Source organism: Sphingobium phenoxybenzoativorans, from assembly GCF_001757355.1.
Lineage (GTDB): Bacteria > Pseudomonadota > Alphaproteobacteria > Sphingomonadales > Sphingomonadaceae > Sphingobium > Sphingobium phenoxybenzoativorans.
Map to the genome: position 1 here is coordinate 1 of NZ_MINO01000012.1, position 55,367 is coordinate 55,367.

The following is a 55,367-nucleotide window of genomic DNA, read 5'->3' on the forward strand; positions in this document are numbered from 1 at the left end:
TGATTTCGAGTGAAATGAAACATTTCGCGGCTCGGAAATCACGGCATAACAAAGGACTAGGCCGTAGACTCATAAGTCCGGAGCCACAGCCGCATTGAGGCGAGTTGGACCATGGCGAGGAAGTTCTCTGCCAACTTATCGTAGCGGGTGGCGACACGGCGGAAGTGCTTGAGTTTGGAGAAGAAGCGCTCGACATGCCGATGCGGAATCATTTTTTGCTCTGCGACGAAATAGGAATCGCGTAGCTTTGTGTTCGAAAGTTATGCTCGGAGACGGAAATGGCCTACGCCATCGGATACTTGGTCGTTGTGACTGCAATAGCAGCCGCGCTCCGTTGGCAGAGACCGGCTTGGAGCAAACGGAAAGTCGTATTGACGACGACTTTGCCCGGTCCAGCCATCCTTCTCATTGCGGGCATTTACACGGCGATCTACGTCTTGCGCCAGCCCGCTGCTCCAAAAGAAATTGATGCTGGTGGAATGGCTATGGTTGCGATCCTTATGGTGTCCGCGGGAGCCGCTCTTGGAGCGTTATTAGGCGGCCTGATCGCTGCGTCCCTCAGTGTCTCACTCTTCCGAACGAGTGGCGATCAACCGACCTCACGATCATAATTTTATGAGTTCACAACCCAGACCGAGATTTTGATTCAATCAAAATCGGACAAGGTCTAGTCGCGCCTGCGCAGGGCGTCGAGCCGGTCCAGAAGCGGGCCATGGACGGTATCGCCAATCGCAGCCTCGATAGCGCGAAAGGCGTTGAGCACATGCTGACCATCTTCGGTCAGGCGAGCACCCCGCCCGGCGCCGCCGCCGGCCTGCGTCTCCACCAGCTTGCTCCGCCAGCTACGGTTCATCACATCGACCAGCATCCATGTCCGCCGGTAACTCATGCCGAGCATTCTGCCGGCCGCGGAGATCGATCCCGTCTGGGCGATCGCATCAAGCAATGCGGCCTTTCCCGGCCCCATCGCGATCTCGTCGCCGTGCATCATTTGCACCTTGACCTTCACCCAATTCTCGTCCGCGTCCGCCATCCCGGCAGTGTAGCTTCGAGCAAATCGGTTGTGGAGCGGAAAGGATATAAGCCCATGCCAAAAAAATAGGCAGGAAGTGCGATAATTGCCCGGATTCTGGGCATTCTGGACAAAAATTGCTGCATCGCCGAAGCTCGTCTGGCGATTCGGCATTTGGCACGGTAATTGATTGTTAACCGGAGGCAGCAGAGCGCGGGGGCGCCTGTCTATGACCTTTGGGATTATATCGGACGGGTGTCCGGGTTGGACATCGGGCCATGCGCCAGAGGGGTTGGAAAAGGCAAAATGAAGAAGATCGAAGCCATCATTAAGCCGTTCAAGCTGGACGAGGTGAAGGAAGCCCTTCACGAAGTCGGCGTGTCTGGCATCACCGTGACCGAGGCCAAGGGCTTCGGCCGCCAGAAGGGCCATACCGAACTCTACCGGGGCGCTGAATATGTCGTCGACTTTCTGCCCAAGGTGAAGCTGGAGGTTGTGGTCGAGGACAGCCTGGCCGAGCGCGTGGTCGAGGCGATCGCCGCCGCTGCGCAGACCGGCCGTATCGGCGACGGCAAGATTTTCGTCACCGCGATCGAATCCGCGTTGCGTATCCGCACGGGCGAGCGCGACGACGACGCCATCTGATCATTATAGGTTTCGCACATGGGCCAAGGGGGGCCCGCGGAAAATTGGCCAATCAATCGCTTCTATAAGCCACAACCAAGGAAGGGTTACTCATGGCGAACACGCCCAAAGACATTCTGAGCATGATCAAGGAAAAGGAGATCGAATGGGTCGATGTCCGTTTCACCGATCCCAAAGGCGTTTGGCATCACCTGACCATGTGTTCGGGCGTGATCGGCGAGGATGAACTGACCGACGGCCTGATGTTCGACGGTTCCTCGATCGAGGGCTGGAAGGCGATCAACGAGTCCGACATGATCCTGAAGCCGGATCTGGATGCGGTCTATGTCGATCCGTTCAGCGCCACGCCGATGATGATCCTGGTGTGCGACATCGTCGAGCCTTCGGACGGTTCGCTTTATTCGCGCGATCCGCGCTCGACCGCCAAGCGCGCCGAAGCCTATCTGCAGTCGACCGGCCTGGGCGACACCGTATATATCGGCCCTGAGCCGGAATTCTTCATGTTCGACGACGTGAAGTTCGATAACACCTACAATTCCAGCTATTACAAGCTGGACGACGTCGAACTGCCGACCAACACCGGCACGTCTTACGAGAGCGGCAACCTCGGCCACCGTCCGCGCGCCAAGGGCGGCTATTTCCCGGTCGGCCCGGTCGACGTTACCACCGACATCCGCGCCGAAATGGTCACCACGCTGCTGGAAATGGGCCTGCCCATGGACAAGCATCACCACGAAGTCGCGGGCAGCCAGCATGAGCTGGGCCTGACCTTCGGCAAGCTGGTGGAAACCTGCGACCGCATCCAGATCTACAAATATGTCGTGAAGATGGTTGCGCAGGCCTATGGCAAGACCGCGACCTTCATGCCGAAGCCGATCAAGGCCGACAATGGTTCGGGCATGCACACGCATATCTCGATCTGGAACAAGGGCACCAACACCTTCGCTGGCGACGGCTATGCCGGTCTTTCCGAGACCTGCCTGTTCTTCATCGGCGGCGTCATCAAGCACGCCAAGGCGCTGAACGCCTTCACCAACCCGACCACCAACAGCTACAAGCGTCTGGTGCCGGGCTATGAAGCCCCCGTGCTGCTCGCCTACTCGGCGCGCAACCGTTCCGCCTCCTGCCGTATTCCCTACGGCGCAGGCACCAAGGCGAAGCGCGTCGAGTTCCGCTTCCCCGATCCGCTCGCCAACTCCTACCTGTCGACCGCAGCGCTGCTGATGGCCGGCATCGACGGCATCCAGAACAAGATTCATCCGGGCGAAGCCATGGACAAGAATCTGTACGATCTGCCGCCGGTGGAACTGGCCAAGGTGCCGACCGTCTGCGGTTCGCTCCGCGAGGCGCTGAACGCCCTAGAAGCCGATCAGGAATTCCTGCTGAAGGGCGGCGTGTTCACCAAGGACCAGATCGACGCCTATCTGGAACTGAAGTGGCCGGAAGTCGCGCGTTGGGAAATGTCCCCGTCGCCGGTTGAATTCGACATGTATTACAGCGGCTGATCCCTTGATCAGACGTTGAACGGAAAGACCCGGCTGTGCGAGGCAGCCGGGTCTTTTTTGTTATCGCTTAATGATCAACGTGCCCTGACCCGCCATCGGGATCAGCGTTCCGGCGCGGCGTGGCGGAAACCTCCGCTCAATCTTCCTGCATATGTTTGATTGGAGACGGGATCGCGCCCTCCCGCTCCCGCCTTGCGCGCCGTTCCTTGTCCTGCTCGATATATTCTTTCCAGGCGCGCTTATGACCGAGGCGGGCCATAAACAGGAAAATGCCGAACGCCACAAATCCGGCCAATACAATGCCAAGGATGATCAAGCCCAATATATGCATGAGACGCTCTTTGGTCTGAGGACAATTTTGCGGGCGTCAGCCCTTGCGGAAACCAACTGTTGATTCCACAGCTTCAATCTTGTTGGCGCGCACAGCGACAAGGCCGGTGGCGGAGACGAGGAATTGCGTCTCATCCATCCCTTCCCCGCTTAACATGCCCGGCATGTCTGGGCTAACCGCCAGTGTCTTCGCCAATAGGGAATGCGATCCAAAGAACAGCGTGACAGTGTGGCCTTCCGCAATGCGTTCGAGGGCATAGGTTTCAAGCGCTGCAGCGATATCGGTCATGGCGCAACCCTAGCCCATATGCGGAATGGGGATCAATCCGCGACGGGAGCTGATATAGGCCCGTACATGTTCGCCCATGTTCCCGTCGCGATCGCCATACAATTTCTGTGCTGGGCATTGGGACGTCGCCTCCGCATACCGACGGCCCCCGCCCTCTGGATGGGCTGCTTCGCGGCAAGCATAGCCTGCATTATCCGTGAGATAACGCAGCATGAATATCGATGGATCGAAGCCTATGGGCACGGCCTGAGGGCCAATATGCCGGTGCTGGAGGGCCTGAAATTCTGGGACTGGAATCGCCATTCGATCGAGGAGACGATTGTAGCGGTCGGCGCCGCGGTGCTGGTGGCGCTGGTGGGAAATTGGTGGAGCCGGAGGGGTTAACGGACACACGGCTGCTATGTGGGGCAGCGGCGGCGAAGGGCAAATTCCTGTCCTACATCCCGGCGTCCATGCTCTACTTCCGCACATGGAACAGCATCAGGCACATACCCTGCGCCACGCCCAGGCGATGATCCAACCCGTGCTTCCGATGCTATGCAACCGGGGCGCATATGGCGCTCCCCTGCGAACACAGTGCGACGCAGGTGCGACGCGCATGAGACCTACATGCGACGCAGATGAGACTCAGGTGAGACGCACCTGCGACGTGGATGAGACGCACATGCGACCCAAGTGCGACGTGGGTGAGACTCAAGTGAGACGTACATGCGACGCAAGTGAGACGCATGTGAGACGTAAGTGCGACGTAAGTGCGACGCACATGAGACTTACATGCGACGTACGTGCGACACATGTGAGACCAACATGCGACTTTGTGCGACCTACATGCGATTTCCCGGCCAAAACCGCTCACAACCCGCAACTTCCGCAACTTCGCCCTCCGGCCGGTCGCATCCCCGTTACACTTTGCGACAAACTGCCCCATGCCCTGCCACTGTTCTGCGACAGTTCATTTCTAGGAGGGCAGGGCTGAACATCATTTGGGGGTTTCATGATTCGTCGTTCTTCTGCGCTGTGCCTTTCCCTGATGCTGGGCACTGCGCCCGGCGCGGTGCTGGCACAGGATGCCGACCGTCCCCGCATGGCGACGGGCGCCTCGCAGGACATGGCGGGGGACGATCTGGGCGAGGAAATATTCGTTACCGGTGAGCGGCAGCGCGGATCGGTGATGGGGGATATCAAGCCGGAGCAGCAGCTAAGCCCCGCCGATATCCGCGCCTTCGGCGTGACATCCGTGTCCGAATTGCTGAGCGAACTCGCTCCGCAGGTCAACGCCGCGGGCGGAAGCCCCGTAGTGTTGCTGAACGGGAAGCGCATATCCGCCTTCGCCGAAATCCAGGACTTGCCGACGGAAGCCATAGCGCGCGTGGATATCCTGCCGGAGCAGGTGGCGCTCAGCTATGGCTATTCCCCCAATCAGAAGGTCGTGAACATTGTCCTGCGCCAGCGATTTCGCGCCGAATTGGCGGATATGCGCGGCGGCATCGCCACTGATGGCGGGCGGGAGAATGGCAATCTGAACGGCAGCATATTGCGGATCAGGGGCGACAACCGCTTTACCTTGGATCTGAAATACAGCCGGGCGGCGCAATTGCTGGAAAGTGAGAGGGGCGTCACATCCGCGGCCCCTTCCCGTCCATTCGCCCTGGGCGGCAATATCACTGCATTGACCACCGGCGGCGAGATCGATCCGTCGCTCTCCGCGCTGGCCGGTCAAACCGTGACGGTGGCTCCAGTGCCGGGAGGCGCGGCGAACGCAGCGCCCGCACTGGGCGATTTTGTGGCGGGGGCCAATAGCGCCAGCGTAAGCGATGTCAGCCGCTATCGCACGCTCAGCCCCGCGACGGAGAGCTTTTCCGCCAATGCTACGCTGGCCCGCGCGCTGGGCAATGTCTCGACCTCGATTAACGGCAGGATCGAGTTGAGCGATAGCGATTCCCTTCAGGGGTTGCCGTCACTGGCGCTCACGCTGCCGGGTGGAAGCCCCTTTTCGCCCTTCGTCAATGACACGCGGCTCTACCGCTATCTCGATCAGGCCGGCGCGCTGGCGCAGCAGGTGCGCGGGACGACCGGCCATGTTGGCGTGACGCTGAACGGCGGGTTGATGAAGGGGTGGCAATGGTCCTTCACCGGTGCGGGCGACCTGTCCGACACCCGCACGCGAACGGATCGCGGATTTTCTCCGAATGCCGCTCAATCCTTGCTGAATGCTGGTGACGGAACATTCAATCCCTATGGCGCGCTGCCCGACGCTGTGCTGTCGGACCGTCTGACCGATCGGGCAAAATCGCGGTATCGCGCCGTTGTCGGTGACCTGCTGCTCAGCGGGTCGCTGTTCGACCTCCCCGCAGGCACGGCAACGACATCGATCACTTTGGGCGCGTCGGCCAATGGCTTCGACAGCAGTTCGATGCGATCAGGGACAGCGTTCAATGCCAGCTATTCCCGCGAGATTGTGAGCGGACAGGCGAGCATCGATCTGCCGATCACAAGCCGCAGCCGGGACGTTCTTGGCGCGATCGGCGACCTGGGCGTCAACATCAATGCAGGCGTGCAGGAGCTGTCGGATTTCGGCACGCTGTCCACGCTCGGTTATGGCCTGCGCTGGACTCCGGTGACACAGGTCCGATTCCTCGTTTCCGCAAGTCAGGACCGCGCCGCGCCGACCGGACAGCAGATCAACGACCCGTCGATCATCACGCCCAACGTGTCGGTATTCGACTATGCTCGTGGCGAAACGGTGTTCATCACCCAGATTTCCGGTGGCAACGCAGCCCTGAATGAAAGCGTGCGCGACCAGTTCCGGGTGGGGGTCACGATCAAGCCGCTGCAGAAAACCAACCTGACACTGACCGCCAACTATCTTAACAGCCGGACCAGCAATCCTATTTCCGCCTTCCCCTCGCCCACTCCAGCGATCGAGGCGGCCTTCCCGCAACGCTTCATGCGGGACGAGGATGGAGCGTTGCTGCAAATCGATTCCCGGCCCATCAATTTCCTGCGGTCGCAAAGCGAACAACTGCGCTGGGGCGTCGACCTCTCCATCCCGATCAAGTCGGCGATCCAGAAAAAGTTCGAAGCATGGCGCGCGAATGGATCGAAGCCTGAAGAACGCCCGACGGACCTGCGCGCGCTGTTCGGCAATCGCGGTCCCGGTGGAGACCGGCCGGGCGGCGAAGGCGGCAACCGGGATGACAATAACCAGCGCAATCAGGGACCGGGCGGTCCCGGTCAAGGCGCCGGCGGCGATCGTGGCCCAGGCGGTGGTGGTCCGGGTGGCGGTGGACCCGGCGGCGGCGGATTTGGCGGCGGCCGGGGACCGGGCGGCGGTCAGGGCGGCGGGCGCATTCAGCTCAGCCTCTACCACACCTGGCATCTGACGGAATCGATCCTCATCGCGCCGGGCGTGCCGATGCTTGATCTGTTGGACGGCGACGCCACCGGATCATCGGGCGGCCAGCCAAGGCATGAGATTGAGGCGCGGGCAGGCTATGTGAATAACGGCCTTGGCGCGCGGCTGAGCGTCAATTGGGAGAGCGGCACGCATGTCGATGGCGCGCTGGGCGGCAATTCGCGATTGGATTTCGGCAGCCTCGCCACCGCCGACCTGCGCCTGTTCGCCAATCTGGGCCAGATGCCGGCGTTGGTGAAAAACCATCCCTTCCTGCGCGGCGCGCGCGTTTCGCTGGGCATCACCAACATCTTCAACACCCGCCGCAATGTGACGGATGCGACGGGCGCGACGCCATTGCGCTATCAGCCCGGCTATCTTGATCCAATCGGCCGCGCCGTGACGCTCAGCTTCCGCAAATTATTCTTTTAGGCGAACAGTTTCTCGACCGCTGCGGCGATCTGAAAAAGCCGGTGATCCTGTCCATTGCGGGCGACCAGCATCAGACCGGCTGGCAGGTCGCCTGACGATGCCGGGGGCATAGGCAATGAGATGGCGCACAGGTCGAAGAAATTGGCAATCGCGGTATTGCGCAGCAGGAGCCGGTTCCGGGCAATGAAAGCGTCCGGATCAGCGACTTCAGCCATCAGCGGCGCGACAATTGGCGTAGTCGGGAGAACAAGCACATCGATATCTGCAAGCTCGGCGTCCATCGCCCTTATCAGCCGCTTCCGTTCTTCCAGCATATGAGCATGATAATCTGCGGTAACGCTGCGCGCCGTCTCTATCCGGCTGCGCACGAAAGGATCGAAATCCGGTCCTCGCGCAGCAAGCCGCTCCCGGTGAACGGCATAGGCCTCCACCGACACGAGCGGCACAGGCGAGTTCACACGGGCCATGTCGTCCAGGATTGCGAACCGCAGGTCGGACAGCTTGGCGCTCGCCCGGCCGAGGGCGGTAAGGGCCTTCGAGAATCGATCCGCAACCGTCCGGTCGAGATCGTTGAGCGGTAGCCCCTGCATAACGCCGAAGCGCACACCGTCGAGAGAGGCCGCCTGTAAATCCCAGGGCGTTTCCCCTGCTATGACGGCATCTGCGCGAGCGCACTGCGCCACATTGGTCGCCAGCGGGCCAATAGAATCCAGCGCTGTTGAAAGCGGAAAAGCGCCATCCGTCGGGATGCGGGCTTTGCTGGGCTTGAACCCCACCACGCCACACAACGCCGCAGGAATGCGCGTCGAGCCGCCAGTGTCCGTACCAATCGCAATCTCGCACATTGCATCGGCGACGGCGACTCCCGCGCCGGAGGACGACCCACCGGGCACCCGTCGGCGGTCTGCCGGGCTGCCCGGCGTGCCATAATGCGGGTTAACGCCAATGCCGGAAAAGGCGAATTCCACCATATTGGTCTTGCCGATGATCACCGCGCCTGCGCGACGCAGCCGCTGCACGACCACGGCATCCACCCTCGCTGGCGGCGCATCGCTCAGGATACGGGAACCCGCGCGGGTCGCTTCGCCCGCGACATCAAACAGATCCTTGATGCTGATCACCGTTCCGTCGACGGGGCCGAGAGAGGTTCCGGACGCAAAGCGCGCATCAGCAGCATCGGTTGCGCCGCGGGCATCATCGCGATAGACGGTAAGAAAAGCGCGCGCCCCCTCACCCGCAGGATCGGCTATACGCGCGAGTGACGCTTCGAGACTATCTCGCGACGGGCGCTGCTTTCCGATCGCTGGCGCTGTCACGGGCGGCATCCCGGTCGAGCAGCCCGTTGCAGCGAACAACGCTCCAGCCCCACCGGCGCGCAACACCGCCCGCCTTGTGACGACCCGTTTTCCCGTCTCATCGCCCATCCCCTTCCCCCTCGCCTGACCAATCCTCCGCCTCAGCACTCCACCACATTAACCGCCAGGCCGCCGAGGCTGGTTTCCTTGTAGCGCGTGGCCATATCCTCTCCGGTCTGGCGCATCGTCTCTATAACCGCATCCAGGCTGACGATATGGCGGCCATCGCCCTGGAGGGCGAGATAGGCGGCGTTGATCGCCTTCACCGCTCCCATCGTATTGCGTTCGATGCAGGGTATCTGAACAAGGCCGCCGATCGGATCACAGGTGAGGCCGAGATTATGCTCCATGCCTATCTCCGCCGCATTCTCCACCTGCTGATTGGTGCCCCCAAGAACCGCCGCAAGTCCGGCGGCCGCCATGGAGCAAGCAACGCCGACCTCCCCCTGACAGCCCATCTCCGCCGCAGAGATTGAGGCGCGTTTCTTGTAAAGGAAGCCGATGGCGGCGGCGGTAAGCAGGATGGTGCGCTCACCTTCCCGATCCGCGCCGGGCACGAATTTGCGGTAATAGGCAAGCACCGCCGGGATGACGCCCGCTGCGCCATTGGTGGGCGCTGTGACGACACGACCGCCAGCCGCATTCTCCTCATTCACCGCGAGCGCAAACAGGCTGACCCATTCGAACACGGCGGCGGGTTGCATCCCTTCCTGTCCCGCGCGCAGGCGGGCATGAATGGCCTTGGCGCGCCGCCGAACCTTCAAGCCGCCAGGCAGAATGCCCTCCTGCCGCAACCCCCGGTCAATCGATGCAGACATCGCATCGGCAACCCGATCCAGAAACGCCTCTGTTTCCGCGCGCGTCCGCCAAGCGGCTTCGTTGCGCATCACCAGCGTCGCGATCGACAGGCCGGTTTCTTCACCCTGAGCCAACATCTCGGCAGCGGACGAAAAAGGAAAAGGCTGGACGATATTGTGACCAATAGGACCGTCCGAACCCATTGCCTCACCCGCGAGCACAGCCCCGCCGCCTACCGAGAAATAATCGCGGCTGATCTCCCGTCCATCCCCAAGCCATGCCGTGAAACGCATGCCGTTGCTATGTTCATCAAGAAACTCACCCATCCGAAAGAGGAGATCGCGATCCCCTTCAAACGGGATCGTCCAGTCGTCGAAGGTGAGCGCATGGAAGGAACGGATACGATCCACCAATATCTCGACCGCATCAGGATCGACGGTTTCCGGCCGCTCTCCTGACAAGCCGAGTAGGATAGCCTTGTCCGTCGCGTGGCCGCGGCCGGTGAGGGCGAGAGACCCGAACAATTCACAGGAAATGCGCTCCGGCTGAGACGGCAGGCTTTCCATGAACATGCGCGCCGCGCGCATCGGCCCGACTGTATGCGAACTGGATGGGCCGATGCCGATCGTGAACAGGTCCGTTACGCTGATTGCAGCAGTTGCGTCTATCCGCAGACGCTGGCGGGCGCCGGCCATATCAATAATCCTTTGAAACGCGGACGTTGGCGCTTTGCCGCCCGATGGTGGAAACACTGGCCAGCAGGGAAAGCCAGCGAGTAACCTGATATTCGATACGGGTTGCGGAATAGCCCTGCCCATCCGTAATCAGTTCGACATAGGTTTTTCGCGTCAGATATTTGCCTGCGGCGACCGAGGTTCCCTGTCCGACTGTCGGATCGGCGGGGAGGATGCGCAGGCGGTCGAGGCCGGTAGCCTTGCGCACAGCATTGATCGGATCAAGCCCGCCGCCTCCGCTCTGCAGCGCCGCCACCGCAGATGCCAATTGCAATGCCTCCGGCGCGGAGAGATCCGTTATCGAACTGCCGAACAGGATGCGCGACAATAATTCATCCTCCGGCAGCGCAGGGATGCTGGTGAAGCTGATTTGTGGCGCAAGGCCAGTGCCAGTCACCTTTATGGTGGCGCTAATGTCGTTGACGTCCGCCTCCGCCTCGATGTCCAGCGTCGGGTTGACTGGCGTCGATCCGTCAAAGCGGATCATGCCTTCGGTCAGATCAAAACGGCGGCCCGCAAATTCATAGCCGCCCCGCACAAGCTGCGCTGTGCCCTTGATGGCGGGATTGACCACCGTCCCGCCCAGTTGCAGATCGGCACGCCATTCACTGTCGAGACCAAGCCCCGTCACCGTCAGCCGGTTGCGCGCGCGTGCGTGAATGTCGAGATTCCATGGTGCCGCGGGCGCTTCCCGCTCAAACTCCGTCCCCCGCCGGTCAACCTCGATCACGCGCAGTTCTGGAATCTGGGCCACGGCCGCCGCGCGACCCATTGTGAAGCGACTGCGGATCAGATCCAGATCACCGCCAATGGTGCCTCCATTACCATTTGACTTGATCGTGATCGGCCCGGTGACAGTGGCGGCGATATCATCACGTTCCAGCAGAGATGCGTTATCCGCCTGCATAGCGAGGTCGATGCCAACGCCCTGTGCGCTGAATTCGAAACGGCCGCTGCCCGTAACTGTCCCGCCGCCTTTCGCTGTGCCGGACAGGTTGGAAATGACGAGTTGAGACCCGTTGAAACGGCCCTGCGCCTTCACATTGGTCAGGTGCATACCCGTCACCGGGCTGTCTATGACTGCGTTGGTGCTGGAAAGCGAACCGGAAATGACCGGATTGTCCAAGGTGCCATGCACGTCTGCACTCACCGCCGCCGGTCCGCTAAGATCGATAATCTCCACCCCGGTCAGACGCCAAAGCGTATCGGCCGTGCCATTATAGCGGAGCTGGGCAAAGAGCGGCGCAGTGCGAAGACGCGTCGCAAGGTCGCCGGACCCCAGCGGGCTGATCAACGCTTGCGCGCGACCAATGGTTTTGCCCTCACTCACCACCACGGCGCGTGCGCCGAGACGTTCGGCGGTTAGCGCCGCATTGAGGCCGAGATCAATCGGCTTGGAGCTGAGCGCCAGGCCCGATCGCGAAAGGCCGCGGATGCGCAAATCCGCCTTGCCGGTCGGCGCACCCTCGCGAGGTTTGAGGAAACTAAGGGTACCGGTCGCGGTGCCGCCAAGGCCAAGTTCATCCTTCGCAATATCCAGAAGCGAGAGCGGAAGCCGTTGCAGTCTTGCCTCAATCTGTGTCGTTTCCCCACCCATGCGACCGGCAAATTGCGCAGTGCCGCCCATATAGCTGACTGTCGCGGGCGAGAGCCGCCAGCCATCCTCCGTTTGTGTAAGGACTGCGGGGACCGTCAGCGTGATCGGCTTGCGATCCAGCATGCCGGTCATAGCGATACGCACTTTCTCCGGCGCAACATCCGCATTGAATTGCAGCCGGAACTGACGCCCGCGCTGCCCGATCAGCGTAGCGTTGGCCGTGCCGGAACCGTTCACAAGCTTTGCCGTGCCGGTAAGGCGTCCGATCCGCACCGTTCCTGCAAGAAGTCCCCGTGCGTCAGCGTTCGCATCAATCGTCGTGCCCGCCGGATCGAGCATGATCGTCGCAGTCAACTTTCCTCGCGAAACTCCAATAGGCAAAGGCCCGTCGAAGCGCGCATCGCGGGCGGTAAGTTCCGTCGCGATTTTCTGCACGCCATTGACCGGTGCAAGCGCGACAAAGCCCGTAAGCGCGCCGCTAATGTCCAGCCGGCCGTTGAGTCCGCCAGTCACCGGATGAATATTGCCCCGCGCGACCGTGCCACTGACAGCAAGCCGTTCTACCGCAATGGTGGCGTCCGCACCGCGTGGCAGATCAATGCGGCCATCCCCCGTAAACGGCCCCAGCACCGATCCGCCCTGGACCGTGAAATCATAGCCAGTCGTTGTCGGATCCAGATAAAGCTTCACATCTTTCAGGCCGCCGGGATCAAACGGGCGGGCGAGAAGCAGATCCACTTCCGGCCGGTCGATCTTGCCTTCCAGCTTCAAATCCAGTGGACCATAGGTTTTATGCGCGCCTTTACCGTCGAAATGGAAAGTGCCGTCGGGCCGGCGATACCCGTTGGCGGAAAGGGTGAGCAGCGGCGTATCGAGCTTGAGACCCGATAGCAGCAGCCGTCCATCCGGCCCCAGTGAAAGGCCGGAGCGCAAGCGCGGCAAGCCACCGCCCAACGTCCGGAAGAAACTATTGTCCAGACGGCGCATATTGGCCTGTGCCTGCCCCTTCAGCGTGAAAGCGCCTTTTATGCCGGGCACCGCCTGCACCTTGGACCGGACGTCGACAATGCCAAGGCCGGGGATGACCAAGCCGCGAATATCTCCGGTCAGGCCGACATCGTAACGGCCGCTTTTCAGGTCGGCGAGAGCGACTATTTCGCCATTCAGCTTATCGGCGCGCACCCGCATCGGATTGCTGACGATCCGCTGGCCCTGAATCTGGAGCGTACCGTCCAGCCGGAAGTTCCGCAGGATCGACGCAACAATATCTCCCTGGCCGTCAAGCCGTCGCGCCGAGAGACTGAGCGGCAGGACCAGAGGAGCGCCGGTGGCTTTCCTGCCCTTGCCCGCCGCGCGCACATCGCTGAGCGCCGTCTTGCCGAATATGAGTTGGCGAGCGGACAGGATATATTCGAAACCGGGGCTTGCGAACGCACCATCCAACCGCGCACGGCCAATCACGTCGCGCCCGGTCATATTTTTGAGCAGGGCTTGAGGGCGATCAAGCCGCAGGTTGAGCAGCAGATTGTCGAACGCATTGCGCGCCAGATCGATGCCACCATCTGCAGTCATCGTCATGGACGCCGAACTGGCCGTCAACGAACCTTTGATAAGGCGATTTTCGAACGTGCCCTTTGCCGAGAGCAGGAGTTGCGGCGCTGTCATGCGCTGAACAAGACCATTGCCTGCAATCGCCGCGCCCTCGACATTGCCGGTCAGGGTATAAAAGCCGCGCCGGGCGACAATACGCATCGCTGCTGCGGATTTGCGGTCGAGCGTCGCGATCAGCCCACCCCGCCATTCGGTCCAGCTACCCTTGCCTCTCACCCGCAGATTCGCGTCCTGACGCAGGCCGCCCATAGCCGCCAGCACGCCGCCCTTTGGCGCATTCATGGTGATATCGACATCAAACTTGTCATCATCCGGCCTGCTATCCAGCGACAGGAGCATCACATCCGCCCCGTCCAGAACACGGACCGAAAGGTCTATAACGGCGCGGCCGGACCGTATGTCGGCATCCCCCCGCAATGTCGCCACGCGACGCTGCCCTGCGATCGGCTTTTCGATGACAAGCCTGCCGACCGAAAACTCCATCATGCGGATATCGAAATCCGGGAGGATCGGCCCCTCTCTGCCTGTGGGCCTCAGCTTCGGCAATTTGTGCAGGGTGGCCGAAGGAATGATGAGCCGGTCAATGTCCAGGCGATTGTAAAACCAGGCGAAGGGCCACCAGTCGAGTTGAACGCGCGGCGCGGTGAAAAAGGCTCCGGTCGGGTCGGACAAACGCAGGTCGCGCAGCACCGCTTTGCTGTAAATGCTGCCATCAATACCGCTGACCTCTATCCGCAGGCCGGATTGCGGCGAAATCCGGGCGATCCGCCCGGCAAGGAAACGATGGCCGGAAGTTGTGTCGAGCCAAAGCATCGCCCCCGCGACGATCAGTACCACAGCGAGAAGCGCACCGAACAGCCATTGCTGCCAGCCGATCCGGCTGCGCGGCGTCGGCGTTTCGATGGCAGCCTCATCCACCATCAGAAGGCCTGCCCCAGCGAGACATAGACAGCAACGCGCGGATCGCCCCGTTGCGGGTTGATGGGCGTTCCCACATCAACCCGGATTGGTCCGAAGCTGCTGTAATAGCGGACGCCTACGCCAGCGCCGATCCGCAGGTCGCGGAAGTCCGGCAGGAACTGGGTGGAGATATTGCCCGCATCGACAAAAGGCACGACACCGAAATTTCCGAAACGGATTCGGGATTCCAAGGAAAATTCCGCCAGACTTTTGCCACCGATCGGATCATTATTGGCGTCACGCGGACCAATATCCTGATAGCCATAGCCGCGCACTGAACCGCCGCCGCCAGCATAGAAGCGGCGGGATGGCGCGATCCGGCGAACGCTGGACCCGAAGATGCTGCCGAACCGGGCGCGTGCAGCCATTACAACCCGGTCACCGACAGGCTGATAGACGCTGCCGTCGAGTTGCGCGCGGACGTAGCCGAAAGTGCTGTTCTGGAAAGACAGCTCTGGGCTGACCCGCCCGCCCAGCCGAAACCCGGTGGATGGATTCAGGAGGTCATCGCTGCCGTCATACGTCAGGTTGGCCGGCAGGGCGCCGATAAGGAAAGTGCGGCGGCCGCCGCCCGCAATACGGCTAAAACTGTCCCGCTCGTCCGACGCAACCAGTTCTGCGCCAATGCTCCAGACCCACTTTTTCTGAAAAATGATGTTGGTCTGGCGCTCCAGCGTGCCGGACAAAGTAAGCGTCCGCGCGGCATAGGCGTCACGATTGGTATTGGCCGCGGAAAGTAGCGCAGTGAACACCTGATCCCGGCGGCGGAAATTGTTCCGGCGGAACGTAAATGACGCAAGCTGCTCCTGCGTGCCCACTACGCCGCGCACGAGCACCGCGCCCTCCGGCGGGAAGAAGTTGCGATGCTGCCAGTTACCCTCAACCCTCACGCCTTCGCCCGTGCCATAGCCAAATTCACCCGCAATCGTACGGAATGGCGCAGGCGACACGTCAATCGCGACATCGACATGCTCACCATCCCCCGCATCCTGAGGCGTCAGCGTGGCGGAGGAGACCAGCCCGGTGGCGATAATCGCCTTGCGCAGATCCTCAACATCCGACGCCATATACGTGTCGCCGGGGTCGAAACGCGCGATCCGCTGAATATGCCGGGCGCTGAACAGGGAATCATCCTTGACCAGAATATGGCCGAAAGTGCGGTAACCACCGGTCGCAATGATCATGTCGAGATCACCCTTGCGCGCTTCATGGTCGATGCGAACGACCGGTTCCTCCACCTTGGCGAAGGGGAACCCATTCTCACCGAGCGCATGTGTCAGCGCGCCCTGAGCCATTACGATATTGTCGGCATCGACCGGATCATCGGCTTTCACCGGGAAGGCAGCGCGAAGAATATCGGCGCGATCGCCTGCAGCCTCCAGCCCCGACAAATCTACCGAAGCTAGTAAATATTGCGTTCCAGGCGTAATCTCGAACACAGCGCGGAGCTTGCCATCGACCGGCGCGCGGATGCTGCCGCGAATGCGCGCATCATAATAGCCTTTGGCCCGTAACAGCCGGTCCAGAAGATCACTGTCCTCTTTTATCCGCCGATTGATCTGAGCAACATTCGCCGGCTTCCCTTCGCCCTGCTTCAATACGGAAAGTTCATTGAAGCGCGTGCGAAACTGGTCGTTCAGAATGGCATCCAGGCCATTGAGGACGGTGGTGTAGCGCTGCTCCGCCATTCCGTCGGAGCGGCCGGCGGACTGCGCGTCCGGCTGGTCCTCCGCCATATCCCCCGGTTCCTGCCCAGGGGCGGCCGCCTGATCAACTACGGCTTCGGGCTGGGCATCGCCTGGTTCGGGTTCGATAGGCGATACCGTGTCCGCTTCTCCCATGTCAGGCCAATCAACGCCAATTCCCGGTTCATTGGCGAGCGGCGTCTCTGTGTCCGGCACAATTTGATCCTGCGCCACAACCCCCATGGGAAGAAGCGCCACAGCCAGCAAAATGGATCGGACAAAGCGGGAATAGCGCGCGCGATGGCGAAGAAACCGCGGGCTTAAGGACATCCGGCGATATCTAGACCACATACCCCTCAAGACGCCAGTGCAGAAGCTACACAATCATCGCTTTTTTGCGGCCAGCCGAGGCCATAGGCATGCTTGTCAGAAGGCCTGCTCCAGCCGGTCCATAAGCGCGCGGGCGCCCTCCGCCGCATCGCGCTCCCCCTGCATCATCGCCTGAAGGCGGGCAACGCGATCATAGAGGTCGGCGCTTCCTTCGATCAAAGCGCGGGCGGCGAAAGGAAAATCGGCCAGAACGGCTGCATCTGTCGGAGCAGCTTCGCCGAGCAGATATTTCGGATCGGCAAGGGCATGCTCCCCTATTTCGCCGCGTTGCCAGCCGCGTTGCGCCATCAACCAGGCGATCACATGCATAAGCCGGGTGGTCACTTTCAGAGACTCGCAGGAAAATCCGATCCGGGCGGGGACCGCCAGTTCATCGCGATCGGCATCGCCCTGCGCGGAAAAATATGCGCGCGCTTCGTCCGCCATGACCATGGCTTCGATATACAGGCTGTTGACCAGGCGACCATGCAGGCCGCGATTCATATGTCCCGAAAATGGCATGAGAAAAACGCTGCCACAGCGACGCGGCGCTGTCAGTCGCGTTAATCTTCTTGTTACAGAGCGGTTACGAAAGCGTCCCGGATCGGCACATCAACGATAATGGGATCAGGCGATGATATCGGGGACCAGATGGTCCTCAAGCATGGCGATTTCATCGCGCAGAAGCAGTTTACGCTTCTTTAAGCGGGCGAGTTGAAGCTGGTCGCTGGTCCCGCTGTCCGACAACGCCATGATGGCGCTGTCCAGATCGCGATGTTCCACCCGGAGGATTTCCAGACGGCGCATGATGTCTTCAGTGGTCATTACCCCGCCATCTCAACCTCGGTCCCGCAATCGGCCGCCCTTGCGCCGCTTACAAAACTCCTGCGCAGCGCAATATCCGCAAAGCGGATCATCGCAGCCACGATTGCAAATATCGCAAACCGCGATTCGCCTAAAGACAGACTCTAAAATTCGTGATCTACTCGATTATCCAGACCCCTCAAGCAAGGAGATTGTCATGGAAGCAAGCCACATCTCAGCACTGCAGGCAAAGCATGCGGGCCTCGACGCCCGAATCAAGGCGGAAGTGAGTCGGCCAATGCCCGACGCCGTTCTGGTTGCCACCCTGAAGAAGCAGAAGTTGCGGCTAAAAGAGGAGATGCGTCCGCGTTAGGCGCATCCCGATCGCGTCCGGCGGGGCAATTGCTCCGCCTGGGCGCGTAATTTCCGGCCCATAACCGCCTAGCGGCGCAGGGTCTTTCCTGTCATACGAAGATAATCCGGCATTTTATGCGACCCGCGGCCCTCGGCCACCGGTTTACGCGCCAATTGCGGATCTATGGCCTGATCAAAGACAATGCCGACCCGGTCATTGCGGGTCCAGGCGATCTTGCCAAACACCTGACCCACGCCGCGCAGATCCATAATAACCTGCTGCCCTTTGGCCAGCGCGGCTTCGCAATCGGCCATCATGCCGGTCGCCGAAAGATTACGGATGCGCGCCTTGCCCAGCGAAGCGCCCTGCAAGGTGGTGAGCGAGGTCAGCAGAAACAGGCTGTCGCGCGGCGCGATACGCGCCGGGCCTCTTTCGTCCGAATCTTCCAATTCCGTTCCCATGATTTCTGCCCGATAGGGTGTTCCACCGTCCGATCGGGACTGTCAGAAAAGCATGGAAAAACCGTTAACTAGACAAGATTCTCCGCCCGATCATCACGCCGCTGACCGGAGTTGCGCGGAGCGGTATCGAATTGTACGGATTATTCAGCGGCTTGCCGAATATGGCGTTAATCGTCGCGTGAGACTTTTTCCTGACGCTCATGACGTTCCTGCGCCTCGACCGTCATAGTGGCGATCGGCCGGGCTTCCAGCCTTCCGAGCGAGATCGGCTCACCGGTTACCTCGCAATAGCCATATTCCCCGTCATCGATGCGGCGAAGCGCCGAGTCGATTTTCGAGATAAGTTTGCGCTGGCGGTCGCGGGTGCGCAGTTCGATCGACCAGTCCGTCTCGCTCGACGCCCGGTCATTCAGGTCCGGCTCCCGCAAAGGCTCATTCTGGAGAACAGCCAGAGTGCCTTCGGCTTCGCTCAGAATTTGCTTCTTCCAGGCCAGAAGGCGCTGGCGGAAATATTCGAGCTGCCGGGGGTTCATGAACTCCTCGTCGGCCGAGGGTCGGTAATCATCGGGCAAATCTATGGCTGCCTTCGAAGGAGGGACTCCGCCCTTGTCAGGGCTTTGGACCGTTGCCATCTGGCTCTCCGAAACGAGGGGCGGCAGGTGGATCGTCCTGCCGACCGATACTGCTGATTGAGCGGGCCTATAGCCAGCGGCATAGGGCGACACAAGCGTTCAATAACTGCAACGGCAAGACCGTTAACGATGGCTGGGGATAAGTCGGCATAACGGCCCGCAGCCAACCCCCTGTTTACCTTTGCCAATCACCGCGTCCCGGCGCGGAACATTAACCATATTCGTTGATCGGACTGTTCAATGTTTCCCGATCCGGCACGCACATTCAGGGTTAATATGGTTGCAGTTAACCCGTCTTTTGCGTTTCTGACCCTAATAGATGCCTCCGCGCGCCAAGGACCAGGCGTTGGACGGGGTGATAACAAGAGTGTCGGATATGTCGGTTAGAATGGCTATGGCGAAACTCTGCGCATGTGCATGTGGTGGAGCAATCATCGGTGGCGGCGCGGTCCATGTCGCTGAATCGCCGCGTCCTGCGGTCGTCAAGCAGACGAAGAAAGCCTATGCCAAGCCGCGTCATGTTGCGCGGACCGTGAAGCGCAAGACGGTGCGGACAGTCACGTCCTGCACGCCCGCCGTCGTCACAGTCGCCGGGCAGCCCGTTCCGCCAATGCCGATGGCTCCCGTCGCACCGCTGGCCGCTGGACCTTCGATCGTGTCCGGCGGCGGGCCGGTTCCTGTCGTGATGGGCGGCAGCGGCGGCTTCGGCGGCGGGTCGAGCGGATTTTTCGGCGGTTTCTTTGGCGGAAGCGGCGGCGGTAGCGGCGGAAGCGTCGTGGTTTCCTCGACCAGCAGTTCTACCGGATCGACAAGCACCTCCAGCGGCGTGTCCACCTCAACTGGCGGCGTGTCGACATCCACAGGCGGTGTTTCCACATCTACAGGGGGCGTTTCGACCTCCACCGGCGGCGTGTCGACTTCAACCTCTACCGGTGGCGTATCCACGTCTACGGGCGGCGTATCGACATCTTCGGGCAATGTCAGCACATCGTCCGGCGTGAGCAGCACGTCCTCCTCGTCCAGCTCATCCTCATCCAGTTCTTCATCGTCCTCATCATCCTCGTCGAGCAGCTCCGGTGGCACGACCAGCAATGGCGGATCGACAGGATCGTCATCCTCGACCGGCAGCAGCGGGTCGTCGAGCACGTCGACGGGCTCCTCCAGCTTCGGCACCACTACGTCGAGCAGTTCAGGCAGCAGCTCCAGCAGTTCTTCGTCTAGCAGCTCCTCCTCCGGTGGATCGAGCAGCAGCAGCGGCGGCACAGACGTTCCCGCGCCGCCAATGATCCTGCTATTCGGTGCTGCCGCGGCGGCTTTGGTCGCTCGCCGCCGCTTCGCTGCTAAGGCAAAGGCGGACGACACGGTTTCGGACGCAGCCTGACTGCAGTCCAATCATCCGCAGCCCTTGCCGGGCGCGGATGCAAGGGCGGGCCTTCGGGGGAGGGCCCGCCCTTTCCATATCCCGGCCGCGTCAGACCTTTGAAAAAAGATAATAGTCGTGCGCTGCGCGAGCAGCCTCCGCCATGATGCGGTCACGGACGTCCCTGCCCTTGCTGTCCTTCATAACAAAGACAGCGATTGCCATCGCAGAACCATCCGGCAGGGTTACAACACCCACATCATTGGCGAGACCGTTCAGCGTTCCGGTCTTGTGCGCAACCGGCGTCCCCGGCGGCAATAAAGCTTTCAGCCTGTTCTGGCCGGTATGGCACCGCGCCATGATATCGAGCAGAGTGCGTGTCGTATCCGGCTTCAACGCCCTGCCCTGCGCGATCCTCGTCAGCAGATCGAGCATCGCCTCCGGGGTGGAGGTGTCGCGCGGGTCTGCGGCGAAGGCCAGGTTGGGCAAATCCCGCGCGTCGCGTTCGCGCAGAACCGGATCAGTCTCCAGCGCCATGTCCACATTGCGCGCGAAGCTGCCGCCCGCCGGGGAAATGCCCATGGCGCGGTAGAGAAGCTGGGCCGTATTCCCGTCCACCCGTTGATCGCGAATGCCGACTGAACGGAGCCATCCGGTGATCGCCTGCGGACCGCCAGCCTGCTTCACCAGCACATCAGTCGCGCTGTTGTCGCTGCGCGTCAGCATCAGTTCGAGAAGATTGTAGACGGACAAGGAAAGGCCGGGATGCGGCATCATGTCCGCGATGCCATCCGACACCATCATGCTCCGATCGACGGGGATCATGGTGTCCAGCGTCACCCGCCCCCTGTCCACCTGGGCAAGGATCGCGCCTGCGACAGCGACCTTGTAAGTGCTCGCCATCGGGAACAGCGTGTTACCATTCAGCATCACCGCATGATCGTCGCCGATCCGGCGTACGGCAATGCCGACCGTGCCGTCGGTCATCGCGGCGAAGCGGGCAAATTCGGCGCGCAGGCTGTCTTCCGCGCTCATATGCGGGGCGGGCGCGTTCGCCGGTCCTATCGCGAATGCCGTCGGCAGCGGAGACACTGCCAGCATCAGCGAAAGCAGGAATGCCGAACCGGAGCGGAAAAGAAGCATGGCCGGACAGTCGAGCAATAAAAGTCTGCAGGCAAGCCCTTTCCGGCCAGTAAGCGCGACCATGGTTGACTTGATCCAGCGCCTCAGGGACAGAGGGGATCGATGAGCGACAGCGTCAAACTGCATGAAAGCTGGAAGACGCCGCTGGCCGGCGAGTTCGCCGCGCCGCATATGCAGAAGCTCCGGCAGTTCCTGATCGACCGCAAGGCGGCCGGGGCGCGAGTCTTCCCCAAGGGCAGTGAGTATTTCCGGGCGCTTGACCTCACGCCGCTCGATCAGGTCCGCGTCGTCATATTGGGGCAGGATCCCTATCATGGCGAAGGGCAGGCGCACGGCCTATGCTTCAGCGTCAGGCCAGGGGTGCGTACGCCACCGTCGCTGGTCAACATCTACAAGGAGCTGGGCACCGATCTGGGCGTCCGCCCGGCGCGGCATGGCTTTCTGGAGCATTGGGCGAAACAGGGCGTACTACTGCTGAACAGCGTTCTGACTGTCGAGATGGGGCAGGCCGCCGCGCATCAGGGCAAGGGGTGGGAGCTTTTCACGGACGCTGTGATCCGGCTGGTAAACCAAAAACAGGACCCGGTCGTTTTCATGCTGTGGGGCGCCTATGCCCAGCGCAAGGCCGGGTTTGTGGACGGCAGCCGGCACTTGGTATTGAAAGCGCCCCATCCCTCGCCGCTGTCGGCACATAACGGCTTTTTCGGATGCCGGCATTTCTCCCAAGCCAATGCCTTTCTGGAATCGAAGGGGATCGAACCGATCGACTGGGCGTTGCCGGAAATCGCCGCATCTGCATGATCACATATATTCCAAGGGAGTTTCCATGCCTTCTGGCCTGATGGCGCTGCTCGACGATGTCGCAGCAATCGCAAAACTGGCGGCGTCATCGATCGACGATGTGGCGGGCGCGACCGGCAAGGCGAGCGCGAAGGCCGCCGGGGTCGTGATTGACGATGCCGCTGTCACCCCTCGCTATGTGACGGGCCTGTCGCCAGCGCGCGAGTTGCCGGTGATTGCAAAGATCGCTCGCGGATCGCTGAAGAACAAGCTGCTGTTCATCCTGCCCGGCGCGATGGCGCTGAGCGCTTTCGCGCCCTGGGCGTTGACGCCGCTGCTGATGATCGGCGGCAGCTATCTATGCTTCGAAGCGGCAGAAAAGGTCGCTGAAAGCTTCCTGCCACATCATGATGCGGGCGGAGAGGCGCAGCAATTTTCCGACCCCGCCGAATTGGAGGAAGCCAGCGTCAACGGCGCAATTCGCACTGACTTCATCCTGTCGGCGGAGATCATGGCGATCGCACTGGGCACGTTGAGCGGCGAGCCTCTATTGGATCAGGCCATCGCGCTGCTGGCGGTGGCTATCGTCATAACGGCGGGCGTCTACGGCGTGGTCGGTTTGATTGTGAAGATGGACGATATCGGCCTGAAAATGGCGAGCGCCGGTAGTGGCGCGCGCCGGGCAATTGGCCGCGGGCTTGTGCATGCCATGCCGCGCATACTTGCAGTGATGGGACCGGTCGGCACGGCGGCGATGCTGTGGGTCGGCGGCGGCATATTGGTCCACGGGATGGAGCATTTCCATATCACCGCCCTGCCCCACGCCATCCACGCTATCGCCGAAAGCGCGGGCCGCGCCGCGCCCTTTGCGCAAGGCGCTGTCGAATGGATCGTCAGTGCAGGCGCGTCGGCCATATTGGGTCTGGCCGTCGGCGCAGTCATTGTGGTTGCAGTGATCGGAATAGGACGGTTGCGGGGAAAAAGCGCACACTAACCGCCGGATATCGAAGGCGGGTGCGCCAGGAAACAAGCCGCATTTCCGCATGACCCACCCCCTTATGCGGGATACGAAGTTGCGGAAGTTGCGGGGTTAGAAATCCGCTCCTAACCCCGCCCGCAAAGCGTTTATCAGCGCGTTACGCTGCCTCGGCCTCTGCATCCGCCGGGGCGAGACGGATCAGATAGTCGAAGGCGGACAGCGCCGCAGTCGATCCAGCGCCCATGGCGATCACGATCTGCTTGTACGGCACAGTCGTCGCATCGCCCGCTGCGAAGATGCCCGGCTGTGATGTTTCGCCGCGATGGTCGATCTCGATCTCTCCGCGCGGCGACAGGGCAACCGCGCCCTTCAGCCACTCGGTATTGGGCACCAAGCCGATCTGGACGAATATCCCCTCCAGGTCGACATCATGCCGGGTATCGCGGTTGCGGTCCTTGTAGCTGAGGCCCGTCACCTTTTCGCCATCGCCATGCACTTCCGTTGTAAGCGCAGAGGTGATGACCTTGACGTTCGGCAGGCTGGCCAGCTTGCGCTGGAGTACGGCGTCGGCGCGCAGGTCACTGTCAAATTCGATCAGGGTGACGTGAGCAACGATGCCGGCAAGATCGATCGCCGCCTCGACACCGCTATTGCCGCCGCCGATCACCGCGACGCGCTTGCCCTTGAACAGCGGGCCGTCGCAATGCGGGCAATAGGCGACACCCTTGTTCCGATATTCGTCCTCGCCGGGCACGTTCATCTGCCTCCAGCGCGCGCCGGTGGACAGGATGACCGTGCGGGCTTTCAACGACGCGCCATTTTCCAGGTGCACCTCGTGCAGGCCGCCTTCCGTACGCGCCGGGATCAGCTTCTCCGCACGCTGCAGGTTCATGATGTCGACGTCATAGTCCTTGACATGCTGCTCCAGATGCGCGGCAAGCTTCGGCCCTTCCGTATGGGGCACGGAGATGAAATTCTCGATCGCCATCGTGTCGAGCACCTGGCCGCCGAAACGCTCAGCCGCGACACCGGTGCGGATTCCCTTGCGGGCGGCATAGATCGCCGCGGCAGCCCCGGCAGGTCCGCCGCCAACCACCAGAACGTCGAAGGGGTCCTTCGCCTTGATCTTTTCGGCAGCGCGGGAGGAGGCGCCGCTGTCTATCTTTGCGACGATCTGCTCTAGTTCCATCCGCCCCTGGCCGAAGGGTTCGCCGTTGAGGAAGATGGTAGGCACCGCCATCACCTTGCGCTCGCTGACCTCATCCTGAAACAGGCCTCCGTCGATGGCGGTATGGGTGATGCGGGGATTGAGCACGCTCATCAGGTTCAGCGCCTGCACGACGTCCGGGCAGTTCTGGCAGGAGAGCGAGAAATAGGTTTCGAAAGCAAAGTCGCCGTCCAGATCCTTGACCTGCTGGATGACGTCCTGCGCCGCCTTCGACGGATGGCCGCCGACCTGCAGCAGGGCCAACACCAGCGAGGTGAATTCATGGCCCATCGGGATGCCCGCGAAGCGGACGCCGATGTCGGTGCCGACCCGGCGGATCATGAAGGATGGCTTGCGCTTGTCATCATCCTTGCGAACCACCGAAACCTTGTCCGACAACGCGGCGATGTCGTTCAAAAGCCCAAAGAGTTCGGTCGACTTGGCGCCGTCATCGAGCGAGGCGACCAGTTCGATCGGCTGTGTGATGTTGGTCAGATAGCCCGTGAGCTGCTGCTTGAGATTGGCGTCCAACATGATGACGGCTCCATTTTCGATAAGGGGTAAAAAAAGGCGCGCCAAAGGCCGCGCCGGAAGGGATCGGCGCCATGCGCCTCCCCTTACGTTCCGGGACCGGCCGAAACCGGCCCCGGAGACGCTGCGACCCCAAGGGGGATGTGTTTAGATCTTGCCGACGAGGTCGAGCGAAGGGGCAAGCGTGGCTTCGCCCTCTTCCCACTTGGCCGGGCAGACTTCACCGGGATGGCTGACCCAATATTGCAGCGCCTTGATCTTGCGCAGCAGTTCGGTCGCGTTCCGGCCCACGCCCTCCGGCGTGATTTCGAGAAGCTGGATCGTGCCTTCCGGATCGACCACGAAGGTACCGCGATCGGCCAGGCCGACGCCAGGACGCAGAACCTCGAAATTGTTCGAGATGCTGTGGTTCTGGTCACCAACCATGTAGTAATTGATCTTGCCGATGGCAGGCGACGTGTCGTGCCATGCCTTGTGGCAGAAATGCGTGTCGGTCGAGACCGAGAACACCTCTACGCCCATGCCCTGAAGGGTCGGGTAGATGTCAGCCAGATCCTCAAGTTCGGTCGGGCAGACGAAGGTGAAGTCGGCCGGATAGAAAAAGAAAACCGCCCATTTGCCTTTGACATCGGCGTCGGTCACGTCAACGAACTTGCCCTGCTTGAAGGCGGTCGCGGTGAACGGCTTGATGGGTGTATTGAGTACGGACATGAACGCTCCTGTCTTGTTGTGTGGCAGAGCGTATTTATGTGCGGTTGCACAAATGTCGAAATTGTTTTTTTGGTCCGCAAAGATAGAAAAAATCGATCAAAGCGCGTCGGCTATGAATCGAGCAGATCAGATATCCATTTCCGGGTCATGTCGCAGGCCTCTGCAGCCGTAAAACTGCTGGTATCCAGGCAAAGTTCAAGCCAGAAGCCATCCACCAGAGCGGTGATGGCGACGGCATTCAGGCGCACTTTACAAGGCTCCATTTCGGGCCTGCAGGCCGCGATCAATCGCTCCATAGCATCCCGGTAAGCGGCATAAATTTCCGCATGTGCTTCCGCAATCGGCGGGGTGGATTTGACCAGACTCCAGAATGCCACCCACGTCGCAAGCAGATCGGGGTCCAGTACCGGAGGACGAAAACTGGCGGTGGCATAAGCGTCCAGCCGCGCCCTGGGGTCGTCTCCGGCGCTCTCCGCCGCGGCATCCATCGCCTCCCCGACACGCCGGCCGACATCGCGATATGTCGCCAGGATCAGCGCTTCAATACCTTCATAATAATGGGTGAGGAGACCGGGAGACACGCCGGCCATCGCGCAGATCACACGCACGGATGCGCCGCCCGCCCCACGTTCGGCCAGGCATCGCGCCGTCGCGTCGATCAGCGCCTGACGCCTGACGTCCGCTGATTCCCTTACAAATGATGCCCTGCCCACCTTGTCCCCCTTGCACGACCCGTTTTCATGCTGCCCCGCACCATCTTTAGTCAGGCTTGTGCGACGGGCAAGGGAAAGACATGGTTGCGGCGGCATACAGGATCAAAGCGGCCGCTCGTCCGTTCGGTCAGCCTGAATGGAGACCAAAGATCATGAAGAAATCCGCTATCATCGGACTGCCATTATTCTTTTTGGCGGTGTCTTGCGGTCAGCCGCAGAATCCTGCTGGCAATGAAAGCACGACCGAGAATGCCGCTGCGTCCGATGCAGACATCACCAATATCGCAGAGGACAGCGATTCGGTGAATGCAGGGGATAACATCGCGGCGGCTGCAGCAGTGGCCGGATGGGCAGGACGCTGGACGGGACCGGAAGGGCTGTTCCTGGACATCAAACCATCAAAGGACGGACAGCCCGGCCATTTCGCTCTGACCATCAAGGATAATCTGGACACCCAGGGCGACTATATGGGCACGGCGCAGGACGGGGCGATCGTTTTCGAGCGCAACGGCAAGACGGAAACGATCCGGCCCGGCGCAGGTGCGGAGACCGGTTTCAAATATCTGGCGGACAAGACGGACTGCCTGATCGTGCAGAGCGGCAAGGAAGGATATTGCCGGTAAGACGCAGAGCAACAGACATAGCCAGATTATAGGATGGTCAGATGAGATGGGCGTCTGAAACAGAAAGCTCCAATATTCGCGCCTGACCCCTCAATGCAAAATGGGGGCCGGCATTGCTGCCGGTCCCCACTTCCGCTGGTTCCTTCACTGGCGGCCCTTGCGGGTCTCCGGCGCTTTCCCCGGCGTGCCGCGCGCTTTTCTCCAAGGAGAACCGCATCGCGTTCGCAATACCATCCCGAAAGACAGTGATTGCTGGAAATAACGTCCTTTCAACCCGGCGTTCGCTTGCGCGCGCACTTGATTGTCTGTCGGTTCTTTCCCGCCTTCCCCTTCGATCCGGCATCTTGCGACGCCCTTTCTCCGGCTCCAGCATCATCGGCTGACTTCGCTTCCGGTTTCCCTTCCGCAACCCCGGATCGCTCCGGCGTCCTATCCGTCTTCCGATGTCTTGAAGCTGTCATGAAAAGCGAGTCGCACAAAGGGAATTCAGATGGATCTTCAACCACCTATGCGCGAAAGCTGTGGATTGATGTGGATAAAAATCCGGCCCGAAAGCAGCCGCGAGCAATAAGCGGCCAAGATCAACGGGATGCCGGGTCCCAGCCCGGCGGCGCAAGGGTGAAGCCCTGAAATTCAAAGCCCGGCGTCACCGTGCAACTGACCAGCACCCAGCCCTTGTCCGCCTCCGCCGATTGCCAGTGACCGGCGGTTATGACGCCCTGCGGACTTTCTCCGGCAAATATGTCAGGCCCAAGCACCATATCGCTGATTGGCCCCGCATCGGTCGCGGCCGTGGCGAGACGAAGGGCATGGCCCGCATGCCAGAACCATATCTCCGTCGCATCGACACGATGCCAATGCGACCTTTGCCCTTCCTCCAGCAGAAACAGGATCGCCGTTCCCCCGGCTCGATCCCCTTCCGCATGCGGCGCGCGCCATGTTTCGCGATACCAGCCGCCCTCAGGATGCGGTTGCAGATCAAGTGCGGCGATCAGCGCCCTTGCGTCCGTCATGCCGCGAGCCATGCGCGCGCGCCGGCAATCTCCGACAGAGGAAAGGTCTTGAGCTTGACCGGGAAGGCCAGCGCAGCCGTCGCCGCCAGGCTGGCGAGCCAGCTTGTGTCCGTCACCAGCGCCACGCGGGAAAAGGATCCCATGTGCCGGGATGACCAGAACAGATCCTCCAGCCATATCTCCGGGCTGATCCAGCCTATGCTGTGGATCGTTTCCAGAACGGCGATCTTCCCCCTGGCCTTGATCTCCGCCTCCAGGTTCTGAACCACGGAACGATAGCTGTCAGCGTCGATGCTGCCATCGACTTCTATCTCGAAAATGCCATCGGCATCATCCATCCGGTGTTTCAACACATGCGACCTCCAAAGCCGGTGTGAGCATATACCCGGCGCGCTGGATTTGCATCAGTCCGGCGTACGGTTTCAACGGCCTGTCTCGTAAAAAGACGGTATTTATTTCAGACATTTGGCTTGTTGCCGGAGGTTCATGCAACCCCCGTCATGATGAGCGGGTTCACTGATTGAAGTTAAGTACCAGGAAGGAGCAACCCATGCGTACTCTCATACTTTCCCTCGCTGCCGCCGCGGTTGCGATCCCCGCGACCTTTGTGCTGCCCACCGACCAGGCGGAGGCGCGCCGGCATCGCGACTATGAATATCGCGAATGGCGCGGCCGCGACGGCCGCCAATATTGCCGCAAGTCCGACGGCACCACCGGCCTGATCATCGGCGGCGTCGGCGGCGCTCTGGCCGGCCGCGCCATCGATACGGATGGCAACCGCACCACCGGTACCGTGCTTGGCGCGGCCGCAGGTGCGCTGCTCGGCAAGGAAATCGACAGCAAGCGTCGCTGCCGCTAAAAGGCCGATCATGACGAAAAAGGGGCGATCCAGATGCTGGATCGCCCCTTTTTTCATCACTGCCGGCTGAACCGGCGCGATCTGATCAGTTGGCTGCGCCGCGCGCTTCCTCAACATTGAAAGCAACCGACTGGCCGCCGGAAATGCCCGAAACCTTGCCGTCACGAACGCGCAGGTTGAAAGCAGTGGCGCCAGGGTAGCGGGTGCCGGAAATGGTCTGCTTGCCGTCCTTGCTGTCCTTCACCTGGTATACATAGGTATAGCCTTCGTGAACGAAGCGGGACTTGGCGGCGTCTTCGGCAATTGCCGGAGCAGCCAGGGAAACGGAACCGGCAACACCGGCGATAACAATCTTGGACAGCATTCGCATAGGTTTACTCCTTTGGAATGCCGATCAAACACCTCTGTCTTTTCTTTCGAGGCCCGACTTATTGTGCAATGCAATGTCGCGGCAATCGCAAAAACCGTTCGAACGATTGCACGCTGCGCAATCGTCACGCTTCCGTTACGGAAACCGGCGTCATCTGTTTGATAATGCCAGGATATGGCGGAATTCCGCCTCGCTGACCGGGGACACCGACAGACGGGACTGACGCAGCATTGCCATATCGGCAAGCTTCGGATCAGCCTTCATGGCCTTGAGCGTCACCGGTTTCGCCAATTTATCCCGCGCCGCGACATGAACCGCGATCCATTTTCCACTGTCGTCGGTGCTGTCGGGCGCGGCTTCTTCCACGATCTCCATGACGCCCACCGCCTCAAGCCCGATATTGCTGTGATAGAAGAAGGACAGGTCGCCCTTCTTCATCGCCTTCATATTAAGCTGCGCTTGATGGTTGCGGACGCCATCCCATTCCGCCTTGCCCTTCTTGACGAGATCGTCCCAGGAAAAAACGTCCGGTTCCGATTTCATCAGCCAATAGTGCATGTGGGCCATCCTGCATTGGGGTCTGCCCGGCCAATAGCGGGGCGAAGCGCGCTTGTCCAAGATGACATCCGCATGCCGCGCCGTTAGAATGCTGAGATCAGACCAAGGAGATATAACCGGTGCCGCAGTCCATTCTGGACACCATGCCCACGCTTTCGATGGCGAACAGCGGCAAGGCGGATTTCGCCCAGGCGCTTGGCGAATCCTTTCATCGCTTCGGCTTTGCGATGGTGCGCGACCATGGCATGGACCGGGCGCTGATTGCGGACGGGTGGGAGAAGGCCGAGGCCTTTTTCGCACTGCCGGAGGCCGCCAAGCAGACCTATAACGCCGCCGCCAATGGCGGGCAGCGCGGCTATACGGCTTTCGGCACGGAAATCGCCAAGGATGCGACCGAGAATGATCTGAAGGAGTTTTGGCATGTCGGCCGCGACCTGCCAGCCGGCGATCCGCTGGCTGCGACTATGCCGCCCAATGTCTGGCCGCAGGAGATAGCGGGATTTCAGGATAGCTTTACCCGGCTCTATGCGGAGTTCGACCGGGTAGGCGGCCTGCTGCTTTCAGCAATCGCGCTTTATCTCGGCCTTCCGGAGAACTGGTTCGCCGAGCCGGTGCATAACGGCAACAGCATCCTGCGCCTGCTCCACTACCCGCCGGTGTCCGCCGACGCGCCTGGCGTGCGCGCCGGGGCGCATGAAGACATCAACCTGATCACCCTGCTGCTCGGCGCGGAGGAAGGCGGGCTGCAACTGCTGACTCGCGATGGGGAATGGCTGCCGGTCAATCCGCCGGAGGGCGCACTGGTGATCAATGTCGGCGACATGCTGCAACGGCTGACCAACCATATGCTGCCGTCCACCAGCCATCGCGTTGTGAACCCGCCGCCGGATCGGCGCGGCTTTTCCCGCTATTCCATGCCCTTCTTCCTGCACCTGCGCCCGGACTTCATCATCGACGCGTTGCCGCAGTGCGTCAGCGCGGACAATCCGCGCCGCGACCCGCCGATCAGCGCGCATGACTATCTGCGCCAGCGGCTGATGGAGATCGGCCTCATCAAGACCTGAGCGCCCGGACATTCGAAGCTCGTTGGCCGCGGTTATTTCCGGCGGCGCGACATGGTGATGCCGATATTCTCGCCCCGTTCGCTCAGTGCCAGTTTCACGATCTTCACTTCGACCTGATCGACCTTGTCGTCCTGCAGAAAAACCGTGTCGATGATATGTTCGGCCACTGCCTCGATCAGCGTGAAATGCCGGTCGGAGGGAATCGCGGCAGTCGCCGCATGTTTCAGGTCCATGTAATTTTTCGACGCGCGCAACGGCGCTTCGGGATCATAGCGATCCGCCATCTTAAGCCGCGCCCTGATGGAGATGCGCAACGGCTGCGGAAGATGGGTCTCCTCCGAATAGATGCCGGTAAGCACGTTGACGTCGAGATTCTCGACCTCAAGGATCAGATAGTCTTCGTTCTGCAATTCCATGATGCCATGCCCGTTGGGGGAGGCGCACGCCGACCCGTTTGTTTTTACTTTTCATTTGAACGTGGGGCGCTAAAGCCCCGCGCTTCGGGGCGCTCATGCCCCTTTGCACACGGAACAGCAAGACTTGGCAACGATTCTCCCTCTCCAGTCCCAGACGACGATCGCGATCGAGCAATTGCTCGACGCAGCCTTCGGCACGGACCGGCGAGGCCGAACCGCCTATGCCATTCGCAACGGCATGGAATGGCTGCCCGAACTGTCTTTCGCGGCGCTGGACGAAGCCGGAGCGCTGGTGGGCACATTGCAAAGCTGGCCCGTGTCGCTGCGCAGGCCCGACGGGAGCAGCGACCCGCTGATCATGGTCGGCCCGGTGGCTGTCGTGCCGGAGCGGCAGGGCGGCGGATATGGCCGCGCGCTGATGGACAAGGTGGTGGCCGAGGCGCGCGCGTTGCGCAGCGCGCCGCTGATGATGATCGGCGATCCAGAATATTATGGCCGGTTTTGGGGTTTTTCGGCCGATTCGACGGGCGTCTGGGCCGTGCCTGGCCCGGTTGAGCGGCGGCGGCTGCTGGCGCTTTCCGTGGACGGCGGGCCTGTTCCGAACGAAGGATTGCTGGGTCCACGGCAGAAGGTCGCGGCCTGAACCTTCGCGTCACCGCTATTCCCTTTTGCGTTCGCGCGCCGGGCACCCTATCTCGGCCCTATGCCGATGGATGCTCCCCCTGACCTGGCGACGCTTTCCCTGAGTGATATCGCGCGCCTGTTGCAGGAAAAGAAATTGCCCCCGGTGGAGCAATGGAATCCGGACCATTGTGGCGACAGCGAAATGCGGATCGCGCGCGACGGCACCTGGTTTCATCAGGGATCGCCGATCGGGCGGGAGGCGATGGTCCGCCTGTTCTCCACCATATTGCGGCGCGAATCCGACGGATCGTTCGTACTGGTCACACCAGTCGAAAAACTTTCCATTACGGTGGAGGACGCGCCGTTCGTTGCTGTCGAAGTGAAGATAGAAGGCGAAGGAAATACGACCGATCTGGCATTTCGCCTGAACACCGGCGACATCGTGGTAGCCGGACGGGACAATCCCATCACGATAAGGCAGGGCGCGGACGGTCCCCACCCCTATCTGGCGGTGCGCGGCGGGCTGGAGGCGTTGATCGCGCGCAGCGTCTATTATGAACTGGCCAATATCGCGCTGGACGAGGCAGGTGAAACACCCGGCATCTGGAGCGGGGGCGTGTTTTTCCCGCTAGAGGGCAGCGCATGACGCTGGCCGACCGGTTGCGTTTCCAGTTGAAGGAAGGGCATGCGCATGAAGCGATGCTGGTCCCGGCGGAAGTGCGCGACCCGCGCATCGTCGGAGACATAGCCCTTTCCCCGGCGGCCGTCCTGGTGGCGATCACCGACCGGCCGGAACCCGGCCTGATTCTGACCCAAAGGTCAGCCGCCCTGCGCAAACATCCGGGCCAGATCGCTTTCCCCGGCGGCCGCGTGGACCAGAGCGACGCGGGTGAGATCGCCGCCGCCCTGCGGGAAGCGGAAGAGGAAATCGCCCTGCCCCGCGATGCGGTCGACATTATCGGCGTATCCGACCGCTATCATACCTTCACCGGCTTCGACATTGTGCCTGTCCTGGGCGTGGTGCCGCCCGACCTTCCGCTCATCGCCCAGCCGGAGGAAGTGGATAGCTGGTTCGAACTCCCTCTGGCCTATGCGCTCGACCCGGTGAACCGGATGCGCAGAACCATGGAGTTTCAGGGCACGGCGCGCTCCTATTATGAGATCATGTGGGAGGATCGCCGCATCTGGGGCGTGACTGCCGCCATCCTCGCCAATCTTTCCAAACGCCTTGGCTATGACCGCGCAGACGCTGCCTGACGCGCCGTGGCGGCATCGGCCGGGCCTGGACCGGCTGCTGGATGCGCTGGGCGCGCCCGGCGGCGATGCGCGATTTGTCGGCGGCGCCGTGCGCGACACGCTGCTGGGGCTGCCGGTCGAGGATATCGACATCGCCACCATTCATGTGCCGGACGAGATCGTCCGCCGTGTGAAGGCGGCTGGGATAAAGGCGGTTCCCACGGGCATTGCACATGGGACAGTGACGGCAGTGATCGAGGGCAGGCCGGCCGAAGTCACCACCCTGCGCCGGGACGTATCCACCGACGGGCGGCGCGCCACCGTCGCCTTCACCACCGAATGGCGCGAGGACGCCGCCCGGCGGGACTTCACGATCAATGCGCTCTATGCTGATCCGGCGACCGGGGAGATCACTGATTTTTTCGGCGGGGTCGCTGATCTGGCCGCGCGCCACGTGCGCTTTATCGGCAAGGCGGAGGACCGGATCGCAGAGGATCATTTGCGTATCCTGCGCTTTTTCCGTTTCCTGGCGCGGTTCGGCGGCGGTGAGCCGGACCGGGAAGCCTATGCGGCATGCGTAGCGCAGGCGAACAGCCTGATGGCCCTCTCGCGGGAACGTATTGCGGACGAGCTGTTGAAATTGCTGGCAACCGCTGACCCTGCGCCAGTGGTCAGACTTATGGTTGATGGCGGCATATTGACGCCGATCCTGCCGGAAATCACCGAACCAGGAGTCACGCGTCTGGCCGATATGGTGCAGCGGGAGAAGCTGGCAGGCGTGGAGGGCGCAGCGCTGCGGAGGCTCTGCGCATTGCTGCCCCAGGATGCGGCGACGGGCGAAGCGGTGGCGGCCCGGCTGAAACTGTCCAACCGCGCGCGCAAGCGGATCGCGCTGGCGCTCGGCCCGGCTGTGGAAGGCGCGCGCTCGGTGGAGGCGCTGGCCTACCGCATTGGAACAGAAGGCGCGATCGATCGGCTTTTGCTCGACAGGTCAATCGGTGTGGAAAGCGTCACTCCTCTGATAGACTGGCAACCGCCAGTGCTGGGCGTCACCGGCGGACGGCTCATCGCCGGAGGATTGACGGCAGGGCCGGACATTGCGGCCGCCCTGAAGGCGGTGGAAGATCAATGGGTGGCGGAGGGCTTTCCCGGCGAGACGCGGGTCGGCGAGATCGTCGATCAGATCGTTTCGAAGTTCCAGCGCGCGCGCCAGTAATCAAAGGCTTCCTGTTCCGGCATCGCCTGCGCGAAATAATAGCCCTGCCCCTGCCAGCAGCGCAGCTTCTGCAACGTCTGGGCAAGCGCCTGGGTCTCTATGCCTTCAGCCGTCACGTTGAGGTCAAGCGAGTCGGCAAGGGACAGGACAGCGCGGACAATGGCGTCCTTGTCCCGGTCCATCAGCATGCCGGACACGAAGCTACGGTCGATCTTCAGCGAATCGATCGGCAGGCTCTGCAGGCTGGCGAGGTTGGAAAAGCCGGTGCCGAAATCATCCATCGCGATGGAAACGTCCAGGCCCTTCAACGCGCCCAGAACATGGCGCGCCTTTTCAGGGTCGGCGACGATGGCGCTTTCGGTCAGCTCGATCGTCAGGCGCTTCCCTGAAATGCCGCCGAAACGCAGGGCCTCCTCGACAATCGAAGGCACATCGTCACGCGCCATCTGGATCGCCGACAGGTTGACGTTCACGCCAACGGGCAGCGCTTCGCCATGCATCAGGTCCCAGCGCGCCAGCGTCTGGATCGCTTCATAGAGCGCCCAGCGGCCGAGCGGCACAATCAGGCCCGATTCCTCCGCAACAGGGATGAATTCGGTCGGCATGACCTCACCCAGTTCCGGGTCGATCCAGCGCGCCAGCGCCTCGAAGCCCGTAACCTCTCCGGTCCGCAGATGGACAAGCGGCTGGAACGCCAGCGTCAGGCCGCCATTGGCCAAGGCTTCGCGCAGGCGGCTTTCCATCTTGAAGCGATGATGCGCTTCCTTGAGCGCACCGACGCGATAGATTTCCAGCTTGCCTGTGCGCTTGGCGACCTTCACCGAGGATTGCGCCTGCCGGACGATATCGTCCGGGTCGTCGCCCAGCGTATTGGACAGCGAACAGCCGATGGCGCAATCGACGCCGATTTGCAGGTTTGAGAGACGGATCGGCGAGGACAGGCTGTCATTGATCCGCTGGACGATATGCAGGGCGTCGGACAACCCATTGTTCAGGCGCGCGAACACCGCAAATTCATTGCCGCCGATCCGGGCGAGCACATCGCCCTGACGCAGGCTGGATTTCAGCCGCTTCGCCACGGTGATGATCAGCTCGTCCCCGGCGAGCGCGCCAAGCGATTCGTTGATGCGGCTGAACCTCACCAGATCGATGGCGAGCACGGCATAGCCGCATTCGGACGGCCAATGGCCATTGGCGAGCCGGTCATCGATTTCCTCACCAAAACCTGTGCGGTTGGGCAATGCGGTCAGGCTGTCGGACAGGAGCTCGCGGCGCAGGTTGCGTTCGGTCTGGCGTTCGCTGCTCCGGTCGATGGCAGTGAACAGCAGGCGGTTGGGGCTGGGCAGGCGCCCCACCGTGCAGGCGAAAAATTCCGGACCAAGCTTTCCATCACGGCGGATTTCGAAGCTGTCCGACTTGCCTTTCGAAGCGTGAAATTCCGCGATTCGCTCGACCCATTTGGTTTCCGCGCCGAACAGGTCCGCCCCCCCGGATTGCTTGAATGCGGGAAAGGCCGTCAGCAGCAGGTCGTTGGCTTGCTCAACGGTCGGAACCTCGCCATCCATGCGCAAAATGGCGGCTGCCTGCGGCAAAGCATCGAGCCAATCGGCGCAGGGAGAGGCGCATGCCCGGTCCATCGGCGAATCGAAAGGAGCGGCGTCAAAGTCCGCACTTTCCCCTGTCCATGTTCGCACCGGCATGCCGTCCATGCGCACTAGATACGGCACGATGGTAAATTTTTGTAAAAACAAAGATATGGTCAGTGCGATCATCGCACCGCCGCGCTTTGTCAGCCGAAACGGTTATCCCTGGGGAAGCCATTGGGCGGCATGCGGCCCGCAGCACCGCGGGTCACGCGCCACGGAACCATGTCCGCCTCTGTCCGGGTCCGGCCGCTTTCGCCGCCCATCGCCCAGCTCAGGCCGTCCTCCATCCGGAATGTGATGGCGTCGGATAGACCGCCGTCCCGGTAGCGCTGAAGCTGAACCCCCTGCCCGCGCGCCATTTCGGGCAGTTCAGAAATGCGGAATACCAGCAGTTTGCGGTTGTCGCCGATAACGGCCACGCTGTCCGCCTCCGCCACGACAGGCCGGACGATGCGCAATTTCGCGCCCGCACGGACGTTGACGACCTGACGCCCCTTGCGGGTTTCAGCGATGATCTCATCCATCGACGCCAGGAAACCGCGTCCATCGGAAGCAGCCAGCAGCAATTTGCCCCCGGATTTCGCCGGGAACAGCGTCACAATCTCGGTCGCATTGTCGAGGTCGATCATCAGCCGCACCGGCTCGCCAAAGCCCCGGCCGCCTGGCAGCTTGTCCGCGCCCAGCGTGTAGAAGCGGCCATCCGACCCGGCCAGCAACAGCTTGTCGGTCGTCTGCGCGTGAAAGGCATGGGCCGGGCCGTCGCCTTCCTTGAATTTCAGCGTGTCGGCGGCGGCGAGGTCGCGATGGCCACTCATCGCCCGTATCCAGCCGCGCTGGGACAGGATGACGGTGATTGGCTCCTTCTCGATAAAGGCCTCGATCGGGATCAGCTTGGCGGGGCCGGCCTCCTGCACCAGCGAACGGCGGCGGCCCTGCTCCGTTTCCGGCGCGTAGCGTTTGCGCAGTTCGGCAAGGTCGCGCTTCAGCCGGGTGCGCTGGCGGGCCGGGCTTTCGACCAGCTTCTGCAGCTCCTCGCGCTCCTTGACTAGCTCGGCATGCTCCTTGCGAAGCTCCATCTCCTCCAGTTTGCGCAAGGAGCGCAGGCGCATGTTGAGGATCGCCTCAGCCTGACGGTCCGTGAGCTGGAACTCCTCCATCATCACCGCCTTCGGTTCATCCTCGGTGCGGATGATCTCGATCACGCGATCAAGGTTGAGGAAGGCGATGATATAGCCGTCGAGCAGTTCGAGGCGGGCGGCGATCTTGTCCAGCCGGTGATTGGCGCGGCGGACCAGCACATCAATCTGATGCGCCAGCCATTCGGTCAGCACCTGCTTCAGCCCCATGACGCGCGGCGTATGCGTGGCGTCGAGGACATTGAGATTGAGGCCGAAGCGATTTTCCAGATCGCTCATCCGGAACAGGCTGTCCATCAGCACGTCGGGATCAACCGCGCGGGTGCGCGGTTCGATGACGATGCGGATTTCGGCGTCGGACTCGTCCCGGACGTCGGCGAGGATCGGCAGCTTCTTGTCGTTGATCAGCGCGGCGATCTGCTCGATCAGTTTCGACTTGGGGACCTGGAACGGAATCTCGGTGACGATCGCCACCCAGGTTCCCCGGCTGCCTTCCTCCTTGTGCCATCGCGCGCGCACGCGGAAGGATCCGCGGCCGGTGGCATAGGCTTCGGAGAAGATGGCGGGACCGTCGACCAGCACGCCGCCGGTCGGGAAGTCCGGCCCCTGTACGATCTCCATAAGCTGAGCATGTTCGGCCGCTGGATTGTCGATCAGCAGCACGGCCGCGTCGATCAGTTCGGCGACATTATGCGGCGGGATGCTGGTCGCCATGCCGACGGCGATGCCGGACGCGCCATTGGCGAGGAGGTTGGGGAACAGGCCGGGGAAAATCTCCGGCTCCTCATCCTCTCCATTATAGGTCGGGCGATAGTCGGTCGCGCCTTCGTCCAGACCCTGCATCAGGTCCGACGCCGCCTGGGTCAGCCGCGCCTCCGTATAGCGCATGGCCGCGGCATTATCGCCGTCGATATTGCCGAAATTCCCCTGCCCCTCGACAAGGGGTGTCCGGAGCGAGAAGTCCTGCGCCAGACGGACCATGGCGTCATAAACGGAGGCATCGCCATGCGGATGGTATTTACCGATGACGTCGCCGACGACGCGGGCGCATTTCTTGTATGCGGTGGTGTTGCGCGCCGGGGCCGCCGCCGCCGTGCCCGCCGCCGCATCCGCATTGCTGGGCTCCAGCTTCAGAAGGCGCATTGCCCACAGCAGGCGGCGATGAACAGGCTTCAGCCCGTCGCGAAGATCCGGCAGCGAACGGGCCGTGATCGTCGAGAGGGCATAGACAAGATAGCGTTCGGACAGCGCAGCGTCGAAGGGATGGTCTTTGATGCTGTCGAAGGGATCGCGAAAGTCGGTCATCGTTAACCGCGATAGCAGGGGTTTTGGCGGGAGGCGAGAGTGCAAAGGCGAAGGGGAATGCGAGGGTATATTGCATAGGCGACAACTGTATTATATAAATAATACACATGAGCCTGTTTACCGCCCTGCTTCTCGCCGTTTCGCCCGATGCCGTGGGAGAAATCCGCCATTATGTGCGGTCCAACAGCGACGGGAGCGAGGCCGAGGCGGTGCATGTATACCGCAAGGATGAAACCACGCTGGAAGTGGTGAAGATACGGGCGCGCTGCACCAACGCCGCCTATGTCATCGCAAAGCTGAACCCGGAAACATGGGAGGCGACGCATCTGTCCGGCGGACGCCTGTTGCCCGGCGCCGGGCGGGAGGCGTTCGCGACGCTGGCCGAGGAGAATGGCCGCATCGTGATGACGTTCGACAGGGACGGCCGGACAGTGCGGGAGCAGGTGGCCATCGGGTCCCGGCCCTGGCACCTGTATGATTTCGACCTCGCCAGCCTGTCCGTGGCGACGGAGCATCTGAAAGACCCCCAAAAGAGCGTCGCGTTCAGCCTCGCATTAGTGTGGCTGGACCCGGCGCGGCCGGACGACATGCTGCATTGGCTGGGCGCGGCGCAGGCGCGCTACACGGGCACGAAGAACGGGCTGATCAGCTATGCGGTCGAAGGGCCGGCCTTTGGCGGCGAAGGCGGCGGCGTAATGCAGATCGACGCCAAGCGCGGACATATTGTTTCGGCGCGGTTCGAGCGGCCCAATCATGCGGAATATAAGGATTTCCGGCTGGAGCTGACCGGCGTGGACCGGGGGGCGGCGGCATGGCGGCAATTGCTGACGGCGCATTGGGAAGGATGCGCGGGGGAGTAAGGCGGCGTGTTGGCCTCTCGGCCTTGTTCGACACGAACGGAGTGGGGAAATCATGTGCAATCCCCGTTCGCCCTGAGTTTGTCGAAGGGCTGTCCTGAGCGCCTGCCGCAGGCCGGCAGTCGAAGGGGGCTGTCCTGCCCTTCAAGAAAAGAACAGGGCTTCGACAAGCTCAGCCCGAACCGGTGTGCATATCCAGCCCGAACGGATGTGAGTATGTTGCCGTGCGGCAAGTTGGACGACCATGCTTCCACTGGCGCGCTTTGCCTGTTCGCTCGTTTCCCGTCATAGGTGTCGCAAGAAAAGACAGGTGGGAGGTTCGCCAATGGATGAGGATATGCTGGCAAGGATCGAGGCCGATCCGCGCTATCACCGGCTCACCAAGGCGCGGACGCGGCTCGCCTGGCTGCTCACAGCCATCATGCTCGGCGCTTTTTTCAGCTTCACCGCGCTGGTCGCGTTCAACAAGGAACTGCTTGCAGCGCCCATCGGCGCAGGCGTCACATCGCTGGGCATTCCTATCGGTTTCGGCCTGATCCTGCTCGCGATCCTGCTGACCGCCATCTATGTGCGGCAGGCCAACGGCGCGTTCGACCGGCTGACGCAGGAGATTATCGCCGGGGCGGAAGCATGAGGCGGGCGTCCGGCATTGCGCTTGCCGCCATCCTGCTGATCCTGCCGGGACCTGCGCTCGCCGCCGCCCTTGAAGGCGAGGCGGAGCAGCAACAGACCAACTGGATCGCGATCGGCATGTTCGCGCTGTTCGTGGCGCTGACGCTGTGGATCACGCGCCGGGCGGCGCAGAGGACCAAGACGGCGTCGGATTTCTACACGGCGGGCGGCGGCATCAGCGGGTTTCAGAACGGGCTGGCGATGGCTGGCGATTATATGTCGGCGGCGTCCTTTCTGGGCATTTCTGCGCAGATTTTCACTGACGGCTATGATGGGCTGATCTATTCCACCGGCTTTCTGGTGGGCTGGCCGATCATCCTGTTCCTGATGGCGGAAAAGCTGCGGAACCTGGGCCGTTATACTTTCGCCGACGTAGCCTCCTACCGCTTCGCCCAGCCGCCAGTGCGCAGCTTCGCGGCGATCAGCACGCTCCTCGTCGTCGCCTTCTACCTGATCGCGCAGATGGTGGGCGCGGGGCAGCTCATCAAATTGCTGTTCGGCCTGCCCTATAGCTACGCCGTCATCATCGTCGGCGTGCTGATGATGCTCTACGTCCTGTTCGGCGGCATGCGGGCGACGACATGGGTGCAGATCATCAAGGCGATCATGCTGCTCGCCGGGGCGACCTTCATCGCGGTGATGGTGCTGGCCCGCTTCGGCTTCTCGCCCGAAGCGCTGTTCGCCAAGGCGGTGGAGGTCAAGACCGGTCTGGCGGCCGCCAAGGGTGCAACGCCCGCCGACGCCGCAGTTCAGGGCCGGTCGATCATGGGGCCGGGCAATTTCATCAAGGACCCCATATCCGCCATATCCTTCGGCATGGCGCTGATGTTCGGGACCGCCGGGCTGCCGCATATCCTGATGCGCTTCTTCACCGTGCCCAATGCCCGCGAAGCGCGGAAATCCGTGCTGTGGGCGACGACCTGGATCGGCTATTTCTATTTGCTGACCTTCATTATCGGCTTCGGCGCGATTGTGCTGGTGGCCACTGACACCAGCTATCTGGACCCCAGTGGCGGGCTGCGCGGCGGCGGCAACATGGCCGCGATCCACCTGGCCCACGCCATTGGCGGCGATGCGTTCCTGGGGTTCATCTCCGCCGTCGCCTTCGCCACCATATTGGCGGTGGTGGCGGGGCTGACGCTGTCCGGCGCGTCGGCGGTGAGCCATGATCTCTACGCCACGGTATTCCGCAAGGGAGAAGTAAGCTCCAAGGATGAACTGCGCGTGTCGCGGGTGACGACGCTGGTGCTGGGCGGCGTCGCGGTGCTGCTGGGCATCGCGTTCGAGAAGCAGAATGTCGCCTTCATGGTCAGCCTTGCCTTCGCGCTGGCGGCGTCCGGCAATTTCCCGGTGCTGATCCTGTCGCTGCTGTGGAAGGGATGCACCGGGCGGGGCGCGATGATCGGCGGCCTGCTGGGGCTGGCGACCGCCTTCATACTGACGGTGCTGTCGCCCGCGATCTGGGTGAATGTGCTGCATCTTGAGGCGGCGCCCTTCCCCTACACCTCCCCGGCGATCATTTCCGTGCCTGTCGGCTTCTTCGCGATCTGGCTGTTCTCAGTGCTGGACAGGTCACCCCGCGCGGCCGTGGACAAGGCAGGGTATCGGGAACAGCGGATACGGTCGGAAACGGGGATCGGGGCCTACCGGGCGGCGGAGCATTAGGGGACGTGTTCACCAATTGAGAATTTAGATCGGGTGGCCGCCAAACATCACCCTACCCCCTCGGCAAAAACCGTCCCTCCGGGTCCTTCGCGATTTCCGCAGCGAACTCCGCGCTGATCCAGTCGCGGAAGGCCTTCACCTTTGGCGTGTTGCGGGCATGGTGCGGGTTCACCACCCAATAGGCGCGGATTTCGATGACATCGGATGGCACCGCCTCCACCAGCAGGCCCGCCTCTATCTCTGCCTTCCACAAATAGGTGTTGAGGATGGCGATCCCCTGCCCCGCTATCGCCGCCCTGCCCTCCATCACCTGGGAATCGAGCGCGATCGAAGGCGGAATGACGGAAGCGTCGACCCCACCCCCATGTCCGCGAACCATTCATACCACCAGATATCATTGGGCGAGAGCCGGGGCAAAGCCAGCAGGGCGCGGGCGTCGGCCAGCGGCCCATTGGCGGCGAGGAAGGCCGGACTGCACAGCGGCGCGAGGCGGTTGTGCGAAAGCAGGCGCGCGTCGAGGCCGGGCCATTCGCCCTTGCCGCCCCGGATCGCCACATCGATCCCATCCCGCGCGAAATCGACCAGCGCGTCCGATGAACTGATCCGCACGGCAAGGCCCGGCTGCCGCATCTGAAAGCCGCCGATGCGCGGAGCCAGCCACAGATTGGCAAAGCTGTTGGTGCAGCTTATCGTCAGCACGGAGCTGTCCTCGCCCGCCAGTGCAGCGAAACCCTGGCGCATCTCGTCAAAGGCGCGGATGATGACCGGGGCGAGCGAACGGCCGCGCTCCGTCAGTTGCACCTTGCGTCCCGCGCGGTGGAAAAGGCTGACGCCCAGCCGCTCCTCCAACAACTTCACCTGATAGCTGACCGCCGCCTGGGTCATGCCCAGTTCCTGTCCCGCAGCCGTAAAATTCTCCAGCCGCGCGGCGGCTTCGAACACGCGGACTGATGCCAATGGCGGAAGATTGGACATATCCGATCCATAAATTGAGCTTATATATGCTGTCCAGCCTTTTGTTGGCGCGCCGTTACGGTTTTCGCCATATGGGCGGGGCCGGAACGACCGGCAAACACAGGCTGCACACAAGGAAGATCACAAGAAAGACAGGAAAATGCATGACGACAATCACGCCATAGGCAGCAAGCTGGCCGCCGCGCTTTTCGCGCTGCTGCTAAGCTCCACCGTGCTGCTGAGCGCCATCGGCCCGGCCAGCGCCGCCAGCCTCTCGCACCCCCAGACGGCGGCGAGCGGCCATTTCCAACCGGGCCTCGCCTGAGCGGACCATAATTTACAACCCATTGATAGAAGAAAGGAATTGACCATGCGCGATGAAATTGACGGCCGCATCTGGGCCGATAATCACAAGGCGATTTCCGCCGGTTTCGGCGATCTGCTGAAGGCGATCATGCAGGCGTTCTGCGTGCTCAACCATATCGAATATGCGGCACCCTGGCGCGCCGTGGCGGGACGCACCACCAAGTGACGGCTGGTCCGCGAATTGGCACCCCGGCGTAGTCCTGGGTCCGGGCGCATGGCCCGGATCCTGGTCTGCGCCGGGGTTTCATTATGAGTAAGCCGGAAAAGGCGGGATGCGGCTAGGGCCAATCGGCATTCAGCCCTGACGACCTGCAAATGGCGGTTTTCCGCGCTTCCGGTGCTCACGTGCATTCAGCACGCTGCGCTCCGGGTCACGAAACACCACCATTTTCGGCACGTCATCTTCTGAATGTCGATTGGCCCTATTGCGCGAGCACCGGTCCCATCTGGGCGGCCCATGTGTAATAGCCGCGCCAGCCGAGATGGACGCCATCAATCGCCATCTCCGGCCTGATCCTGCCCTGGATGGACATGGCTTTGTTCAGGTCAACAAAGGTGCATGCGCCGGTTTTGCATAGTTCGGCCTCATACCGGTTCATCTGCGTCACGGCTGCGTTGCTATAGTCGAACCCGGTATAGAGGGTTGAGAGCAGGATGATCCGGCGGCCGCGCAACATATGGACGATCGCCTTCAGATTGTCCTTCGTCTGAGCCAGCGGGATGCCTTGCATTGGATCGTTTACTCCAATCATCACGGCCACGACGGGAAGGATCTTTTCTCCCCGTTCAAGCCGCTCCCGCACACCGGCGGTGGTTTCGCCCGCTATGCCTCTTTTCTGAATGGAGTAGCCGGGCAGCAATATCCGCCAGTCGCCAAAAGCGATGAGGGAGTCGCCCAGGAACGTGACGTCGCCCTCCAGCGGCTGTTGACGAAACAACTGGCTCTGCACGCGCCAGATGACATCATTGTCCGGCCGGAAGGGTATGACCCAGCGAACCGCCCGGATCGTGTTGCGATATATGAAGCCCATTTGATAGGCCGAGGCAAAGCCCGCGGCAAAGGACAGGATCAGGGCGCAAACAGCGACGCCCGATACAATAATCCATTTCTTGCGCGTCCAAATGTGCATTATGGTCGATGAATAGCGACTTTTGGACAGCGCAACATCCATTTTGGGTGATTCCAGGGCGGGGGGAATCCACAGCGATGAATCTCAACGACTATTTTTTGGGCGGCGGCCGCCCTCCCGGATGCCGGCATTCAGACCGGCGGAAATCCTGTTCGCCTGTCTGCGGGATTGGCGCGGATCGGACCAGAGGTCAGGCGGCCGTTTCTGCCTCCGCAGGGCTGAGGACTTCGCCCGTCAGCCGTCCCGTGAAGCAGGTCCGCCACCAGATCACATCCTGCTGCTCCACGCTGTCCATCATCTTGCGCCAGCGGCGCTTGCGTTCGTCGAGCGGCATGGCCAGCGCCTTCAATATCGCGTCCGCCATCTCCTCCGGCGAATAGGGATTGATGAGCAGCGCATCCTTTAGCTGAAGCGCGGCGCCCGCAAAGCGAGAGAGGACAAGGACGCCGGGGTCCTCCGGGTCCTGCGCGGCGACATATTCCTTCGCGACCAGGTTCATGCCGTCGCGCAAGGGAGTGACAAGCCCGATCCGGGCGGCGCGGTAAACGCCCGCCAGCCGGTCGCGCGGATAGCCCTGATTCACATAACGGATCGGCGTCCAGTCAACGTCGCTATATTCGCCATTCAACCGCCCGGCGAGCGAGTCCAGCGTCGCGCGGATCTCCTGATAGCTTTCCACCTCCCCGCGCGAGGGCGGCGCGATTTGCAGCAGCACGACATTACGGTGGCATTCCGGATTGTCTTTCAGCAGGCGTGCATAGCCGTTGAAGCGTTCTTCAAGCCCCTTCGAATAATCCAGCCGGTCGACACCCACGATAAGGGAACGGCCCTGCATCGAAACGCCGACCTGCTCGCGCATCACCGCCGCCTCCTCGCTATTGCTGGCGGCCACAAATTCCTGTGTGTCGATGCCGATCGGGCAGGCGACCGCCTGTATGGTGCGATCCCCCACGGTGATGAAATCGCCACTGACCGTACCGCCCATCTCCCGCTCGGCATAATGGCGGAAGGATTCCAGCCATTCCTCGGTATGGAAGCCAACGACATCATAGGCGAACATCGTCTCGACCAGCTTGCTGTGGTGAGGCAGCGAGACCAGCAAGCGCGTCGGCGGCCAGGGGATGTGCAGGAAGAAGCCGATGCGGTTGTTGTGACCGCGCGCGCGGAGCATCTCCCCCAGCGGGATCATATGATAGTCGTGGACCCACACGACATCGTCCGGCTCGATCAGCGGGCTGGCGGTGTCGGCGAAGCGCTCATTGACCCGGTTATAGCCGCCCTCAAAATCGCGGGCATATTCGGCCAGGTCGATACGAAAATGGAACAGCGGCCACAGCGTCTTGTTGGCGTAGCCGTTATAATATTCATCGACGTCCTGCTCCTCCAGGTCGATCGTCGCGGTCTTGACGCCGAGATCCTCGTTGAAGGCGATCTGGCCGGTGAACTTTTCCGTGGTCTCGCCCGACCAACCGACCCAGATACCCCGGCTCTCGCGCAGGGCGGAGGATAGCGCGACGGCCAGACCGCCCTGCTCTGCGCCAGTGCCGGGGCGTTTGACCCGGTTGGAGATCACGATCAGGCGGCTCATCGGCACTCACTCCAAGGCTTGCTCAGCAGGACGGCGCAGTTAATGATGCCGACGAGCGAATAGGTCTGGGGATAATTGCCCCAAAGCTCTCCCGTATCCGGGTCGATATCCTCCGAGAGGAGGCCCGCCGCCGTTCTTCGCGACAGCATCTCCTCAAACAGGGTGCGCGCCTCGACCTTGCGCCCTGTTCTATACAAAGCCTCGATCAGCCAGAAGGTGCACACGTTGAACGCTGTCACAGGCGCGCCGAAATCATCCGGGGCGGAGTAGCGCAGCATATTGGAGCCACGCCGCAAATCCTTTTCCAGCGCGACGAGCGTACCAGTGAATTTCGGATCGTCGGCGGTCAGGAAGCGCAGGTCGAGCAATTGAAGCAGGGAGGCGTCGCGGGCGTCATCCTCAAAATTCGCAGACAGCGCGCCACTTTCCGGCCGCCAGGCAGCCTGAAGAATCGCCTCCTTCATGATGCTTGCGCGATGCGCCCAATAGGTTTCCCGCTCATAGAGGCCCAATGCTTGCGCCGCATGCGCAAGGCGGTCGCAGGCGGCCCAGCACATGACGGCGCTGTAGCTGTGGACATGCAGGCGGGTGCGCAGCTCCCACATGCCGGCGTCGGGCTGATTATAGACTTTCCATGCCCGTTCGCCCACGGCCTCCAGAGCCTCAAAGTCCGAATGGCCGGCCATGCGCAGCAGCCGTTCATCAATGAAACCCTGAACCGAGGAAAGAACGATCTGGCCATAGGCGTCGTGCTGGACCTGACTGTAAGCGGCATTGCCCACACGGACCGGCCCCATGCCGCGATAGCCGGGCAGCTTTTCCGCCTCCCACTCCTCCAGCGTCGCATTGCCGCGCACATCATAGAGCGGCTGGATATGGCCGCCCTTCGCGCCGTCGACAATGTTGCGCAGATAGGCGAGATAGCCCTCCAGCACGTCGAGCGCGCCAAGGCGGTTCAGCGCCTCCACCGTGTAATAGGCGTCGCGCACCCAGCAATAGCGATAGTCCCAGTTCCGTCCGCTGTCGGCATGTTCCGGGATGGAGGTGGTGAGCGCCGCGACGATCGCGCCGGTTTCCTCATGCTGGCAGAGTTTCAGGGTGATGGCGGAACGGATCACCGCCTCCTGCCATTCCGGCGGGATCGCGAGACCGCGCACCCAGAGCTGCCAATGCTGGACGGTCTCGTCATACATACGTTCGACGGCCGGGCGCAGGGCGTCGGAAAAACTTTCGTCCGGTCCCAGGAAGAAATGAGTCACATGTTCTAGGCGGAAAAAGCTTTCCTGGCTGATCAGGCCGATGGGCGCATCGGTGGTGAGGCGCATCGCCATATAGGAGAGGACCATACGGACATGGTTGGAGCCGTAGGTGATGGGCACATGCTCCGCGTTCCAGCTCGTTGTCGGGCGCAGCTTTATGCGGATGCGGGGGGAGCCGGCGACTGGCCGCACGATCCGCGCGAAAGCGACCGGGCGATACATACGCCCCTTGTGCGGATGGCGGGGGCAGAAGTCATAGGTTTCGATGGCGTTGCCATCCCCGTCGGTCTGGCGCGTCATCAGGATCGGCGTGTTGCGGACGTAGGATTGCTCAACCTTCGCGCAATTTTCCAGCTCTATCGCCCAGAAGCCGCGCGTGTCCTTCGCGTCATAGTCGCCCTGATCCAGCAGGGCGGAAAACACCGGATCGCCATCGACGCGGGGTACGCAGGCCCAAATCATGCGACCGGCGCGATCGATCAGCGCCGATGCCTGACAATTACCGATAGGCCAGAGGTCAAGATCGCGCGCATGCCCCGGCGCCCAAGGCTCCGGTTTCTCCGTGTCCAGCGTGTCCTCGCCCGATCGGTCGGGCGCCAGGAGCGGCTCCTGCTCTTTCCTCACGCCCGTGCGTCCTGGCCCAGAAAACGGGCGGAAGCTGTTCTCAAGAAAGGCGGGGCCCCAAGCCCAGCCTGCACGGGAATAACGAAAGACTGCAAGATTTCACCCCCGGAGCGGACGCAGGACAAAAGCGCCCGGACCGGCAGGTCAGGGCATTATAGAGAGATAATGCCTGACGGCCCCAACCTGTTCCAAATGCCATTGCGCAGCCGTAACGCGCAGCGGCCCGACCAATATGCCGCATCCGCCCAGCGCCTTCGCCGCCAGCATCCCCTCCTCATCGGTCAGGTCGTCGCCGACGAAAATAGGCATGCCGCCAGCCATCGGCGCGGATTTCATCAGTTCCGCCACAGCCGTCCCCTTGTCCGCGCCGCCGGGGCGCAGCTCATACAGCATCTTGCCCGGCTGGATCATCAGACCGGTCGCCAGCGCCACTTCCTCGGCGAGCGCGCGGCACGCCTCCATCCATTCCGGGGCGCGGCGGAAATGAAGGCCGACGCTCAGCGTCTTGCGTTCCACGAGCAGGCCGGACTTGTCCGCAATGAAACTGGTGAAGATGGCCTCAGCTTCGTCCACCGCCTTCAGCCGTTCGGGGCCATGCGCGGGCCTTCCCGGCTCGGCGAACTCCAGTCCGTGCGTACCAGCCAGCAGGAAATCGCCCAGCCCGAACAGGCCCCGCAAGGTCGCCACGGAGCGCCCGCTGACGATGGCCAGCCGCCCGCCAAGCGCATCGCGCGCACGGGCGAGAAGGCCGATCAGGGCAGCGTCCACCTCCACCGATTCCGGCGCGTCGGTCAGCGGCACCAGCGTTCCGTCAAAGTCGAGGAACAGCGCGGCGCCGTGGAGGAGGGAAGGTGGCGGCGGAGGAAGCCCGGCAAGATCCGGCGAGTCAGATAGTGTCACGGCCCTTATGGTGGGGAGAGTAAGTGCAGAAGGCAATTGCCCCAAAAAAATTTGCGGCGGGATGCCGATTTCTGAAAAGCCGTTCGTCGTAACGATATAAGACCGGCTTGGCCGGTCCAAACCAGGAGACAGAAGATGCGTGTGATGGTGCTGGTGAAAGCCACCGACGACAGCGAAAAGGGACTGTTCCCCGAACCCTGGACGACCGAAATGATGGCCGCGATGGGCAAGTTCAACAACGCATTGCGCGATGCCGGCATCCTGCTGATGGCCGACGGCCTGCAGCCCAGTTCGCAGGCGAAGCGCGTGGCGTTCGACGGCCCCGGCCGCACCGTCATAGATGGACCTTTCACCCCCGCGCGGGATCTGGTCGCGGGCTTCTGGCTCTGGGAAGTCAAGGATATGGAGGAGGCGATCGCCTGGGTGAAACGCTGCCCCAACCCTATGCCAGGACCCAGCGAGATCGAAATCAGGCCCTTTTACGATTTGTGACCGGCATGTGAATTTGCACGCCAGTCGGGCCGGATCGATCGCCGCCTCGCCCGCCCATTTGCACGCCCCCAAATATTGGTCTATGGGCCTGTCCGACCAGCCCCGGTGCTCGCCGATCATTCCGTGATTCGCGTGCCGGGGCGCATTGTTTTAAGGCAAGGACAGCGCAATGGCCCGTCGCCGCCAGATCTACGAAGGCAAGGCAAAGATCCTGTACGAGGGTCCTGAGCCAGGCACCCTGATCCAATATTTCAAGGATGACGCCACCGCGTTCAACGCCCAGAAGAAGGGCACGATTTCCGGCAAGGGCGTCCTCAATAACCGCATTTCCGAGCATATCTTCACCTTGCTCGGCCAGATCGGCGTGCCCACGCACTTCATCCGCCGCCTCAATATGCGCGAACAGCTCGTCCGGCAGGTCGAGATCGTGCCGATCGAGGTGGTGGTGCGCAATGTCGCTGCAGGCACGCTGTCCAAGCGCCTCGGCATCGAGGAAGGCACGCAGCTCCCCCGGACGCTGATCGAATATTGCTACAAGGACGATGCGCTGGGCGACCCGCTGATCTCCGAGGAGCATATCGCCTGCTTCGGCTGGGCCAGCCAGGAAGAAATGCATGACATCGCCGACATGGCGATCCGCGTGAACGACTTCATGTGCGGCCTGTTCGCAGGCATCGGCATCCGCCTGATCGACTTCAAGCTGGAGTTCGGACGCCTTTGGGACGGCGATTTCGCCCGCCTGATTTTGGCCGACGAGATCAGCCCGGACGGCTGCCGCCTGTGGGACATGGAAACCAACGAGAAACTGGACAAGGACCGGTTCCGCCGCGACCTGGGCGGCGAGGTAGAAGCCTATCAGGAAGTCGCGCGCCGTCTTGGCCTGCTGCCGGAAGGGGCCGACACGACGGTTCTCGACCTGGACACGCATCGCAAGAAGCGGGGCGGCTGAGGGTTTTCAGCCTACCGCATTGCCGGAGACATCAGCCTCGCCCTTTCCGAAGGGCGGGGCTTTTCTTTTGCTCAGAGCACGTCGCCGAACATCAGCCAGAGCATTACGAACCAGGCGACGAGACCCACGATTCCGATAATCACGCCCAGACGTTCACGTATCCAGTGGGCGGGGCCGGAGGGATCGTCATTCTCTTCGTTCATCCTTGCGGGATAGCGGAGCCACGCAAGCCCGCGCAATCGGCGATTGCCTTCACCGGAATGGGGGGAGAGTGCGGCGGCATGGCGGTCGTCAACCATGACGAGACGTTTCTTCAGGCAATCAATGTCCGGCACAGGATCGCGCTTGCGTGACAATCTCACACCCAACCCCCTTGCCCCTGCGCCCGCACCGGCCTATCGGGTGCGCGAACCCCCGCAAAGGAAGCGACCGGACATGAAAGCCCGCATCTTCGTCACCCTGAAAGGCGGCGTGCTCGACCCGCAAGGCCGGGCGATCCATCACGCGCTCGAAGGTCTTGGCTTTGACGCCGTCAATGACGTGCGCGCGGGCAAGCTGATCGAACTGGACCTGGCCGACGGCACCAGCGACGAAGATATCGACGCGATGTGCAAGAAGCTGCTCGCCAACACCGTCATCGAAAACTACCGGATCGAAAAGGGCATCTGACCATGAAAAGCGCGGTCATCGTCTTTCCGGGAAGCAATTGCGACCGCGATTTGGCCGTCGCTTTCGAGAAAGTCAGCGGCCGCAAGCCGGAGATGGTCTGGCATCGCGAGACCGAGTTGCCTGACGACATCGACCTGATCGGCGTGCCGGGCGGCTTTTCCTATGGCGACTATCTGCGCTCCGGCGCGATGGCCGCCCGTTCCCCTGTGATGCAGGCCGTGGCGAAGGCGGCGGAACGCGGCGCGTTCGTGCTCGGCATCTGCAACGGTTTCCAGGTGTTGACCGAGACCGGTCTGCTGCCCGGCGCGCTGCTCCGCAATGCGGGCGGGCATTTCGTGTGCCGCGACGTGGCGCTGACCGTCGAGAACAGCCAGACCGCCTTCACCAGCCGCTATGAAACCGGCGAGGCCATCACCTATCCGGTCGCGCATCATGACGGCAATTATTTCGCCGATGCGGATACGCTGGACCGGCTGGAAGGCGATGGCCGCGTGGCGCTGCGCTATGCCGAGCAGGTGAATGGATCGGCGCGCAACATCGCCGGCATATTGAATGACACCGGTAATGTGCTGGGCATGATGCCGCATCCGGAGCGCGTGATCGAACCGGCGCATGGCTGCACGGATGGCCGGCGGCTGTTCGAGGGGCTGGTCGAGAGTTTTCTGACGAAGGCTTGAGTAACTGCGCCCGTTCGCCCTGAGCTTGTCGAAGGGCTGTCCTTGTTACCAAGAGAGTGCAGGGCTTCGACAAGCTCAGCCCGAACGGATGTAAGCGTTACTGCCGCCGCCCTCCTACCCATCCGGCCGCATGAAGCTCCGGTTGCGCCACCGCAGCAATAGCATCAGCACCGTCGGCAGGAACATGGTGTTCAGGATATCGTGGCGCGACGCGGGCCAGTTGCTTTCGATACTGCCCACCGGCTGGTTCATGTCGATGAACTCGTTCATGCACTCCACCACGAACAGCAGCACATAAGGCAGCGGGTGATAGAGCCGCCGCCGGGTGACCAGCGCAAAGAACAGCAGCAGCAGGATGCTGACATGCACATGCAGCGCGTCAGAGGAGAGGTCGAGATAATCCTCTACCGCTATTTTTATGCCGCCCCAGAAAATGGCGATGTCCGTCACGCTCATGGAATGGATCAGACCCGCGTGCGGAAGGGCGTGAAATCCGTGCCGCTGTCATAGACGTCCAGCCCCTCGCGGCGCTTGAGGAAGCCGACCACGGCATAGGTCACCGGCGTCAGCACGGCTTCCCAGCCGACCTTCATCGCCCAGTTCGTGACCATGACCAGCGCGACCTGATGCGTCTGCCAGATGCCGAGAAATGCGAGCGGGTAGAAGATCAGGCTGTCCACCCCCTGCCCCACAATCGTCGAGCCGATGGTGCGCATCCACAGATGCCTGCCCTTCGTCAGCAGCTTCATTTTGGCGAGGACGAAGCTGTTGGCGAATTCGCCCGCCCAGAAGGCGAGCAGGGAAGCGGCAACGATCCGCCAGGTGTTACCGAACACCGCCTCATAGGCTTTTTGGTCCGGCCAGCCGTCGGCGGGCGGCAGGCTGACCACGACATAGCTCATCAGCGCCATGAACAGCATGGCGCCGAAGCCCGCCCAGACGCATCGACGGGCGCGGGCATAGCCATAAACCTCCGTCAGCACGTCGCCGATCACATAGCCGAGCGGAAAGAACAAAATGCCCGCCCCAAAGGTGAAACTACCGACTGTGGACAGCTTCGCCGCCCCGATCAGGTTCGACAGCAGCAGGATCGCAACGAAGGCGGCCATGAAGAAATCGAAATAGCGCAGGGGCCGGCCGCCAATGGCGTCCGCCTCCACCTTCATTATCGTCATGGGTTCGTCCGCGGATATGGCCATGGCCCTGCATATCCTGCCCGTCCCACTTTGCAATGCATCCATGGCGCATTGCAGCATTTGCAACGAAGCGCCGCCCCGGTTATTGCGCTGCCGGGGAGCGCCCGTAGCTCAGCTGGATAGAGCACCCGCCTTCTAAGCGGGTGGTCGCAGGTTCGAATCCTGCCGGGCGCGCCACACAGTCCAAATTTCTCGCCGATTTCAGAGACTTGCCACTCGGGGCAAAAAATCCCCGTATTTCCGGGGGTTTGCAGAGGCGTTGTCGCGGCGGGGCGGACAGAGACCAATTTGTCCGCGCGATGTCGCAGAATAGGCGGATTTTTCTCAGAGTGCCGTTTTTGTGTCCACCCGATGCAGATCGGGGGATGTTTGCGAGGTCAGGAGAAGCCCAGAAGCTGCCGCTGCTCTGCCCAGATGAGCGGCAGATGTGGTGTCCGCAGCAACTGGCGGGGCGTCAGCGACATGGGCTGAGTGCCGTCCAGGATGGCAGCGGTGATGTCCGGCGCGAGATAACAGAATCGCGCGAGCCGGGTGTGCTCCTTACGAGCAGCGATGGAAGCCTTGTCGTTAAGGCCAGCCAGATCGTGAAGCTGGATTTGCGCCTGACGTGCCTTGACCAGCAGCGATATTAAGCCCTCATCGCGGTCGGATGCGCCAGCTCCACGCGCTGCCACGACCAGCCGCAGCTCCGGGCCGCGACGAACCAGGGTCGACACCTTCGGCATCGCTATGCGCGGGGTGCAACCAATAACTGCGTCAACCACCCCCAATGCCTGCAGCAGCGCACGACCATCAAGCGAAGCTTTGATGTCAGCTTCATTGACTATAAGCTCGAGACCGAACTGATCGAGGAATCGCCGGCGAGCCGATTGCGGCAGAGTGCCGATCTCCGATTTCATGGCCTTCGCGACCTCTCGGAAGTTCCGGATGCTATTGGCATCAGCAAAGTGAAGATTCGTTTCCGCTGCCAACCGATCCGGATTCGCCAAGAGGCTTTTCAACCCGTCCATCACCGCAAGCTCGATCTCGCCAGCCGGTATGCGGAATGGGCGATGCGTCGTGTCGGTCATCTCCTCTGCTGGCGTCACATAATAGCGATACCGTCGTGGGCCCTTGGCGGCATGGCTCGGCGTCATCCGCCGACCGTGACAGTCCCGGATGTGCCCAGCGAGCAGGCTCACCTCGGTAGCTGAGTCGTGATTGTGACGCTGCACCGATTGATCCTGCATCTGGCTCTGCACCGCATCCCACAGTTCCTGGGGGACGATGGCCTCATGTTCGCCAGGGAAGATATTTTCGTTATGGACGATCTCGCCACGATAGAGCCGGTTCGAAAGCAGATGGTAGAGAGCACCTTTCCCGTATGTGCCGCCGCCGCTGATGCGCCCAGTTGACCAGGTTTGCCGCTTCGATCTGATGCCTTCGGCTTTGAGGTGGCTCTGCAGTTCCCGAACCGTGCCGCATTCCAGATAGCGGCGATAAATGAGCCGAACCGTCTCAGCTTCAGCCTCATTAATGACGAGCTTGCGATCGATCACGTCGTAGCCGAGCGGTATCCTGCCGCCCATCCACATGCCCTTGCGTTTGGACGCGGAGATCTTGTCGCGGACCCGCTCGCTGATCACCTCACGCTCGAACTGGGCGAAGGATAACAGCACGTTGAGCGTCAGCCTCCCCATGCTGCTTGTGGTGTTGAACGCCTGGGTGATGCTGACGAAGCTGGCGCCAGCCGCATCCAGCACTTCCACGATCTTGGCAAAGTCGGACAGGGCGCGGGTCAAGCGATCGACCTTGTAAACGACGATGACATCCACCCTGCCCGCCTTCACCTCAGCCAGCAGCTGCTTGAGGCCTGGTCTGTCCATATTGCCGCCGGAAAAGCCACCATCATCATAATGGTCAGGCAGCATGACCCAGCCCTCATGGCGTTGGCTGCTGATATAGGCGGCGCAGGCTTCCCGCTGCGCATCTAGGCTGTTGAACTCCTGGTCGAGCCCCTCCTCCGTCGATTTGCGGGTGTAGATCGCGCAACGGACGATCTGCTTGTTCGCTGCTGTCTTGGCTGGCTTAAGCCGCGCCATCGCCTTTGCCCTTCCGCTCGACCAGTCCAAAGAAGCGGGGTCCGGACCAGCTGGTGCCGGTTATCTCCTTGGCAATCTGGCTGAGGGAGCGATAGGTGCGATCACCATAGATATAGCCCTCATCCTGAATGACGACCCTGTAGGTCTTGCCCCGCCATTCCCGTAGCAGGTGAGTGCCCGGCATATAGGCATTTGCAAGGTTCATGGGTGTCCTTCTCTCGTCGCCGTCCTGCTTCATCAGACGGTCGAGAAGCTTCTGATGATTGGGAGCGAGACCACCATGCCATTGCTCCTGCATCTTGTAAGCAAGGCCCAGAGTGAGCAGTTGGTGGCTGTAGGGCGGCGCGGACTTTCCATAGAGCTGGAGCCATTCGCCGCAGAGCTGCGCTGGCGACAGGGTCGACAGCGCAGCCAGCTTATGCGCGATGGTCATGCCGCAGCGACATGATAGCAGGTTTCGCTGCCCCGTTTGATCTTCGTGATGGTCCGGCCCTTCTTGCGGAGGCCGGTCAGGGCTGCCCGAGTGGTATGCGGCAACCAGCCGGTCGCGGTCAGAAGGTCTGCGAGGGTGGCACCCTCCGAGCGGGACAGAAGGTCGATGACCATAGCCGTCTTGGTGGGATAGGCAGGCGGCGAAGGTTGGGGTTCGACAATGGCAGTAATATTTTCAGTCGGTTGGGTTGAACCATTGCCATCTGGTGCGATTGCCGCGCGACCGGCGTGGGTGATGATTACTGCGATTCCCTGCCCGCCCTCCTCGCGCCAGCTTTCGGTGTCGGCGTTGCTAGCGATCTCTTCCGCGAGGCCAGATTTGATGAGGGCTGCGATCC

The 55,367-nt window shown here is 61.8% G+C and carries 56 protein-coding genes, 1 tRNA gene and 2 pseudogenes (1 of these 59 running past the window's edge); 24 read left to right on the plus strand and 35 right to left on the minus strand.

The genetic code is table 11. The annotated features are described in order from the left end of the window. Nucleotides 1–56 precede the first annotated feature (56 nt). Both BHQ40_RS08500 and BHQ40_RS08510 read right to left on the minus strand, forming a co-directional pair. Nucleotides 57–194: pseudogene (locus BHQ40_RS08500) on the minus strand (IS5/IS1182 family transposase); the annotation flags it as partial. Between the two features lie 473 nt (nt 195–667). After that, entirely contained in the window at nt 668–1,033 is a 366-nt protein-coding gene (locus tag BHQ40_RS08510; protein ID WP_070155025.1) for a winged helix-turn-helix domain-containing protein, read from the minus strand. A gap of 285 nt (nt 1,034–1,318) precedes the next feature. Here BHQ40_RS08510 and BHQ40_RS08515 point away from each other — a divergent pair, with 285 nt between their 5' ends. Together BHQ40_RS08515 and glnA are read left to right on the plus strand one after the other, a co-directional pair. Further along, complete coding sequence (locus tag BHQ40_RS08515; RefSeq protein WP_070154862.1) at nt 1,319–1,657, plus strand: P-II family nitrogen regulator; 339 nt, start codon at nt 1,319–1,321, stop codon at nt 1,655–1,657. Between the two features lie 92 nt (nt 1,658–1,749). After that, nucleotides 1,750–3,162, plus strand: a complete 1,413-nt coding sequence (gene glnA, locus BHQ40_RS08520) for a type I glutamate--ammonia ligase (RefSeq protein WP_070154864.1) — start codon at nt 1,750–1,752, stop codon at nt 3,160–3,162. A 136-nt stretch (nt 3,163–3,298) separates the two neighbouring features. Here glnA and BHQ40_RS08525 read toward each other — a convergent pair whose 3' ends face one another. Both BHQ40_RS08525 and BHQ40_RS08530 read right to left on the minus strand, forming a co-directional pair. Next, on the minus strand, nt 3,299–3,493 hold the full coding sequence (locus BHQ40_RS08525) for a hypothetical protein (protein ID WP_070154866.1): 195 nt from the start codon (nt 3,491–3,493) through the stop codon (nt 3,299–3,301). 36 nt (nt 3,494–3,529) lie between these two features. Further along, a complete protein-coding gene (locus BHQ40_RS08530; RefSeq protein WP_070154868.1) occupies nt 3,530–3,781 on the minus strand; it encodes a hypothetical protein in 252 nt (83 codons plus the stop codon). A gap of 66 nt (nt 3,782–3,847) precedes the next feature. Here BHQ40_RS08530 and BHQ40_RS08535 point away from each other — a divergent pair, with 66 nt between their 5' ends. Next, nucleotides 3,848–4,165: a hypothetical protein gene (locus BHQ40_RS08535; RefSeq protein WP_070154870.1), complete on the plus strand. Its 318-nt coding sequence runs from the start codon at nt 3,848–3,850 to the stop codon at nt 4,163–4,165. A 610-nt stretch (nt 4,166–4,775) separates the two neighbouring features. Further along, entirely contained in the window at nt 4,776–7,607 is a 2,832-nt protein-coding gene (locus BHQ40_RS26490) for a TonB-dependent receptor (RefSeq protein WP_070154871.1), read from the plus strand. Here the strand turns inward: BHQ40_RS26490 and BHQ40_RS08545 are convergent. The 6 genes from BHQ40_RS08545 to BHQ40_RS08570 form a co-directional block, all read right to left on the minus strand. Continuing rightward, nucleotides 7,604–9,031 carry an amidase gene (locus BHQ40_RS08545; protein WP_083276794.1) on the minus strand — a complete coding sequence of 476 codons (1,428 nt, stop codon included), beginning with the start codon at nt 9,029–9,031 and terminating at the stop codon, nt 7,604–7,606. The two genes, BHQ40_RS26490 and BHQ40_RS08545, sit on opposite strands and share 4 nt — an antisense overlap. Nucleotides 9,032–9,063: 32 nt before the next feature. Continuing rightward, nucleotides 9,064–10,455: an L-serine ammonia-lyase gene (locus BHQ40_RS08550; protein ID WP_070154875.1), complete on the minus strand. Its 1,392-nt coding sequence runs from the start codon at nt 10,453–10,455 to the stop codon at nt 9,064–9,066. A 1-nt stretch (nt 10,456) separates the two neighbouring features. Continuing rightward, the gene (locus tag BHQ40_RS08555; protein WP_070154877.1) at nt 10,457–14,623 is read right to left on the minus strand and encodes a translocation/assembly module TamB domain-containing protein; all 4,167 of its coding nucleotides are present in this window, start codon (nt 14,621–14,623) and stop codon (nt 10,457–10,459) included. After that, entirely contained in the window at nt 14,623–16,590 is a 1,968-nt protein-coding gene (locus tag BHQ40_RS08560) for an autotransporter assembly complex protein TamA (protein ID WP_253183296.1), read from the minus strand. Before BHQ40_RS08560 ends, BHQ40_RS08555 begins: the two co-directional genes overlap by 1 nt. Before the next feature lie 183 nt (nt 16,591–16,773). Further along, nucleotides 16,774–17,238 carry a DUF1465 family protein gene (locus tag BHQ40_RS08565; protein WP_070154879.1) on the minus strand — a complete coding sequence of 155 codons (465 nt, stop codon included), beginning with the start codon at nt 17,236–17,238 and terminating at the stop codon, nt 16,774–16,776. Nucleotides 17,239–17,343: 105 nt separating this feature from the next. Beyond that, on the minus strand, nt 17,344–17,541 hold the full coding sequence (locus BHQ40_RS08570; RefSeq protein ID WP_070154881.1) for a YdcH family protein: 198 nt from the start codon (nt 17,539–17,541) through the stop codon (nt 17,344–17,346). A 196-nt stretch (nt 17,542–17,737) separates the two neighbouring features. Between BHQ40_RS08570 and BHQ40_RS08575 the strand changes: the two genes are divergently transcribed. Further along, nucleotides 17,738–17,893: a YdcH family protein gene (locus tag BHQ40_RS08575; RefSeq protein ID WP_070154883.1), complete on the plus strand. Its 156-nt coding sequence runs from the start codon at nt 17,738–17,740 to the stop codon at nt 17,891–17,893. A gap of 68 nt (nt 17,894–17,961) precedes the next feature. On the opposite strand, the gene BHQ40_RS08580 is transcribed toward BHQ40_RS08575, so the two are convergent. The 4 genes from BHQ40_RS08580 to bla form a co-directional block, all read right to left on the minus strand. After that, nucleotides 17,962–18,336: a PilZ domain-containing protein gene (locus BHQ40_RS08580; RefSeq protein ID WP_070154885.1), complete on the minus strand. Its 375-nt coding sequence runs from the start codon at nt 18,334–18,336 to the stop codon at nt 17,962–17,964. Nucleotides 18,337–18,503: 167 nt separating this feature from the next. Then, entirely contained in the window at nt 18,504–18,968 is a 465-nt protein-coding gene (gene dksA, locus BHQ40_RS08585) for an RNA polymerase-binding protein DksA (RefSeq protein WP_070154886.1), read from the minus strand. A gap of 516 nt (nt 18,969–19,484) precedes the next feature. Continuing rightward, on the minus strand, nt 19,485–20,231 hold the full coding sequence (locus BHQ40_RS08590; protein WP_253183298.1) for a hypothetical protein: 747 nt from the start codon (nt 20,229–20,231) through the stop codon (nt 19,485–19,487). A gap of 208 nt (nt 20,232–20,439) precedes the next feature. After that, nucleotides 20,440–21,534, minus strand: a complete 1,095-nt coding sequence (gene bla / locus BHQ40_RS08595) for a class A beta-lactamase (RefSeq protein ID WP_354321010.1) — start codon at nt 21,532–21,534, stop codon at nt 20,440–20,442. Nucleotides 21,535–21,573: 39 nt separating this feature from the next. On the opposite strand from bla, the gene ung reads away from it, so the two are divergent. Both ung and BHQ40_RS08605 read left to right on the plus strand, forming a co-directional pair. Then, entirely contained in the window at nt 21,574–22,272 is a 699-nt protein-coding gene (ung, locus tag BHQ40_RS08600; RefSeq protein WP_070154888.1) for a uracil-DNA glycosylase, read from the plus strand. Between the two features lie 25 nt (nt 22,273–22,297). After that, a complete protein-coding gene (locus tag BHQ40_RS08605) occupies nt 22,298–23,245 on the plus strand; it encodes a DUF808 domain-containing protein (RefSeq protein ID WP_070154890.1) in 948 nt (315 codons plus the stop codon). A gap of 142 nt (nt 23,246–23,387) precedes the next feature. Here the strand turns inward: BHQ40_RS08605 and ahpF are convergent, their stop codons facing one another. The 3 genes from ahpF to BHQ40_RS08620 form a co-directional block, all read right to left on the minus strand. After that, complete coding sequence (ahpF, locus tag BHQ40_RS08610) at nt 23,388–24,971, minus strand: alkyl hydroperoxide reductase subunit F (protein ID WP_070155034.1); 1,584 nt, start codon at nt 24,969–24,971, stop codon at nt 23,388–23,390. 144 nt (nt 24,972–25,115) lie between these two features. After that, nucleotides 25,116–25,679 (minus strand): alkyl hydroperoxide reductase subunit C, encoded by a 564-nt coding sequence (ahpC, locus tag BHQ40_RS08615; RefSeq protein WP_070154892.1) that lies wholly within the window; start codon nt 25,677–25,679, stop codon nt 25,116–25,118. A 110-nt stretch (nt 25,680–25,789) separates the two neighbouring features. Next, a complete protein-coding gene (locus BHQ40_RS08620) occupies nt 25,790–26,392 on the minus strand; it encodes a TetR family transcriptional regulator C-terminal domain-containing protein (RefSeq protein WP_070154894.1) in 603 nt (200 codons plus the stop codon). Nucleotides 26,393–26,544: 152 nt separating this feature from the next. Here BHQ40_RS08620 and BHQ40_RS08625 point away from each other — a divergent pair, with 152 nt between their 5' ends. After that, complete coding sequence (locus BHQ40_RS08625) at nt 26,545–27,015, plus strand: hypothetical protein (RefSeq protein WP_070155036.1); 471 nt, start codon at nt 26,545–26,547, stop codon at nt 27,013–27,015. Nucleotides 27,016–27,596: 581 nt separating this feature from the next. Here the strand turns inward: BHQ40_RS08625 and BHQ40_RS08630 are convergent. Then, nucleotides 27,597–28,028, minus strand: a complete 432-nt coding sequence (locus tag BHQ40_RS08630) for a cupin domain-containing protein (protein ID WP_139139240.1) — start codon at nt 28,026–28,028, stop codon at nt 27,597–27,599. Next, nucleotides 28,025–28,381 (minus strand): SpoIIAA family protein, encoded by a 357-nt coding sequence (locus BHQ40_RS08635; protein ID WP_139139241.1) that lies wholly within the window; start codon nt 28,379–28,381, stop codon nt 28,025–28,027. The genes BHQ40_RS08630 and BHQ40_RS08635 overlap by 4 nt, the downstream gene beginning before the upstream one ends. Nucleotides 28,382–28,578: 197 nt before the next feature. On the opposite strand from BHQ40_RS08635, the gene BHQ40_RS08640 reads away from it, so the two are divergent. After that, the gene (locus BHQ40_RS08640; protein WP_070154900.1) at nt 28,579–28,887 is read left to right on the plus strand and encodes a glycine zipper 2TM domain-containing protein; all 309 of its coding nucleotides are present in this window, start codon (nt 28,579–28,581) and stop codon (nt 28,885–28,887) included. 85 nt (nt 28,888–28,972) lie between these two features. Here the strand turns inward: BHQ40_RS08640 and BHQ40_RS08645 are convergent, their stop codons facing one another. Then, entirely contained in the window at nt 28,973–29,251 is a 279-nt protein-coding gene (locus BHQ40_RS08645; RefSeq protein ID WP_070155038.1) for a hypothetical protein, read from the minus strand. Nucleotides 29,252–29,407: 156 nt separating this feature from the next. Further along, a complete protein-coding gene (locus BHQ40_RS08650; protein WP_070154902.1) occupies nt 29,408–29,815 on the minus strand; it encodes an EVE domain-containing protein in 408 nt (135 codons plus the stop codon). Nucleotides 29,816–29,934: 119 nt separating this feature from the next. Here BHQ40_RS08650 and BHQ40_RS08655 point away from each other — a divergent pair, with 119 nt between their 5' ends. Next, nucleotides 29,935–30,879 (plus strand): isopenicillin N synthase family dioxygenase, encoded by a 945-nt coding sequence (locus tag BHQ40_RS08655; RefSeq protein WP_070154903.1) that lies wholly within the window; start codon nt 29,935–29,937, stop codon nt 30,877–30,879. Nucleotides 30,880–30,911: 32 nt separating this feature from the next. Here the strand turns inward: BHQ40_RS08655 and BHQ40_RS08660 are convergent, their stop codons facing one another. Then, a complete protein-coding gene (locus BHQ40_RS08660; RefSeq protein ID WP_070154905.1) occupies nt 30,912–31,295 on the minus strand; it encodes a dihydroneopterin aldolase in 384 nt (127 codons plus the stop codon). A 124-nt stretch (nt 31,296–31,419) separates the two neighbouring features. On the opposite strand from BHQ40_RS08660, the gene BHQ40_RS08665 reads away from it, so the two are divergent. Genes BHQ40_RS08665 through BHQ40_RS08680 form a run of 4 tightly spaced genes read left to right on the plus strand, consistent with a single transcriptional unit; the run spans nt 31,420 to nt 34,371 of the window. After that, a complete protein-coding gene (locus tag BHQ40_RS08665) occupies nt 31,420–31,938 on the plus strand; it encodes a GNAT family N-acetyltransferase (protein ID WP_070154907.1) in 519 nt (172 codons plus the stop codon). A gap of 60 nt (nt 31,939–31,998) precedes the next feature. Continuing rightward, a complete protein-coding gene (locus BHQ40_RS08670; protein ID WP_070154910.1) occupies nt 31,999–32,565 on the plus strand; it encodes a DUF1285 domain-containing protein in 567 nt (188 codons plus the stop codon). Then, the gene (locus BHQ40_RS08675) at nt 32,562–33,176 is read left to right on the plus strand and encodes a CoA pyrophosphatase (RefSeq protein WP_070154913.1); all 615 of its coding nucleotides are present in this window, start codon (nt 32,562–32,564) and stop codon (nt 33,174–33,176) included. The genes BHQ40_RS08670 and BHQ40_RS08675 overlap by 4 nt, the downstream gene beginning before the upstream one ends. Beyond that, nucleotides 33,154–34,371 carry a CCA tRNA nucleotidyltransferase gene (locus BHQ40_RS08680; RefSeq protein ID WP_070154915.1) on the plus strand — a complete coding sequence of 406 codons (1,218 nt, stop codon included), beginning with the start codon at nt 33,154–33,156 and terminating at the stop codon, nt 34,369–34,371. Before BHQ40_RS08675 ends, BHQ40_RS08680 begins: the two co-directional genes overlap by 23 nt. On the opposite strand, the gene BHQ40_RS08685 is transcribed toward BHQ40_RS08680, so the two are convergent. Both BHQ40_RS08685 and parC read right to left on the minus strand, forming a co-directional pair. Next, the gene (locus BHQ40_RS08685) at nt 34,335–36,080 is read right to left on the minus strand and encodes a putative bifunctional diguanylate cyclase/phosphodiesterase (protein WP_070155040.1); all 1,746 of its coding nucleotides are present in this window, start codon (nt 36,078–36,080) and stop codon (nt 34,335–34,337) included. The two genes, BHQ40_RS08680 and BHQ40_RS08685, sit on opposite strands and share 37 nt — an antisense overlap. 80 nt (nt 36,081–36,160) lie before the next feature. Beyond that, complete coding sequence (gene parC / locus BHQ40_RS08690) at nt 36,161–38,458, minus strand: DNA topoisomerase IV subunit A (RefSeq protein WP_070154918.1); 2,298 nt, start codon at nt 38,456–38,458, stop codon at nt 36,161–36,163. Nucleotides 38,459–38,565: 107 nt separating this feature from the next. Here parC and BHQ40_RS08695 point away from each other — a divergent pair, with 107 nt between their 5' ends. From BHQ40_RS08695 to BHQ40_RS08705, 3 genes are all read left to right on the plus strand, one after another. Beyond that, the gene (locus tag BHQ40_RS08695) at nt 38,566–39,318 is read left to right on the plus strand and encodes a hypothetical protein (protein WP_070154920.1); all 753 of its coding nucleotides are present in this window, start codon (nt 38,566–38,568) and stop codon (nt 39,316–39,318) included. Between the two features lie 322 nt (nt 39,319–39,640). Then, nucleotides 39,641–39,949 carry a DUF485 domain-containing protein gene (locus tag BHQ40_RS08700; protein WP_070154922.1) on the plus strand — a complete coding sequence of 103 codons (309 nt, stop codon included), beginning with the start codon at nt 39,641–39,643 and terminating at the stop codon, nt 39,947–39,949. Continuing rightward, nucleotides 39,946–41,652: a cation acetate symporter gene (locus BHQ40_RS08705; protein ID WP_070154924.1), complete on the plus strand. Its 1,707-nt coding sequence runs from the start codon at nt 39,946–39,948 to the stop codon at nt 41,650–41,652. Before BHQ40_RS08700 ends, BHQ40_RS08705 begins: the two co-directional genes overlap by 4 nt. Before the next feature lie 52 nt (nt 41,653–41,704). Here the strand turns inward: BHQ40_RS08705 and BHQ40_RS08710 are convergent. After that, nucleotides 41,705–42,627: pseudogene (locus BHQ40_RS08710) on the minus strand (LysR substrate-binding domain-containing protein). Between the two features lie 139 nt (nt 42,628–42,766). Here BHQ40_RS08710 and BHQ40_RS26150 point away from each other — a divergent pair. Beyond that, nucleotides 42,767–42,931 (plus strand): hypothetical protein, encoded by a 165-nt coding sequence (locus tag BHQ40_RS26150; protein ID WP_171905809.1) that lies wholly within the window; start codon nt 42,767–42,769, stop codon nt 42,929–42,931. A 45-nt stretch (nt 42,932–42,976) separates the two neighbouring features. Then, on the plus strand, nt 42,977–43,138 hold the full coding sequence (locus BHQ40_RS26155; protein WP_171905810.1) for a hypothetical protein: 162 nt from the start codon (nt 42,977–42,979) through the stop codon (nt 43,136–43,138). A gap of 256 nt (nt 43,139–43,394) precedes the next feature. Here the strand turns inward: BHQ40_RS26155 and BHQ40_RS08715 are convergent, their stop codons facing one another. From BHQ40_RS08715 to otsB, 4 genes are all read right to left on the minus strand, one after another. Further along, complete coding sequence (locus BHQ40_RS08715; RefSeq protein WP_171905811.1) at nt 43,395–44,102, minus strand: GDSL-type esterase/lipase family protein; 708 nt, start codon at nt 44,100–44,102, stop codon at nt 43,395–43,397. 190 nt (nt 44,103–44,292) lie between these two features. Continuing rightward, nucleotides 44,293–45,690, minus strand: a complete 1,398-nt coding sequence (locus tag BHQ40_RS08720) for an alpha,alpha-trehalose-phosphate synthase (UDP-forming) (RefSeq protein WP_070154928.1) — start codon at nt 45,688–45,690, stop codon at nt 44,293–44,295. Next, complete coding sequence (locus BHQ40_RS08725) at nt 45,687–47,456, minus strand: glycoside hydrolase family 15 protein (RefSeq protein WP_290438423.1); 1,770 nt, start codon at nt 47,454–47,456, stop codon at nt 45,687–45,689. The genes BHQ40_RS08720 and BHQ40_RS08725 overlap by 4 nt, the downstream gene beginning before the upstream one ends. 261 nt (nt 47,457–47,717) lie before the next feature. Then, nucleotides 47,718–48,473 carry a trehalose-phosphatase gene (gene otsB, locus BHQ40_RS08730; RefSeq protein ID WP_070154930.1) on the minus strand — a complete coding sequence of 252 codons (756 nt, stop codon included), beginning with the start codon at nt 48,471–48,473 and terminating at the stop codon, nt 47,718–47,720. 135 nt (nt 48,474–48,608) lie between these two features. Between otsB and BHQ40_RS08735 the strand changes: the two genes are divergently transcribed. After that, nucleotides 48,609–48,965 carry a YciI family protein gene (locus BHQ40_RS08735; RefSeq protein WP_070154932.1) on the plus strand — a complete coding sequence of 119 codons (357 nt, stop codon included), beginning with the start codon at nt 48,609–48,611 and terminating at the stop codon, nt 48,963–48,965. Nucleotides 48,966–49,134: 169 nt separating this feature from the next. Beyond that, nucleotides 49,135–49,914: a phosphoribosylaminoimidazolesuccinocarboxamide synthase gene (gene purC, locus BHQ40_RS08740; protein ID WP_070154934.1), complete on the plus strand. Its 780-nt coding sequence runs from the start codon at nt 49,135–49,137 to the stop codon at nt 49,912–49,914. A 71-nt stretch (nt 49,915–49,985) separates the two neighbouring features. Here the strand turns inward: purC and BHQ40_RS08745 are convergent, their stop codons facing one another. Beyond that, nucleotides 49,986–50,276 carry a hypothetical protein gene (locus BHQ40_RS08745; protein ID WP_139139242.1) on the minus strand — a complete coding sequence of 97 codons (291 nt, stop codon included), beginning with the start codon at nt 50,274–50,276 and terminating at the stop codon, nt 49,986–49,988. A gap of 73 nt (nt 50,277–50,349) precedes the next feature. On the opposite strand from BHQ40_RS08745, the gene purS reads away from it, so the two are divergent. Further along, nucleotides 50,350–50,583 carry a phosphoribosylformylglycinamidine synthase subunit PurS gene (gene purS / locus BHQ40_RS08750; protein WP_070154937.1) on the plus strand — a complete coding sequence of 78 codons (234 nt, stop codon included), beginning with the start codon at nt 50,350–50,352 and terminating at the stop codon, nt 50,581–50,583. A 2-nt stretch (nt 50,584–50,585) separates the two neighbouring features. Beyond that, nucleotides 50,586–51,260: a phosphoribosylformylglycinamidine synthase subunit PurQ gene (purQ, locus tag BHQ40_RS08755; RefSeq protein ID WP_070154939.1), complete on the plus strand. Its 675-nt coding sequence runs from the start codon at nt 50,586–50,588 to the stop codon at nt 51,258–51,260. 114 nt (nt 51,261–51,374) lie between these two features. Here purQ and BHQ40_RS08760 read toward each other — a convergent pair whose 3' ends face one another. Beyond that, nucleotides 51,375–51,716, minus strand: a complete 342-nt coding sequence (locus BHQ40_RS08760) for a hypothetical protein (protein WP_083276797.1) — start codon at nt 51,714–51,716, stop codon at nt 51,375–51,377. Between the two features lie 8 nt (nt 51,717–51,724). Continuing rightward, nucleotides 51,725–52,459, minus strand: a complete 735-nt coding sequence (locus BHQ40_RS08765) for a queuosine precursor transporter (RefSeq protein WP_435593907.1) — start codon at nt 52,457–52,459, stop codon at nt 51,725–51,727. A gap of 97 nt (nt 52,460–52,556) precedes the next feature. Between BHQ40_RS08765 and BHQ40_RS08770 the strand changes: the two genes are divergently transcribed. Next, nucleotides 52,557–52,633, plus strand: a tRNA-Arg gene (locus tag BHQ40_RS08770). A gap of 200 nt (nt 52,634–52,833) precedes the next feature. On the opposite strand, the gene BHQ40_RS08775 is transcribed toward BHQ40_RS08770, so the two are convergent. The 3 genes in view from BHQ40_RS08775 to BHQ40_RS08785 are tightly spaced (each overlapping or abutting the next) and all read right to left on the minus strand, a layout consistent with a single transcriptional unit that may run on beyond the window. Then, a complete protein-coding gene (locus BHQ40_RS08775; protein ID WP_070154941.1) occupies nt 52,834–54,537 on the minus strand; it encodes a recombinase family protein in 1,704 nt (567 codons plus the stop codon). Next, nucleotides 54,524–54,970 (minus strand): DUF2924 domain-containing protein, encoded by a 447-nt coding sequence (locus tag BHQ40_RS08780; protein ID WP_070154943.1) that lies wholly within the window; start codon nt 54,968–54,970, stop codon nt 54,524–54,526. Before BHQ40_RS08780 ends, BHQ40_RS08775 begins: the two co-directional genes overlap by 14 nt. After that, on the minus strand, nt 54,967–55,367 hold the 3' portion of the coding sequence (locus BHQ40_RS08785) for a DUF3489 domain-containing protein (protein WP_070154946.1). It continues 118 nt past the right edge of the window; the window shows 401 of its 519 coding nt (coding positions 119–519); its start codon lies beyond the right edge, outside the window; the stop codon is at nt 54,967–54,969. The genes BHQ40_RS08780 and BHQ40_RS08785 overlap by 4 nt, the downstream gene beginning before the upstream one ends.

Coding starts and splice junctions, on each gene's coding strand:
- BHQ40_RS08510 (WP_070155025.1), bottom strand. CDS start 1,033: ATGGCGGACGCGGACGAGAATTGGGTGAAGGTCAAGGTGCAAATGATG.
- BHQ40_RS08515 (WP_070154862.1), top strand. CDS start 1,319: ATGAAGAAGATCGAAGCCATCATTAAGCCGTTCAAGCTGGACGAGGTG.
- glnA (WP_070154864.1), top strand. CDS start 1,750: ATGGCGAACACGCCCAAAGACATTCTGAGCATGATCAAGGAAAAGGAG.
- BHQ40_RS08525 (WP_070154866.1), bottom strand. CDS start 3,493: ATGCATATATTGGGCTTGATCATCCTTGGCATTGTATTGGCCGGATTT.
- BHQ40_RS08530 (WP_070154868.1), bottom strand. CDS start 3,781: ATGACCGATATCGCTGCAGCGCTTGAAACCTATGCCCTCGAACGCATT.
- BHQ40_RS08535 (WP_070154870.1), top strand. CDS start 3,848: ATGTTCGCCCATGTTCCCGTCGCGATCGCCATACAATTTCTGTGCTGG.
- BHQ40_RS26490 (WP_070154871.1), top strand. CDS start 4,776: ATGATTCGTCGTTCTTCTGCGCTGTGCCTTTCCCTGATGCTGGGCACT.
- BHQ40_RS08545 (WP_083276794.1), bottom strand. CDS start 9,031: ATGGGCGATGAGACGGGAAAACGGGTCGTCACAAGGCGGGCGGTGTTG.
- BHQ40_RS08550 (WP_070154875.1), bottom strand. CDS start 10,455: ATGGCCGGCGCCCGCCAGCGTCTGCGGATAGACGCAACTGCTGCAATC.
- BHQ40_RS08555 (WP_070154877.1), bottom strand. CDS start 14,623: ATGGTGGATGAGGCTGCCATCGAAACGCCGACGCCGCGCAGCCGGATC.
- BHQ40_RS08560 (WP_253183296.1), bottom strand. CDS start 16,590: ATGGGGGTTGTGGCGCAGGATCAAATTGTGCCGGACACAGAGACGCCG.
- BHQ40_RS08565 (WP_070154879.1), bottom strand. CDS start 17,238: ATGCCATTTTCGGGACATATGAATCGCGGCCTGCATGGTCGCCTGGTC.
- BHQ40_RS08570 (WP_070154881.1), bottom strand. CDS start 17,541: ATGACCACTGAAGACATCATGCGCCGTCTGGAAATCCTCCGGGTGGAA.
- BHQ40_RS08575 (WP_070154883.1), top strand. CDS start 17,738: ATGGAAGCAAGCCACATCTCAGCACTGCAGGCAAAGCATGCGGGCCTC.
- BHQ40_RS08580 (WP_070154885.1), bottom strand. CDS start 18,336: ATGGGAACGGAATTGGAAGATTCGGACGAAAGAGGCCCGGCGCGTATC.
- dksA (WP_070154886.1), bottom strand. CDS start 18,968: ATGGCAACGGTCCAAAGCCCTGACAAGGGCGGAGTCCCTCCTTCGAAG.
- bla (WP_354321010.1), bottom strand. CDS start 21,534: ATGGTCGCGCTTACTGGCCGGAAAGGGCTTGCCTGCAGACTTTTATTG.
- ung (WP_070154888.1), top strand. CDS start 21,574: ATGAGCGACAGCGTCAAACTGCATGAAAGCTGGAAGACGCCGCTGGCC.
- BHQ40_RS08605 (WP_070154890.1), top strand. CDS start 22,298: ATGCCTTCTGGCCTGATGGCGCTGCTCGACGATGTCGCAGCAATCGCA.
- ahpF (WP_070155034.1), bottom strand. CDS start 24,971: ATGTTGGACGCCAATCTCAAGCAGCAGCTCACGGGCTATCTGACCAAC.
- ahpC (WP_070154892.1), bottom strand. CDS start 25,679: ATGTCCGTACTCAATACACCCATCAAGCCGTTCACCGCGACCGCCTTC.
- BHQ40_RS08625 (WP_070155036.1), top strand. CDS start 26,545: ATGAAGAAATCCGCTATCATCGGACTGCCATTATTCTTTTTGGCGGTG.
- BHQ40_RS08630 (WP_139139240.1), bottom strand. CDS start 28,028: ATGACGGACGCAAGGGCGCTGATCGCCGCACTTGATCTGCAACCGCAT.
- BHQ40_RS08640 (WP_070154900.1), top strand. CDS start 28,579: ATGCGTACTCTCATACTTTCCCTCGCTGCCGCCGCGGTTGCGATCCCC.
- BHQ40_RS08645 (WP_070155038.1), bottom strand. CDS start 29,251: ATGCTGTCCAAGATTGTTATCGCCGGTGTTGCCGGTTCCGTTTCCCTG.
- BHQ40_RS08650 (WP_070154902.1), bottom strand. CDS start 29,815: ATGCACTATTGGCTGATGAAATCGGAACCGGACGTTTTTTCCTGGGAC.
- BHQ40_RS08660 (WP_070154905.1), bottom strand. CDS start 31,295: ATGGAATTGCAGAACGAAGACTATCTGATCCTTGAGGTCGAGAATCTC.
- BHQ40_RS08670 (WP_070154910.1), top strand. CDS start 31,999: ATGCCGATGGATGCTCCCCCTGACCTGGCGACGCTTTCCCTGAGTGAT.
- BHQ40_RS08675 (WP_070154913.1), top strand. CDS start 32,562: ATGACGCTGGCCGACCGGTTGCGTTTCCAGTTGAAGGAAGGGCATGCG.
- BHQ40_RS08680 (WP_070154915.1), top strand. CDS start 33,154: ATGACCGCGCAGACGCTGCCTGACGCGCCGTGGCGGCATCGGCCGGGC.
- BHQ40_RS08685 (WP_070155040.1), bottom strand. CDS start 36,080: ATGGACGGCATGCCGGTGCGAACATGGACAGGGGAAAGTGCGGACTTT.
- parC (WP_070154918.1), bottom strand. CDS start 38,458: ATGACCGACTTTCGCGATCCCTTCGACAGCATCAAAGACCATCCCTTC.
- BHQ40_RS08695 (WP_070154920.1), top strand. CDS start 38,566: ATGAGCCTGTTTACCGCCCTGCTTCTCGCCGTTTCGCCCGATGCCGTG.
- BHQ40_RS08700 (WP_070154922.1), top strand. CDS start 39,641: ATGGATGAGGATATGCTGGCAAGGATCGAGGCCGATCCGCGCTATCAC.
- BHQ40_RS08705 (WP_070154924.1), top strand. CDS start 39,946: ATGAGGCGGGCGTCCGGCATTGCGCTTGCCGCCATCCTGCTGATCCTG.
- BHQ40_RS26150 (WP_171905809.1), top strand. CDS start 42,767: ATGCATGACGACAATCACGCCATAGGCAGCAAGCTGGCCGCCGCGCTT.
- BHQ40_RS26155 (WP_171905810.1), top strand. CDS start 42,977: ATGCGCGATGAAATTGACGGCCGCATCTGGGCCGATAATCACAAGGCG.
- BHQ40_RS08715 (WP_171905811.1), bottom strand. CDS start 44,102: ATGCACATTTGGACGCGCAAGAAATGGATTATTGTATCGGGCGTCGCT.
- BHQ40_RS08720 (WP_070154928.1), bottom strand. CDS start 45,690: ATGAGCCGCCTGATCGTGATCTCCAACCGGGTCAAACGCCCCGGCACT.
- BHQ40_RS08735 (WP_070154932.1), top strand. CDS start 48,609: ATGCGTGTGATGGTGCTGGTGAAAGCCACCGACGACAGCGAAAAGGGA.
- purC (WP_070154934.1), top strand. CDS start 49,135: ATGGCCCGTCGCCGCCAGATCTACGAAGGCAAGGCAAAGATCCTGTAC.
- purS (WP_070154937.1), top strand. CDS start 50,350: ATGAAAGCCCGCATCTTCGTCACCCTGAAAGGCGGCGTGCTCGACCCG.
- purQ (WP_070154939.1), top strand. CDS start 50,586: ATGAAAAGCGCGGTCATCGTCTTTCCGGGAAGCAATTGCGACCGCGAT.
- BHQ40_RS08760 (WP_083276797.1), bottom strand. CDS start 51,716: ATGAGCGTGACGGACATCGCCATTTTCTGGGGCGGCATAAAAATAGCG.
- BHQ40_RS08765 (WP_435593907.1), bottom strand. CDS start 52,459: ATGGCCATATCCGCGGACGAACCCATGACGATAATGAAGGTGGAGGCG.
- BHQ40_RS08775 (WP_070154941.1), bottom strand. CDS start 54,537: ATGGCGCGGCTTAAGCCAGCCAAGACAGCAGCGAACAAGCAGATCGTC.
- BHQ40_RS08780 (WP_070154943.1), bottom strand. CDS start 54,970: ATGACCATCGCGCATAAGCTGGCTGCGCTGTCGACCCTGTCGCCAGCG.